The organism is Eubacterium sp. AM05-23 (assembly GCF_003477535.1).
Taxonomy (GTDB): domain Bacteria; phylum Bacillota; class Clostridia; order Eubacteriales; family Eubacteriaceae; genus Eubacterium; species Eubacterium maltosivorans.
The window spans coordinates 1-57,671 of record NZ_QUDF01000017.1 but is presented as its reverse complement, the minus strand read 5'-3'; the positions used below and the strand labels follow the sequence as shown (position 1 = coordinate 57,671).

General features: G+C 44.2%; 52 protein-coding genes (1 of these 52 running past the window's edge). 8 read left to right on the top strand and 44 right to left on the bottom strand.

All coding sequences use genetic code 11. The annotated features are described in order from the left end of the window. The 32 genes from DW091_RS18465 to DW091_RS18310 form a co-directional block, all read right to left on the bottom strand. Nucleotides 1-144: the beginning of a DegT/DnrJ/EryC1/StrS family aminotransferase gene (locus DW091_RS18465; RefSeq protein ID WP_118518924.1), read on the bottom strand. The gene continues 1,068 nt to the left of window position 1, outside the view; the window shows 144 of its 1,212 coding nt (coding positions 1-144); its start codon is at nt 142-144; its stop codon lies beyond the left edge, outside the window. A gap of 238 nt (nt 145-382) precedes the next feature. After that, nucleotides 383-1,801, bottom strand: coding sequence for a hypothetical protein (locus tag DW091_RS18460; protein ID WP_118518923.1), 1,419 nt, complete (start codon nt 1,799-1,801; stop codon nt 383-385). A gap of 546 nt (nt 1,802-2,347) precedes the next feature. After that, complete coding sequence (locus tag DW091_RS18455) at nt 2,348-3,757, bottom strand: 3D domain-containing protein (RefSeq protein WP_158577940.1); 1,410 nt, start codon at nt 3,755-3,757, stop codon at nt 2,348-2,350. Nucleotides 3,758-3,987: 230 nt separating this feature from the next. Next, nucleotides 3,988-4,614: a V-type ATP synthase subunit D gene (locus DW091_RS18450; RefSeq protein WP_058694334.1), complete on the bottom strand. Its 627-nt coding sequence runs from the start codon at nt 4,612-4,614 to the stop codon at nt 3,988-3,990. 10 nt (nt 4,615-4,624) lie between these two features. Further along, nucleotides 4,625-6,010 (bottom strand): V-type ATP synthase subunit B, encoded by a 1,386-nt coding sequence (locus DW091_RS18445; protein ID WP_058694333.1) that lies wholly within the window; start codon nt 6,008-6,010, stop codon nt 4,625-4,627. A gap of 11 nt (nt 6,011-6,021) precedes the next feature. Continuing rightward, entirely contained in the window at nt 6,022-7,809 is a 1,788-nt protein-coding gene (locus DW091_RS18440) for a V-type ATP synthase subunit A (protein ID WP_074617362.1), read from the bottom strand. Further along, entirely contained in the window at nt 7,810-8,427 is a 618-nt protein-coding gene (locus tag DW091_RS18435) for a V-type ATP synthase subunit E (RefSeq protein ID WP_224168846.1), read from the bottom strand. Between the two features lie 12 nt (nt 8,428-8,439). Then, nucleotides 8,440-8,742 carry a V-type ATP synthase subunit F gene (locus DW091_RS18430; RefSeq protein ID WP_013380723.1) on the bottom strand — a complete coding sequence of 101 codons (303 nt, stop codon included), beginning with the start codon at nt 8,740-8,742 and terminating at the stop codon, nt 8,440-8,442. Nucleotides 8,743-8,762: 20 nt separating this feature from the next. Further along, nucleotides 8,763-9,197 (bottom strand): ATP synthase subunit C, encoded by a 435-nt coding sequence (locus tag DW091_RS18425; RefSeq protein ID WP_013380724.1) that lies wholly within the window; start codon nt 9,195-9,197, stop codon nt 8,763-8,765. A gap of 60 nt (nt 9,198-9,257) precedes the next feature. Then, complete coding sequence (locus DW091_RS18420; protein ID WP_058694331.1) at nt 9,258-11,225, bottom strand: V-type ATPase 116kDa subunit family protein; 1,968 nt, start codon at nt 11,223-11,225, stop codon at nt 9,258-9,260. A gap of 20 nt (nt 11,226-11,245) precedes the next feature. Beyond that, nucleotides 11,246-12,295 (bottom strand): V-type ATPase subunit, encoded by a 1,050-nt coding sequence (locus DW091_RS18415; protein ID WP_058694330.1) that lies wholly within the window; start codon nt 12,293-12,295, stop codon nt 11,246-11,248. 35 nt (nt 12,296-12,330) lie between these two features. Then, entirely contained in the window at nt 12,331-12,648 is a 318-nt protein-coding gene (locus tag DW091_RS18410) for a hypothetical protein (protein ID WP_058694329.1), read from the bottom strand. A gap of 436 nt (nt 12,649-13,084) precedes the next feature. After that, nucleotides 13,085-13,849 carry a molybdate ABC transporter substrate-binding protein gene (gene modA, locus DW091_RS18405; RefSeq protein ID WP_118518930.1) on the bottom strand — a complete coding sequence of 255 codons (765 nt, stop codon included), beginning with the start codon at nt 13,847-13,849 and terminating at the stop codon, nt 13,085-13,087. Between the two features lie 41 nt (nt 13,850-13,890). Further along, complete coding sequence (locus DW091_RS18400; protein ID WP_224168845.1) at nt 13,891-14,937, bottom strand: ATP-binding cassette domain-containing protein; 1,047 nt, start codon at nt 14,935-14,937, stop codon at nt 13,891-13,893. A gap of 2 nt (nt 14,938-14,939) precedes the next feature. After that, the gene (gene modB, locus DW091_RS18395) at nt 14,940-15,617 is read right to left on the bottom strand and encodes a molybdate ABC transporter permease subunit (protein ID WP_096920572.1); all 678 of its coding nucleotides are present in this window, start codon (nt 15,615-15,617) and stop codon (nt 14,940-14,942) included. Between the two features lie 13 nt (nt 15,618-15,630). Continuing rightward, complete coding sequence (locus DW091_RS18390) at nt 15,631-16,653, bottom strand: XdhC/CoxI family protein (protein ID WP_118518920.1); 1,023 nt, start codon at nt 16,651-16,653, stop codon at nt 15,631-15,633. 8 nt (nt 16,654-16,661) lie between these two features. Further along, nucleotides 16,662-17,678 (bottom strand): molybdopterin-binding protein, encoded by a 1,017-nt coding sequence (locus tag DW091_RS18385; protein WP_096919715.1) that lies wholly within the window; start codon nt 17,676-17,678, stop codon nt 16,662-16,664. Nucleotides 17,679-17,697: 19 nt separating this feature from the next. After that, nucleotides 17,698-17,973, bottom strand: a complete 276-nt coding sequence (locus DW091_RS18380) for a DUF3343 domain-containing protein (protein ID WP_118518919.1) — start codon at nt 17,971-17,973, stop codon at nt 17,698-17,700. A gap of 2 nt (nt 17,974-17,975) precedes the next feature. Further along, nucleotides 17,976-18,590 carry a sulfurtransferase-like selenium metabolism protein YedF gene (gene yedF / locus DW091_RS18375; RefSeq protein ID WP_118518918.1) on the bottom strand — a complete coding sequence of 205 codons (615 nt, stop codon included), beginning with the start codon at nt 18,588-18,590 and terminating at the stop codon, nt 17,976-17,978. Nucleotides 18,591-18,602: 12 nt separating this feature from the next. Further along, a complete protein-coding gene (gene selD / locus DW091_RS18370; protein WP_118518929.1) occupies nt 18,603-19,649 on the bottom strand; it encodes a selenide, water dikinase SelD in 1,047 nt (348 codons plus the stop codon). A gap of 13 nt (nt 19,650-19,662) precedes the next feature. After that, entirely contained in the window at nt 19,663-20,814 is a 1,152-nt protein-coding gene (locus DW091_RS18365; RefSeq protein ID WP_058694322.1) for an aminotransferase class V-fold PLP-dependent enzyme, read from the bottom strand. Between the two features lie 2 nt (nt 20,815-20,816). Then, nucleotides 20,817-21,614 (bottom strand): selenium-dependent molybdenum cofactor biosynthesis protein YqeB, encoded by a 798-nt coding sequence (gene yqeB / locus DW091_RS18360; protein ID WP_118518917.1) that lies wholly within the window; start codon nt 21,612-21,614, stop codon nt 20,817-20,819. Continuing rightward, entirely contained in the window at nt 21,604-22,215 is a 612-nt protein-coding gene (locus DW091_RS18355) for a nucleotidyltransferase family protein (protein WP_118518916.1), read from the bottom strand. The genes yqeB and DW091_RS18355 overlap by 11 nt, the downstream gene beginning before the upstream one ends. Continuing rightward, nucleotides 22,209-22,952 carry a selenium cofactor biosynthesis protein YqeC gene (yqeC, locus tag DW091_RS18350; protein ID WP_118518915.1) on the bottom strand — a complete coding sequence of 248 codons (744 nt, stop codon included), beginning with the start codon at nt 22,950-22,952 and terminating at the stop codon, nt 22,209-22,211. Before yqeC ends, DW091_RS18355 begins: the two co-directional genes overlap by 7 nt. Further along, nucleotides 22,945-23,592, bottom strand: a complete 648-nt coding sequence (locus tag DW091_RS18345; RefSeq protein WP_058694318.1) for a PAS domain-containing protein — start codon at nt 23,590-23,592, stop codon at nt 22,945-22,947. The genes yqeC and DW091_RS18345 overlap by 8 nt, the downstream gene beginning before the upstream one ends. A gap of 133 nt (nt 23,593-23,725) precedes the next feature. Continuing rightward, nucleotides 23,726-25,051: a nucleobase:cation symporter-2 family protein gene (locus DW091_RS18340; RefSeq protein ID WP_058694317.1), complete on the bottom strand. Its 1,326-nt coding sequence runs from the start codon at nt 25,049-25,051 to the stop codon at nt 23,726-23,728. 79 nt (nt 25,052-25,130) lie between these two features. Beyond that, the gene (locus DW091_RS18335) at nt 25,131-25,508 is read right to left on the bottom strand and encodes a RidA family protein (RefSeq protein ID WP_074617347.1); all 378 of its coding nucleotides are present in this window, start codon (nt 25,506-25,508) and stop codon (nt 25,131-25,133) included. A 40-nt stretch (nt 25,509-25,548) separates the two neighbouring features. Continuing rightward, entirely contained in the window at nt 25,549-26,481 is a 933-nt protein-coding gene (gene arcC / locus DW091_RS18330) for a carbamate kinase (protein ID WP_058694315.1), read from the bottom strand. A gap of 78 nt (nt 26,482-26,559) precedes the next feature. Further along, complete coding sequence (gene ygeW / locus DW091_RS18325; protein ID WP_118518914.1) at nt 26,560-27,759, bottom strand: knotted carbamoyltransferase YgeW; 1,200 nt, start codon at nt 27,757-27,759, stop codon at nt 26,560-26,562. A gap of 66 nt (nt 27,760-27,825) precedes the next feature. After that, nucleotides 27,826-29,136, bottom strand: a complete 1,311-nt coding sequence (locus tag DW091_RS18320; RefSeq protein WP_339622265.1) for a YgeY family selenium metabolism-linked hydrolase — start codon at nt 29,134-29,136, stop codon at nt 27,826-27,828. Nucleotides 29,137-29,158: 22 nt separating this feature from the next. Beyond that, nucleotides 29,159-30,370, bottom strand: a complete 1,212-nt coding sequence (dpaL, locus tag DW091_RS18315; protein WP_096919708.1) for a diaminopropionate ammonia-lyase — start codon at nt 30,368-30,370, stop codon at nt 29,159-29,161. Between the two features lie 58 nt (nt 30,371-30,428). Continuing rightward, a complete protein-coding gene (locus DW091_RS18310) occupies nt 30,429-31,085 on the bottom strand; it encodes a helix-turn-helix transcriptional regulator (RefSeq protein ID WP_074617344.1) in 657 nt (218 codons plus the stop codon). Nucleotides 31,086-31,466: 381 nt separating this feature from the next. On the opposite strand from DW091_RS18310, the gene ssnA reads away from it, so the two are divergent. The 3 genes from ssnA to hydA all read left to right on the top strand — a co-directional run bounded on the left by ssnA (nt 31,467) and on the right by hydA (nt 37,294). Further along, nucleotides 31,467-32,801, top strand: a complete 1,335-nt coding sequence (gene ssnA, locus DW091_RS18305) for a putative aminohydrolase SsnA (RefSeq protein ID WP_074617343.1) — start codon at nt 31,467-31,469, stop codon at nt 32,799-32,801. A gap of 39 nt (nt 32,802-32,840) precedes the next feature. Further along, nucleotides 32,841-35,837: a putative selenate reductase subunit YgfK gene (gene ygfK / locus DW091_RS18300; RefSeq protein WP_118518913.1), complete on the top strand. Its 2,997-nt coding sequence runs from the start codon at nt 32,841-32,843 to the stop codon at nt 35,835-35,837. Nucleotides 35,838-35,917: 80 nt separating this feature from the next. Next, a complete protein-coding gene (gene hydA / locus DW091_RS18295) occupies nt 35,918-37,294 on the top strand; it encodes a dihydropyrimidinase (protein WP_118518912.1) in 1,377 nt (458 codons plus the stop codon). Nucleotides 37,295-37,395: 101 nt separating this feature from the next. Here hydA and xdh read toward each other — a convergent pair whose 3' ends face one another. Then, nucleotides 37,396-39,966, bottom strand: a complete 2,571-nt coding sequence (gene xdh / locus DW091_RS18290) for a selenium-dependent xanthine dehydrogenase (RefSeq protein WP_118518911.1) — start codon at nt 39,964-39,966, stop codon at nt 37,396-37,398. A gap of 287 nt (nt 39,967-40,253) precedes the next feature. After that, complete coding sequence (locus DW091_RS18285) at nt 40,254-41,036, bottom strand: RICIN domain-containing protein (RefSeq protein WP_158577939.1); 783 nt, start codon at nt 41,034-41,036, stop codon at nt 40,254-40,256. A 413-nt stretch (nt 41,037-41,449) separates the two neighbouring features. Here DW091_RS18285 and DW091_RS18280 point away from each other — a divergent pair, with 413 nt between their 5' ends. The 3 genes from DW091_RS18280 to glsA all read left to right on the top strand — a co-directional run bounded on the left by DW091_RS18280 (nt 41,450) and on the right by glsA (nt 45,504). Continuing rightward, the gene (locus DW091_RS18280; RefSeq protein WP_118518909.1) at nt 41,450-44,044 is read left to right on the top strand and encodes a heavy metal translocating P-type ATPase; all 2,595 of its coding nucleotides are present in this window, start codon (nt 41,450-41,452) and stop codon (nt 44,042-44,044) included. Nucleotides 44,045-44,049: 5 nt separating this feature from the next. Then, nucleotides 44,050-44,325, top strand: coding sequence for a metal-sensing transcriptional repressor (locus DW091_RS18275; protein ID WP_058694303.1), 276 nt, complete (start codon nt 44,050-44,052; stop codon nt 44,323-44,325). A gap of 237 nt (nt 44,326-44,562) precedes the next feature. Further along, a complete protein-coding gene (gene glsA / locus DW091_RS18270) occupies nt 44,563-45,504 on the top strand; it encodes a glutaminase A (RefSeq protein ID WP_118518908.1) in 942 nt (313 codons plus the stop codon). Between the two features lie 31 nt (nt 45,505-45,535). Here glsA and DW091_RS18265 read toward each other — a convergent pair whose 3' ends face one another. After that, nucleotides 45,536-46,987: a GntR family transcriptional regulator gene (locus tag DW091_RS18265; RefSeq protein WP_058694301.1), complete on the bottom strand. Its 1,452-nt coding sequence runs from the start codon at nt 46,985-46,987 to the stop codon at nt 45,536-45,538. A 303-nt stretch (nt 46,988-47,290) separates the two neighbouring features. On the opposite strand from DW091_RS18265, the gene DW091_RS18260 reads away from it, so the two are divergent. Both DW091_RS18260 and DW091_RS18255 read left to right on the top strand, forming a co-directional pair. Then, entirely contained in the window at nt 47,291-47,839 is a 549-nt protein-coding gene (locus DW091_RS18260; RefSeq protein WP_074617335.1) for a flavodoxin family protein, read from the top strand. A gap of 79 nt (nt 47,840-47,918) precedes the next feature. Further along, a complete protein-coding gene (locus DW091_RS18255) occupies nt 47,919-48,710 on the top strand; it encodes a GNAT family N-acetyltransferase (protein WP_118518906.1) in 792 nt (263 codons plus the stop codon). 20 nt (nt 48,711-48,730) lie between these two features. Here the strand turns inward: DW091_RS18255 and DW091_RS18250 are convergent, their stop codons facing one another. The 9 genes from DW091_RS18250 to DW091_RS18210 all read right to left on the bottom strand — a co-directional run bounded on the left by DW091_RS18250 (nt 48,731) and on the right by DW091_RS18210 (nt 57,611). Continuing rightward, nucleotides 48,731-50,293 (bottom strand): BCCT family transporter, encoded by a 1,563-nt coding sequence (locus DW091_RS18250; RefSeq protein ID WP_118518905.1) that lies wholly within the window; start codon nt 50,291-50,293, stop codon nt 48,731-48,733. Between the two features lie 54 nt (nt 50,294-50,347). Further along, nucleotides 50,348-51,589, bottom strand: coding sequence for an MFS transporter (locus tag DW091_RS18245; RefSeq protein ID WP_096919697.1), 1,242 nt, complete (start codon nt 51,587-51,589; stop codon nt 50,348-50,350). An 11-nt stretch (nt 51,590-51,600) separates the two neighbouring features. Continuing rightward, nucleotides 51,601-53,016, bottom strand: coding sequence for a trimethylamine methyltransferase family protein (locus DW091_RS18240; RefSeq protein ID WP_118518904.1), 1,416 nt, complete (start codon nt 53,014-53,016; stop codon nt 51,601-51,603). Nucleotides 53,017-53,035: 19 nt separating this feature from the next. Next, complete coding sequence (locus DW091_RS18235) at nt 53,036-54,472, bottom strand: trimethylamine methyltransferase family protein (protein ID WP_058694295.1); 1,437 nt, start codon at nt 54,470-54,472, stop codon at nt 53,036-53,038. Between the two features lie 204 nt (nt 54,473-54,676). Beyond that, a complete protein-coding gene (locus DW091_RS18230) occupies nt 54,677-55,369 on the bottom strand; it encodes a GntR family transcriptional regulator (protein ID WP_224168847.1) in 693 nt (230 codons plus the stop codon). A gap of 2 nt (nt 55,370-55,371) precedes the next feature. Further along, on the bottom strand, nt 55,372-56,073 hold the full coding sequence (locus DW091_RS18225) for a GntR family transcriptional regulator (protein WP_074617329.1): 702 nt from the start codon (nt 56,071-56,073) through the stop codon (nt 55,372-55,374). Continuing rightward, on the bottom strand, nt 56,066-56,707 hold the full coding sequence (locus DW091_RS18220) for a cobalamin-dependent protein (RefSeq protein WP_058694292.1): 642 nt from the start codon (nt 56,705-56,707) through the stop codon (nt 56,066-56,068). The genes DW091_RS18225 and DW091_RS18220 overlap by 8 nt, the downstream gene beginning before the upstream one ends. A 119-nt stretch (nt 56,708-56,826) precedes the next feature. Next, nucleotides 56,827-57,219 (bottom strand): pyridoxamine 5'-phosphate oxidase family protein, encoded by a 393-nt coding sequence (locus DW091_RS18215; protein ID WP_074617328.1) that lies wholly within the window; start codon nt 57,217-57,219, stop codon nt 56,827-56,829. 116 nt (nt 57,220-57,335) lie between these two features. Next, a complete protein-coding gene (locus DW091_RS18210; RefSeq protein WP_118518903.1) occupies nt 57,336-57,611 on the bottom strand; it encodes an HPr family phosphocarrier protein in 276 nt (91 codons plus the stop codon). Between the last annotated feature and the right edge of the window lie 60 nt (nt 57,612-57,671).

Sequence of the window (57,671 nt, the reverse complement as noted above, 5' to 3'; positions counted from 1 at the left end):
CTTTTGGGTATGGCAGTATTCTGAAAGCTTTTCTTCAAAGGCCTTTGTTCGGGGGCCGGTGGTGATCCAGCCGGATTTAAGGACTGCGATGACTTCGTCAATATCTTCCTGGCGGATATCGGGTGGTGAAAATGGTATGTTCATTTCAAGATTTCCTTATGATTAAATTTAAAACTCGTAGCACGCACGATCAAAATCTGATCCTTTAATCTTTACTTTCATCGCATTGTGTTTTCTTTCATATATATGTAAAGAAAACACAATGCGATGCGAAATAAAAACAGGCGGTGCTAAGCCTGTACTTTTGGCCTTATAGGCGAAAAGCACACCTATGGATTTCTCCACAGGATTTAGATAATATATTTACAATTTATTTTTCTTATCAAGCAACGCCTGCATAAAACCGCTCATAGAACCCTTTCCCCAGATTCCTCGCGCTGTTGAGCGCTGTACTCCCCTTGTGGCCTTCTTTACAGACAAAGTTCTTGCCGCCATAGAAGTTGGGGCTGGGATTCTGGTACTCGGTATTGTGCTTCGCGATGGGGGCATCGCAATGGTAACACCGGGTACTGGCGTAGTAGGGCTTGCTGGTCATGGCGACCAGGCCTTTCTGCCAGGCTTTGTACTGGACGTATCGGGCGATGCGTCTTCCGATAAAGTCGTAGGGGCTTTTGCCCAGGTAGGGCTTTTTCGTCTGGTTGAAGCTTTCTTTGAGCTCGGGCAGGACGATGAGTTTTGCGCCTTGTTTGAGGGCGTAATCGACGATCTTTCTCGATACTTCATGGGCGTAGTGGTCGGTGACGCGGGTGATTTTTTCGTAGTATTTTTTGTTTGGTCGATGCTCTTGCGGAACGCTGAGGGCAGCGTTCCCTACGGTGTGTGTCATATTGTTCCCGGTATTGCCGCGTTTGGTATACCCTAGAAGCTGCTTCCTACGGTGGGCCAGTGCTTTTCCGCCTTTTATGAAATAAGGGGCGGTGGCGCTACCGTCAGCTTGGATGGTGGTACAAACGGCGAGGGTATCGGAACCTGTCAGGGCTACGGCGACAAACTTTTCGTTTTGTTTTACCCGCTCTTTGGCAGTCCGGCTGTCCTCCACGATCTCTTTGACAGGGATGTGGAGCATGACTTTTTTCTTTTTGATGACGATGGTCGGGCTCATGCGCTCGGCGTTTTCTGGAAAGGGTCTGCCGGTATAACGGTGCTTGACCCAGGCCCAGGCTTTGCCGGTGTAGAGCTTGAGCAGGATTTGGCCGTCGGCGAAATCCTTATACATTCCCTTGTAATACAGCATTGACATGTGAAGATTCTTTGGGCGGCTTGGGCGGCCCTTTTTCGCCGACTCAGGTGGAAGGTTGAAAGTGGAAAGTGGAAGGTTATGGTGCAAATCGGCTTGGCCGATTTGATTTGATTCAGAATCGCTTTGCGATTCTGTTCCTGAATTTTCCATTTTCAATTTTCCATTCCCCATTTGTTTATCTTCCCAGTCCCTGAGCTTGCTTGTGTAGCTCCTGTACATGCTGATGGCCGCGTTGATGGCGGCGCGCCGGAAGTACAGGGGAATTCTCTCAAAGGGCAGGGGTGTTTCGGGCTGTGTGCCGTCCCGCTGTTTTATGGTCTGTAGCTCTAAATGCCGCAGTAAATTCTGATTGGTGAGGCTGAGGGCTTCGGGCTGGCGCTCGAGCAGCTCATAGTAGAATGTCAGGACGGCGTCGAAGAGGGACTGGGTCTTTTTAAACCAGTCTAAATGCTTGTAATTCAGCTGTATTTTATACGTCGTGATGGCGTATCCGGCACTCATTTTGGGGCCTCCATTTATTCGCAGACTATTCAAGGTCTACGAGCTATATGTCTAAAGGCCAATGAGTACTATGCTTTGCGCTTTTTCTGACCATGTTTTTGACCAAAGAAGAATTTAAAATTTAAAAATAAAAACGTAAAAGAAATCGGTTAAAATCAGGATTTTTGAGGTTTATTTTGACCATGTTTTGACCACATCGATCTTTTATAAATAAGAAATGAAAATTTGACGAAAAACACTTTTATTGTTAAAATATAGACATAAATTGACTTTGAAGAAAAATATTTAATTTTTTTAAAAAAGTTGATGCTTTTTTCATTACCTAATGTTATAATAGGTATCGCAGTTAAATTATAAAAAAGTGAAATCAAAAAAAGACTCGCAGACCTTGAATAGTCTGCGAGTCTTTTTCTTTTATAACGAACACATTTCAACCACTTCCAAAGTATTTAGGATAGTGTGTCTTTTAAAACTTTCATTAATATTTTTTAAACTAAAAAACCTCTCCGCACACCGGGATTATCCGGTGGCGGAGAGGTTTGAATTCTAATTTAACACATAAGCATCCAGATTACGGCGTCCAAAACTGATGGCCTCGGCGTAGCTGTCGAAGAAGATGTCAATAACATTGCCTTTTACGGCGCCGCCACTGTCTTCTACAGTAAATACAGTGTCAAAATATGGAATATAGATTCTGGTGCCAATGGGATAATTGGTCAGATCGGCTGCGATGGTATGGCCGGATGTTGGCCATGCGCCGGAGGCTGTGGCGTTACCTGTAGCAATGTACCCAGTACAGTTTGCGGTAAAATGGGTCGCATTACTCAGATCAATCCCATTGCTTTCTTCCGCTGGCTGCTCGGGTTCTGGCTCAGGTGCCGGGGTGGGCTCTGGCGTTGGGGCTGGAGCTGGTTCCGGTGTGGGAGCAGGCTGTTCTGCGGGAGCTTCTGGCTGTGTGGCTTCGGGTGTGGGTTCAGGCGTCGGCGCTGGTGTCGGGGTTGGCACCGGTTCTGCGGCTTTTGTTCCAACCTCTACGACCTCGGTCACCGGCTCCTTAATGGTTTCCTTAGAGACGACTGAACGGGCAATTTCCTTGCCATTTTCGTAGGTTACATTTTCGGTGATTCGGGCTGTGCCGTTAACACCGGCGGTTTTTACATTGGTTTTTCCCTGTTCCAGCTCTGGGTTTTCAACCTTCTGGCTGGTAAAGGCAATGGCCTCCTCACGGGTTTCCTGTTTTACTTCGGTGGTTACCTTGCTGCCGACTTCAATGACTTCGGTTACGGGCTCCAGCACGGTCTGGGTCGATACGGTTTCACGGCTGACCAGAATGCCGTCTTCGTAGGTTAGCTTATCGGTAATTTTCTTGCTGCCGTTTACGCCAGCGGTTACGATATTCTGCTTTCCTTCTTCAAGGTCGGGATTAACGCTCTGTTTAACCTCAAAGGGAATGGCCTCCATACGGCTTTCTTCCTTTTCCTCACGTCGGACGATTTTGATTTCCTTAACCTCTGTGGTCAAAGGGGTATCTGCTGATGGTACCACTACATCGCTCGCACCCAGGGTAATATTTTGATCCTTTAACAGGTCCCCGACCGTGTCGGCTGTGGAATCATAGGTATGGCCGTTTCCGTCCACGTTTAAGGTTCCTTTGGCGTTCTTTTTAATGGTAACATTGTCGACATCCTTCACCTTGGTGTCAAGGGGAACGCTGACGGTGTACTCGCCGCTATCGACGGGATAGCCCTTTTGCTTGAGCACTTCGCCGATCTGGGTCTGACGCTGGCTGGCCAGTGTCTGGGTCTGGACGCTGCCGTTTCCGGTATTTTCGTCCAGTGATACTTCAATGTTCTTGGTCATGGTAAAGGCACAGGCAATGCCCATGGCAATGGTCAATATGATTAGGAAAATCATACCGACAATCTTTTTCCAATGACTGCTCATGAATTCACTCATAAGATAATTGCTTCCTTTCATTTTTTTGTGTTCTTCTTTTTGAAAAACGGGTGAAAGTATAATAGAAGAAATAATAATTTCACTATAAATTTTATCAAAATTCAACTAAAGTGTCAATAAATCTTAATATTGTAACAATTTCAAAAAATTTGGCTGTTTTTGTAAAGACGACATGAAAAACCGATAAAATAACAAAAACCACCAAAATCGGTGGTTTTTGTAACGTTACGTTATGATTGATTATGTTTTTTGACCTTTTTAATACGAAAATTTTCCTCGCGATCCTTTTCTTCGATGCTTTCTTCGATGTATTTAATTTGATCCTTAAGCTTTGGTATCTGAATTTTATCCAGAGCGTTGGCGCTTTTTTGTGTTTTTTTGATCTCAAGGGACAGCTTGAAAGCTGTACTCTCAATTTCGGCCAGCTTATAGGAGAGATGCTTTACCTCATTAAACTTTTCGATGGCCACATCCAAGGCTGGATTATTTTCATGGAAGCCATAGGGCAGGCTGAAATTTTTGTTCCTGTCCACGTTATCCACGATCTCTGGAATATCGACGCCCATAACGCTTCGGGTACGTACGTCAAAGTCTTCCTCCTGCGGGATGGACAAAGCATATTCCTCAACATGGTTGAGACCCATACTGATGGTTACCTGCTGCAGTGCAATATAGGCTTCCTTAAAAATTTCGGTAATCTGCTGTTCGATCTCCTCGGATTGCTTGACCAGCTTCATGATTTCCTGGATCAGAACCGTCCGCTTTTTATCGAGCAGGTTATACCCTTTGGTTGAAAAGGCCAGGCTTGACTTCGACTTGATTAAATTTGCCTTAGTCGGCGTAATTTTAATGGCCATAAATGATCACCTACGCATTCTTCTTTGGCAGATATTTTTCGATCAGTTTTGGACTCAGACGGTCAAGCTCTGTGACTGGCAGGATGGTTAGCAGCTTCCAGCCGAGGTCCAGACTTTCATAGATGGTCCGGTTTTCATCAAAGTCCTGGCTCAGGAATTCATCTTCAAAAGCGCGGCCAAATTCCATGTACAGCTTATCGGTTTCGGAAAGGTCATCCTCACCCATGATCTGGGAGAGGTCACGAACTTCCTGCACTCTGGAATAAGCGGCAAACAGCTGGTTGGCCAGATCCTGATGGTCTTCACGGGTATAGCCTTCCCCGATACCGTCCTTCATCAGACGGGAGAGGGATGGCAGGACATCAATTGGCGGATAAATGCTCCGCTGGAACAAATCACGTCCCAATACGATCTGGCCCTCGGTAATATAACCGGTCAAGTCAGGGATTGGATGGGTGATATCATCATTCGGCATGGTCAGAATGGGCAGGAAGGTGATAGAGCCTTTACTGCTCTTTAACATACCGGCGCGTTCGTACAGTGCCGCCAGGTCGGAGTACATGTAGCCAGGGTAGCCCTTACGGCTTGGTACTTCTTCACGGGCGGACGAAATTTCACGTAAACCCTCGCAGTAAGCGGTAATATCGCTCATGACGACCAGAATATGCATGTCTTTCTGAAAAGCCAGGTACTCGGCAACCGTCAGCGCACATCGCGGCGCGGTGTTTCTTTCGGCTACCGGATCATCGGCATAGTTGACAAACATGACAACCCGGTCCATGACATTGGCTTCCTCAAAGGTTTTGCGGAAGAACTTTTCATCGTCGTGCTTAACACCAATGGCGGCAAACACGATGGCGAACTCTTCATCCACATCGTCACTCAGCTTGGCCTGGCGCACGATCTGCGCGGCCAGCTCATTATGGGACAGGCCGTTTCCGGAGAAGATCGGCAGCTTCTGGCCACGGATAAGGGTCATCAGCACGTCGATGGCGGAAATACCGGTCTGAATAAAGTTACGCGGGTATTCACGGCTCATGGGGTTAATGGGCGCACCATTGATATTGGATTCAATGGTACTGAAGATATCCGCACCGTTATCGATGGGCTCTCCAATCCCGTTAAACACACGGCCCATGAGGTCCATGGACATTGGGATTTTAAAGGCGTCGCCTGTAAAGCGGGTAACGCTGTTTTCTGCTGCCAGGCCGGCTGTGGACTGGAACACCTGGACGGTGATGGTGGTGCCGTCAATTTTGATGACCTTCCCTTTTTTCACTTCGCCGGTGGCCTGGTCCTGAATGTTTACAACCTCGCCGTAGAAAACATCCTCAACGTCTGTGATCAGAATAAGAGGCCCGTTAATGTTGTCTATTTTTAGATATTCTCTCTGCATACTGTGCCTCCTTAATCCTGATATCTACGCATGAGATCGTCGTAGTATTCATCAATATCCTGTCTCAGAACATCAATACCACTGAAATCATCATTCGGAATATTGTATTTCATTTTGATAACATCATCAAAGATTTTTTCATTGTACAGCACAGATGTCGGTATCCCCTGCTTCAGGCCTGCCAGCCCTTTTTCATAGAGATAATCCATAATCTTTAACATACGGTACTGTTTTTCAAGCGGTACATAGGTATCGGTATCGTCAAAGGTATTCTGCTGCAGGAAGCCAACCCGGATGAGCTTGGCGATACTGAGTACCCAGCGCTGGTCATCTGGCAGTGCATCTTCACCGATAAGCATAACCATTTCCTGCAGCTTGTTTTCCTGGAACAGGAGATCCAGCATTTTATTCCGCAGCTGGATGCTGTCCTCTGCCACGTTATCTTCATACCAGTCAGTCAGCAGCTTCACATAGCCGGAGTAGCTTTCCATCCAGTTAATGGCAGGGTAGTGGCGGGCATAGGCCAGGTTTTTATCCAGCGCCAGGAAGGTGTTGACATAGCGCTTGGTATTTTCGGTAACAGGTTCTGAGAAGTCCCCCCCGGCCGGTGATACGGCCCCGACAATACTAATGGAGCCCTCTTCCCCGCACAAGGTGTCCACAGAGCCCGCACGTTCGTAGAACTCTGCGATACGGGAGGACAGATAGGCCGGATAGCCTTCTTCAGCCGGCATTTCTTCCAGACGGCCAGAGATTTCACGCAGTGCTTCTGCCCAACGAGAGGTGGAGTCCGCCATCATGGCGACGTCATATCCCATATCTCTGAAATATTCTGCCATGGTAATACCAGTATAGATACTGGCCTCGCGGGCCGCAACCGGCATGTTTGAGGTGTTAGCGATCATAACCGTACGCTCCATGATGGATTCGCCGGATTTCGGGTCGATAAGGCCGGGAAAATCTTCGATAACCTCGGTCATTTCATTACCACGTTCGCCACAGCCGATATAGATGATAATATCCGCATCAGACCATTTTGCCAGTTGATGCTGGGTGGTAGTCTTACCTGTACCGAAGCCACCTGGGATGGCCGCTGTACCGCCCTTGGCAATGGGGAAGAAAAAGTCAATGATACGCTGGCCGGTAACCAGTGGTTTTTCCGGCTCTCTTCTGAACTTGGCAGGACGCGGTGTTCTTACCGGCCATTCCTGGTACATTTTAAGCTCATGCCGCCTTTTTCTGTCGTCCTCAACAACAACTAAAACCGTTTCGATATTGTAGCTGCCGTCTTCTCTGGCTTCCACAACCGTTCCCTTTACGTTTGGCGGCACCATAAGTCGGTGCTCGATCATCAGGGTTTCCTGAACAGTCCCAAAGACCTGCCCGGGTTTTACGGTATCGCCAACACTCAGTCTGGCTTTGTAATCCCACAGTTTTTCTTCATCAATGGACATCAGGCCGATCCCTTCGGGGATAAACACCGGTGAGATTTCCTGGATTTTTTCCAGAGGCCTTTGGATACCATCGAACATATTTTTAAGCATCCCCGGTCCAAGCTTTACGCTTAAAGGCATCCCGGTTGAGAGGATTTCCTCGCCAGGCATCAGGCCTTCGGTTTCTTCATATACCTGAATGGTCCCGATATCGCCGTCCAGGACAATGACTTCGCCGATCAGCTTTTTCTTGCCAACCATGACCATTTCACGCATTTGGAAGGCGGTCATATTGGTCCCTGTTACAACGGGTCCGTTGATGCCTGAAATAACGCCTTTTACTTCATTCTTTACTTCATTACTCAATTAACCCACCTGCTTTTCCATTACTTCATTTAAGTGCATACCGATTGTCTTGTAGTTGGTACGAACAAGATTTTCTACGGTAAAGTCACAATTTATACGATTGTCTGTGTCTCTGACCACAATGCCCCCAATGGTGTCTGCAGGTAGTGCATCAAATGTGATGGTGTAATCGGGCAGAACCCTCGAGGCGTTTTGTTTGACAAACGCACTGTCCGGGTCATTTACAAAAATAATAATATCCTTGCGGTCTCTCAAAATGTTCGGAACCTTTTCCAGACATTTTACAAGGTAACCGCGGTAGATTTCTGTGCCGACATAATTTCTGGCTTCATCCAGCACCGCCTGTTTAAAATCCTCCAAAATACGGCTTTTTTCTTCTAAAAGCTCTGTTTTTGCAGTGTTTTTACCCTGAGCGATAATTTTATTCTTATCACGGAAAATAACGTGGTAACCGCGTTCTTCGATACTGCGTTTTTCTTCCTTGATTTTTTCACCAGAAGCCTTCACCATTTCCAGCTTTTTATCCTTTGCTGTATTGATGGTCTGCTTGCCCCATTCGCGTTGTTTCCTTAGGAGATATTGTGTAAAGACACCAAGTTTTTCTTCAACTGATATCATGTGTTCACTTCCTTACAATCCTACGGATTCTTTAATATATTGGGTGATGATTCCCTGTTCTCTCTGATAACCATAGCGGTCAGGTATGACCGTGATCAAAGGGAAGAGAACCTTTTTTTTGGTATCCAGTACGAGATCTTCGATCATTAAATAAGCCTTTTCGGTTAGAAAGATAATGCCGATTTCCTTATTCTTCAGGGCTTCTTTAAACGTACTTTCAATGGTTTCCTGATCTCTGACGTAGGCGCCTTCGATTCCAGCTAATTTCATGCCTAAATAGGAATCACGATTTTCGCTGATCACAAAAGATTTCATTTTGTCATATCCTTAAAGGCTTAGAGACTACCGATGATCATGATCGAGATAATTAATCCGTAAATGGCAACCCCTTCAGCCAGGCCTACGTAGATCAGAGTTTTACCAAGAATCTTTTCATTTTCGGATACAGCGCCAAGAGCGGCAGAACCAACGACACCAACAGCGTAACCTGCACCCACACAGGCTAAACCAGTCGATAATGCGGCGCCAATGTAACCCAGGCCCGCGTCAGACATGCCGGCAGGATTGGTAGCGGCAGCAACAGCAGATGGAGCAAACATAATTAAAGCAGCAGCCATCGTCGGGATAAATCCGGCTAAATTAAATCTTAAAAACTTTTTCAGACGGCTCTGTTCAGAGGTGCAGTCCTTATAAATAAAATAAACACCACCGGCAATGGTTGCCAGAACTAAAAGACCAGCTAAAATTGTAATAATTGTTAAAATACTCATTTTAAACTCCTTTTTCTTCGTGTATCCCATCAGGGATAGATATTTATCATGTTATTTTGATTAAAGTGTGTTTCTGATTTCACTGCTCAGAGGAACAAATTCCTCCCCGTCACCTGTGTAATATTTACTGAACAGTTCATAGAACTGTAATCTCAGGCACTGGATAAAGTCGATCAGACCTTCCAGCACAATGATTAAAACATTACCGATGATCAGAACAATCACACCGCCAAAACCGCCGCCCACCATGGTGGCCAGGGTTTCAAATGCCATAAACAGTCCAACGTGAGTCAGCGCAAAGGCCCCGACTCTGATAAACGACAGGGTGTTGCTAAGCATGGCCAGCAGCATTTCAAAAAGCTCAAAGCCGCTTTCCACATAATAATCCCCTGCAGATGTATCGTACAATTTTCTTTTTCTGATGGTATTGGCAATCGGCTCACGCAGAAGCACCAAGATGACCAAAGCGACTGCAAGAACTGCCAAAAACGGTGTAAAGGCACTGCCGCCCGGGATAATCCCCGTAGCGCAGAGCGCGCACAACAAGATGCTGATGTAAAGGACAAAGCCGGCAATACCATTTTTGCCGAAGAGTCCTTCTTTAATGTCCCCCGCTCGCAGCTTGTTGATAATGCTGTACAGATAAGCAACAAACAGCATCACCACACCGAGCACAACTGCCGTCAAAAGCACCGTATTGATGTTTTCAAAGGGTCTGACCCAAAGTGTCGGCAGAATCGACTCATTACCAAATATACTTCCGTATATGAAGCCAAAAATAATGGAACTGCATGCCATTCGTGCAATAACATGCCCCAATTCTACTCCCCGTTTGCCAAAGATATAGCCGGCCAGTAATAGGACAAGACCTTGGCCTACATCCCCAAACATATATCCAAAGCAAAATAAATATGTGATACTGAGAAATGGGGTGGGATCTAACTCGTTATATGCTGGCACCCCGTACATTTTTACCAGTGTCTCAAAGGGCCTGAAAACCCAGTTGTTTTTCATTTTTGTCGGCGGTTTGTTAGCGGCATCGGGATCGGTGAACATGACAATCATATTGTCATACTGCGCAGCGATCTTTTCCAGGGCCGCTCTGTCTTTTTTGGAGACCCATCCGGAAAAATAGAAGTTTTCCTCACTGAAAGCCATGTACTTTTTAATGATATTCAAGTTTGCGTAAAGTGTGAGCACATTGAAAACTTCTTCTGCTTCCACTTTATTTTCATTACGGTGCTTTTCAAGCAGCGTTTCATTTTCAGAAATTGTTTTTTCCAGTTTTACTTTTTCAAGGCCCAGATCTGCCAAAATGTCGCCTGGTGCTTTTATATAAGCATCGTCGTAACCTTCAACCAGTTTAAAGTTCAGCGCTTTTAAAATACGGTTGGTTTCCACCTCAAAATCCTTAGGTGAAATAATCATAAAAACTTCTTCATTCTGGCTGGTGTCCCCCACGTGGAACACAATGGAAGTAACCGTGTTGTAAATACTCTTTAACCGGGCCGCGTTGTCTTTAGAGACAGAGCCGATGGTATAAGTAAAGTATTCCATGTTATTTAAGTCTTCCATTTTTACATCAATATTTTTGATGTATTCGTAGGCTTCGATACTCGTGTTAACTCTTTTTAGTTCTTCCCGCGCTTTTCCAAGATTTTCAAATTCCGTATCCAGATAGTTTTGGAAACGATCGGCTTTTTCAAGGATTTCACCAAGGTCATATTCCTTTTTGGACAGGGCTTTTGTATCCAGGGTCAGCTTATTGTCGTAAAGCTCATTTAATTTTTGCACCTTCTGTACAAAAATCTTCTCATCCACCATGTTTTCACCAGGAACGAGCTGGGCAAATCCCAGCAGCTCACCGATGTTTTCTTCGCAGACTGGCAAAGTAAAACGCCCGGTATCAATTTCGTTCATGGCATCAACAATCTGGATATCATTGAAAAGAAAAATGTCTTTAGCGAAACGGTCGACGTAGTTTATTTTGCCTACAACGTTCATCATCATAACATTTTCTATAGCCATATAATACTTCCTTTCACATCTTACTCAAAAGATCTGATTAAAAATTTTTCTGTTTCTAATGCAGACATACGGTAGCGCTTGCTTTCGATAATGGAGGTGATGTCCTCAATTTCGTACTCAATGAGCCGTATGAATGCAACGACTTTTCCCAGGCCAGCTTCTGTGCCGTTAAACAGCTTCAGATAGGCATAGTACATAAATCGTTCACGTCTTCTTTCCATGTACAGGTCCAGTGTTTTCGAATGATTAAACAGAAAAGCATATTCACTGTAGGATTTCATCACCTCATGGAGGGTATCCATGTTCTTAATCTCACTCATATGCTGAATATCTTTCTCTTTAATCTTAAGACCACCCCGCAGCGCATAGGCCAGCAGTTCTTCACGGGAAAGGTGATAGAACTTCTTCCCACGATAAAACCAAACCAGATTTAATAGATCAATGCCTTCTCGTGTTGTCTTGATAAGGTCCTTGTTCTTCTTTTGATCCAGCTTGTTCAGGTTGTTCTTCAGCTTATCGTAGTAGTAACGTTCCAGTCCCTTTTCAATGGGAAAGAGGTCATCCTCTACGGTTACCTGCTTGTAGATTTCGAGAAGACGATAATAATCTGTGCCGACCAGGGCTTTTTTAAAGCTGTCCCAATCTTTTGTTTTTACCAATTTGTCAAAGGGTATGTTGGTGTACTTTTCTGAATAGACCAGAAACCCGGCGAGTTCTTCAAGGTTATCGCCGCGGGCAATCCCACGGATCAAAACACGAAGGCTCTCAATATCTGAACGGATCAGCAAAGTTTTTACAAAGGACTTTTCTTCTCCCTGCAGATAATGCATCAGCTTCTCAATTTCATAAATTTTCATCCGGGTGAGGGGCACTTCCAGTTCCAGGCGGTGAAGATGGTCCGTGTGAACCTCCTCCAGAAATGGCCCGTAATAGGTATTGTCCTTCAGGTAATAAAAAAGGTCATTCAGCGAAGGGGCTTTAATCAGCGCCTCGTAATCCTGAGTTCCAAGCATCTTTGACTTCATTGCCAATAATTTCGTGTTCACACACGCATGATTACTATTCGCCATTAATCTTCACTACTTTTCTTTAAATTTTTCAAGAATCAGATCGACTGAAACAGTTCGTCCAAAACTCTTTTTGCACTTTCTTGTTTGGCACTTTCGTACTGCTCTCGCAATGATTTAATCGAGCTAGACATTTCTTTTATGGCGTTATCTTTCTCTTCTTCAGCTTTTTTGATTTCAACGTCATAATTTTGTTTACTTTCCTCTTTTGCAGCGGTGATAACATTCGTTTCTTCTTCTTTCAGCTCGTCTTTGGTATCGGATACGATTTTTTCCGCGCGGGCTGTGGCGCTGGCTTTAATTTTCTTGGCCCGGTTGTCCAGATCGATAATCTGATGAAGCACTTCATTTATCATCCTAATAACGACCTCCTTCTTCAAAAATTAATTCTAGTCTGAACCCATTATAGCACTTTATGTATACAAAGCAACTACTATTTTTGTTTTTGAAATGGTTTTAATCGCAAATTTTAGACAAAAGCCCATAATTGTAGTATCTTTTGTTGCTAATCGGTAATAATAGCATGGCTTTTTATAAATAATGGATTCTTAGAATGAAATTATATTCACCCTGTTGATATTTTATACCCTTTTACCCCAAAAATCCACGAAAAATTAAAATTATCTTCCTATTAAATATATATAAGCAAGCGTGATGGCAGTAACGAAATGAAAACAAATTTGTCTTTATCCTTTTTGTCTGCCTATGCTATGCGCCAAAATCAACTGCATCTGCTGCCCACCATTCAGGTATAAAATAAGCTCCCGGTCCTTTGACCAGGAGCTATTTAATTTACAACGGCTCAAAACCGTATTTTTCAAAAACTGCTTTAGCTTCATCACTATTTAAAAAGCTTTCAAAATTTTTGGCCGCATCCTGCAGGGTGCTGTCCTTTAAAACAGCCATTGGGTAAATAACGGTTTTGTAACTGCTTTCCGGAACTTTGCTTACTATAGCAACCTTGTCTGGGACTGATTTTGCGTCCGTTTCGTAGACCAGCCCTGCGTCCACCTCTCTATTTTCTACATAGGTCAATACCTGTGTAACATCTTTGCCGTAAACAGCCTTTGCCTTTACAGTGTCTAAAAGATTAAGGTTAGTCAGCGCCTCTTCAGCATATTGACCGGCGGGTACTGCGCTCGGTTCACCTAAAGCAACCTGAGCAGCCTTATCCGTACCCAGATCCTCAATGGTGGCGATTTCGGTTTTTCCCCGGGGCACAATTAAAACCAGATTGTTTTTCAGCAGATCTTCACGGGTGCCTTCTGCCAAAAACCCCTCCTGCTCCAAAGCGTCCATCTGTTTTTGTGCGGCAGAAATGAAAACATCTGTCGGAGCCCCGTTCTCAATCTGCTTTTGAAGATCGCCTGAGCCACCATAATTAAAAGTTAATGTCTGCCCTTTATTGGCCTGTTCGTACATTGGCGTCAGCTCTTCCATGGCATTTTTTAAACTGGCCGCTGCCGAAATCGTCAGATTAACATTGTCTGCGCTGTCTCCCGTCTGCGCATTGTTCTGTGTGCTGCAAGCGGTAAACCCAATAATGAGAACTCCCATCAAAACAGTAATAATTAATATTTTTACACTTTTCACATTTCTTACCCTTTCATTAAGATGATATTTTCGGGCGCAATTTTTAAATATTTTGGAAACTCACGCCCAGGCTCTTTTCCAAAATAAACACGTTCAAAATCCCAACACAGCAGTTGGTTCACCTCCCTTCCAAAAGGCCTGAATAAAACGGATACCTTAAACTGGGATTCGATAACATCCTCAATCTCTATTTCGATGGTATTTTCACCAGGATACTCTGCCGGCTCAAAGAAATGTGCCCGGATGCCTGCATGGCTAATATCCTGTGAAAGCGGTACGTCTGAGTAAAGCATACAGCCCCAATCCACCGCCTCAAAGCAATGGCCTTGCAGCGGTTTTATTCTCGAAATATTTTTACAACCGGTTAGCTTCGTAGCAGATATCGTTCCAGGATTGGCAAAAATATTTCTTAACGCATCAAATCGGTCGATTTTTCCATCATTAATTACAGCAACACGATCACAAATGGCAAAAATTTCATCTCTCGAATGCGAGACAAAAAGTGTGGTTCCTTCATAATCCTTCAAAATTTTTGAGACTTCACGCTGTAGTTCCCATTTCAAAAAAGTGTCCAAAGCCGAAAAGGGTTCATCCAGCATCAGTAATTTCGGGCTGCGCGCGAAAATTCTCGCCAGCGCCACACGCTGTTGTTGCCCGCCGGAAAGCTGTGCCGGATAATGCTCCTCTAGTTCATGGATTTGAAAGCGTTCGATCATCTGCTTCAGAATTTTCCGGGTACTGTCCGCGCTTTTCTTCATTCCTGCTGTAATATTCTGGCTTACAGTCATATTCGGAAATAGCGCGTAATTTTGGAAAAGATATCCAACGCTTCTTTTTTGAGGCGGCAGGTTGATCTTCTTTTCAGAATCGAAATAGGTAATGCCATCTACTATGATTTGTCCTCTATCAGGTTTTTCAATACCGGCGATACACCTCAGGGTCATGCTTTTTCCTGATCCGGAGGCACCCAGCAGTCCGGTCACTCCCTCACCGCTTTCAAACTGTACTTTCAGATTAAATCCTTTAAATCTTTTTTCAATATCCACCAGCATGCTCATGCTTTACCTGCCTTTCTTCCCTGCAAGGCCAGCCAGACATTCATGCCGCCAATGGAAAACAGTGATATGGCTACGATAACCGCTACCCACTGCATGGCTAAACGCATATCTCCAGCTGCTGTGGCCGTGTAGATAATCAGGGGAACGGTTTGTGTTTTGCCTGGAATGTTCCCGGCAATCATCAGTGTCGCCCCAAATTCGCCGATGGCCCGGGCAAAAGCCAGCACCATGCCGGCTCCAATTCCTGGCAGGCTTACCGGGACTCTTATTCGCCAGAAAATATAGCGCTCTGAAAGCCCCATCGTTCTCCCGGCATCAATAAGGTTCTGATCCATCTGTTCAAAAGCCGCCTTGGTGGTACGGTACATAAGAGGAAAGGAAACAACAATGGCGGCGATAACTGCTCCGCTCCACGAAAAGACCACGCGTATCCCCAATTGCAGCAGCGCCTGTCCCAAAGGGCTGTTTTTGCCAAAAATCATCAGCAGGATAAAGCCGATAACCGTCGGGGGCAAAACCAGCGGAAGTGTCAGAATGCCATCTGTCAGCCATTGGGCTTTTTCCGGAAAGCGGATAACCAGCCGTGCGGCCAAAATGCCCAGAATAACCGTAACAGCTGTTGCCAGAATCGCTGTTTTTAAGGAAATCAGAAGGGGTGAATAACTCTCTGCCATACAAACACCTCCACTATTTAAAAGTTTTTATGCTTTCGTCTGACGCCCTTACTTCAATGAGCTCTGCGGCAATACTGATGGCTATTTCTGCCGGCGTTTTTGCTTTAATCGCTTTTCCAATCGGCGTATAAACCATGTTCAATCTTTCCTGTGTAAAGCCATCAAGCTTCATGAGCTTTCCATTAACAGCTTCCGTTTTTTTCCTGCTGCCGATAACACCGATATAACGGGCTTTTGTTTTAAGGACCTGCGCCTCGACCAGATAATCGTTCTGATGTCCCCTGGTCATTATGACCACATAATCTGATGGGCCAATCTTTAAAAATGTGCCGATATCTTTAAAATCGCTGACAAAAACCGCATCAGCATCTGGGAAGGCTTCACTGTTGGCAAACGCCTCCCGGTCATCAATAACCACGCATTTAAAGTCCAGATGGCTGAGCAAGGGCACGAGCTCCTTAGCAATATGTCCACCGCCAAATACATAAACCCGCCCGTTTTGCAATAGTGGCTGTGAGAAAAAAACGATTTTGTCCTTTTTAAGCAATCGACTTTCTTTTTGAAATAACTCGATATCAAAAAAAGATGTTTTTTTCTTCTCTCCATCGACGACAGTCATTTCAAAATCCGCAGGCTTCTCCCAGCTGGTCAGGAGCCAGAAATCCTCATTGGATTTAAATGCTCTGTCCAGCTCTTCAATCAGCTTTTCTGTCTGCGGATTATCGGGGGAAAAATACTGAAAATACAATGTGGCGTTTCCGCCGCATACCATACCGAGATCAGCGGCCTCATTTGGCCTCAGTATGTATTTTTTCATAAAGGAGATCTTAGTTTCAAACAGTTTCTGCGCTTCCTGCTGAGCATCGTATTCGATGGCTCCACCACCCACGGTACCTGTGGTGCTGCCATTCTTATAAACAGCCATTCTGGCGCCTGTCCCCCTAGGCGCAGAGCCATGAAAATCAATAATGGTCACAACTGCCAGGGGCTCTTTTCTCTTTTTTGAAAGCTTAAGCGCTTTGTAAAAATCCTTCATTATTTCCTCTACTTTCCAAAACCACAGTTTGGGTAGGTGCAGACTTCACAATTTAAACATAAGCCACCCTCACCCAGAGAAGATAAATCCTCCGGAACCAGTTTTTCCCCTGCCAGTATTCTGGGGAGCACCAGGTCAAATACTGTTCTTTTGGCGTACATCACACATCCTGGCAGGCCCATTATGGGTATCTCCCCCTGATATGCCAGTAGAAACATCGCCCCCGGCAATACCGGTGCACCGTAGCTGACGATCTCGGCGCCAGTCTTTTGAATGGCACTTGGCGTAATATCGTCCGGGTCCACGCTCATACCTCCGGTACAGATGACGATCTCGGCGCCTTTTTCGATAAATTCACTGATTTTTTCCGAAACTAACGCCTCATCATCGGGAAGAATCTCCTGCGCCATAACGTCAACACCGTATTCGTCCAGCTTGTCCTTGATCACAGGACCAAAAGCATCCTTAATCCGCCCCGCATAGAGCTCGCTTCCAGTGTTGATGACAGCCGCCTTCTTTTTTTTAAATGGCAGCAGCTTCAGAATGGGCTTTCCGCCGCCAAGGGCCACAGCGCGGTCCAGCTTATCCTGTTCAATGGCCAGTGGAATAATCCGGGTCCCTGCCAGCTTATCTCCTTTTTTAACAGGAAAGTTCCCATGTCTGGTGGCAATCATGAGCTCACCCAGGGCATTAAGCGCTTTTAGCCTGCCGCTGTCCACCTTTAGCAACCCGTCTCTCTCTGCAATCACCTCAATTTTTCCTTCCTTTACCTCCGAAGGAGACATATACGCCCCTGCACATAGTCGGTACAGCACCTCGGCTCCAGCGTTTTCATGAACCATGCCGGGGTCGTTTTTCCAGATATAAACGTGCTCCTTTCCCATGGATAAAAGCACGGGTATATCCTCTTTCTGAATCACATGCCCCTTGCGGAATCTCGGGCCTTTAAACTCGTCTTTTATGATTTGTGTCATGTCATGACATAAGATCAGCCCCAGGGCTTCTGTTGTTTTTACACTTTCCATTTTACTGCCTCGTTCTGTTTTATTTTGAACGCACTGGTTCTGGACAGACTTTTCCTCCGATATGGCGAACCCTATAGATGTCCATCCGTGTTTCATCAAATTTCGCTGTTTTCAGCTGTTTTAATGCATTTTCTATGTCCGATGTCTTAACGCTTATTGAAATACCGCACCCCGCCGAAATCTCCCTTAACGTTGGAATAATCGTGATTTCAAAAAGATCCTTCAATATTCCTTCGGCCATCATGGCTGCGTGGGTATTGGCAAAAGTCAGCAAATAATAATCCTGTCCCTTCATTATTACAGACTAATAACCTTTGAAGCGGCCAACATCTTTTCTGTAATGTCATACATATTGCTGATTTCACCAAGCTTCAGTTTATCCTTAAGTTTATAGTAGTCAAGACAGGTTCCGCAGACCAGTATCTTTACACCCCGGTCCTCCAGAGCCTGTAAATGGGTAGCCACCTGCTCATTCAGGGCTGGCAGCTTAACGCCACTGTTCATAAATAAAATGCTCTCTGGCACATTGTCGGCCTGCGAAAGGGTGTAAAAGAACATTTTCACCAAGGCGTTCCCCAGCTCGTACTCTCCTTCGCCAATGTAGTCTTTTCCCATAAAAACGACCCATCTGCCTGTTGTTTCCCAGGCAACGGCACTGCCATCTGGCGTTTTCTTCATCTCTTCCTCCGGTATTTCACGGCCATCTGTAATAAACCGGACTTCAAAGCGCTCTCCGCTGCCGCTTACTACAGCGTCATAGCTTTGGCTGGCTGCAAGTTTTTTCAGGTTCTCTACCGCAATGGCGTTATCGACGGTTATAATAAAGCTGTCACGATTTTCTTCGATTTCTTTTTTAGCCATAATGACCGGCATAGGGCATGCCTTACCCATGGCATCGATTATCTTAGTCATTGTTTTTCTCCTTTATTCTTTTATGATCAGGGCTTTGTCCTGCCTGTCTGTAAGCTCTCCCACAAGCGCGCAGTCTGTCTTCAGCTCGACCTTCAGTGTTTTCAAAAGATTCTCCGCCTCAGAGGGTGACACGCTGATCAAAAGGCCGCCGGAAGTCTGGGGATCAAAAATAATATCCTCCATCAGTCCACTCACCGTTGATCTGTAATCTGGACCAAAATATTCTCTGTTCCGATAAGTGCCACCGGGCACAATGCCCATCTCTGCCAGTTCAATGACTCCAGGCATGAGCGGAATGGCTGAAGCCTCAAGCTCCATGGTCAGGTGGCTGGCTCTGGCCATCTCAATTCCATGACCGCCCAGGCTGAAACCGGTAATATCTGTACAGCCATGCACTTCGTCGTATAACCCCATCACTTCACAGGCTGTTTTATTCAGCGTGGTCATGGAAAAAATCGCAGCTTCACAGGATTCGTCTGTCGCGATACCGCCTTTGATGGCTGATACGATAATCCCGGTCCCGATAGGTTTCGTAAGGATAAGCTTGTCACCCTCCCGCGCATGGCAGTTCCCACGAAGGTGCAGGCAGTCTGTCACTCCGGTCACAGACAAGCCATATTTAGGTTCAAGATCATCGACTGAGTGGCCGCCTATAAGAACTGCACCGGCCTCCTGTATCTTGTCAGCGCCGCCTCTCAAAATTTCGGATAGAAGCGCCTTGTCTTCCTTTTCTGGAAAACAGACAATATTCATCGCAGTCAACGGTTTTCCGCCCATGGCGTAAATATCGCTCAGAGCATTTGTCGCGGCAATTTGTCCAAAGAGATATGGGTCGTCCACAATGGGTGGAAAAAAATCCAGTGTCTGGAGCAGGATCTGCTTGTCATTAATCCTGTAAGCTGCGGCATCATCTGAATTTTCCAGCCCGATTATCAGGCTGTCACAGCCTTTAAGCTCAAGGTTTTTTAAAACCTTTGACAGAGCACCTGGCCCAAGCTTCGCAGCACATCCACAATTTCTGACCATTTCGGTCAAGCGTTTTGGTTTATTTTCTGACATGGCATTTGTCCTTTCATTCTGCTGTAAGTTTTTGAAGGGCCTCCAAGGCATAGGCCACCTCACCTTGTGTGTTGAAATGATTGAAGGAAAAACGCAGGGTTCCCTGTGGGTATGTCCCCAAAGTCCTGTGCGCAAGCGGAGCGCAATGCATTCCTACCCGTGTCATAATGCCGTAATCCCTGTCCAGCTCAAAGGCTATCTGCGCATTGTCCCTTGTCAGGCATTCTACAGAAACCAGGGCACAGCGGCTCTGAATGTCCACATTTCCAACAAGGCGCAGGCCGTCTATGGCTTCAACCCCACGGATAAAAGTGCTCGTTAACCGTTCCTCAACCATAAGCAGCTCGCTTTTATCAACTGAGCACAAATAATCTAACGCGCTGCTGAGTCCATAAATCCCCGGAAGGTTCAACGTTCCAGCCTCAAACCGATCCGGCAAAAAGTCCGGCATATCCAGCTGGTCTGACACGCTTCCTGTGCCTCCATCTAAAAGCGGATCCATCTGCTCCGCCAGATCATCTGTCACCAGAAAGCCGCCAATCCCCTGCGGGCCCATGAGCCCTTTATGCCCTGTAAAGCACAGGGCACTGATATTCGCCCTTTTCATGCTGATATCGTGCAGACCAGCTGTCTGGGCAGCATCCACAATAAAATACAGTCCCTGACTTCTGCATATTCGTCCCACAGCCTCAATGGGCAGAATGCTTCCGCTTACGTTGGAGCCATGGGTCATAACAACAGCCTTCGTTTCCGGCTTTATCATTTTTTCGATACACGCTATTTCTAAATTACCCAGATTGTCACATGGAATCACATCATAGGTAACGCCAACCCGCTTCAGATGTTCAAGTGGTCTCACCACAGCGTTATGCTCCAGGCCGGAAATAAGCACGTGATCGCCCTGTCTCAGAAAGCCTTTGAGCACCATGTTGACTGCTTGTGTTACATTCGCTGTAAAAATAACGTTTTTATTATCCTCGCCGTCAAACAGACTGCACAGCTTCTCACGAGTATCGTAAACCTTTCTAGCCACTGTATAGGCCCGTTCATAGCTCCCCCGTCCCACATTACAGCCAATGTTCTCCAGATAACCGGCCATTTCAGACGCCACTCCCGGAGCTTTTGGCCAGCTGGTGCTGGCATTGTCAAAATAAACGCCTTTCATTTTTACTCCTTCAGTAAGTGCATAACTGCCTCCAATACACCGCCGCTGATATTACGGGCCTTATCCGAAATCGCATAACAATAGGCCCTATCGCCCCGCGGGTCAACGTCGGCAATTTTCAATCCTTTTTTTACATCCGTACCATCAACAATCATGCCGCGCAATACGCCGTCAATCTTGGCCATAACCGGGTTCTCTCCGATAAAAGCAAGATGTTCGCCTTTTTTTACCAAATCACCAATGTCGTGACACAGCCGGATCACTCCAGAATCGGGAGCATGGATTACCCGTTCGTGGGTATATCCGCCAATGTTTCCAGGGATACCAGTATTTCTTGCCGCCATTCCCTTATACAGAATTTTTCCAAGATAGTGCCCCCGGTTGGTTTCAATCACAGCGTCAACATCCTCTTTGGCGGTGAAGCCAGGTCCCAGGGCAACAACGGCTTTTGCCATATCACGGGTCGTTCCCAGATTTTTTTTGGCAAGTATTGCGTCGACCACTGCATCAGGACGAACCATACGGATCATATCGCCTCTTGGATCGACACAAAGCGGTATCTCATCTTTTTTCAAGCACCGGCACACCTCCTCAATGGACTCACAGCGTCTTGCCGTTACTCCTTCCACGACTGCCGTACCATCCTGAATGGCTCGGGCAAACGCGACAGTGCGCCGGATAACCGTAGGGGATTCAATGTCCAGGGCAATTACTCTGAAACCCGCATTATACAGCCGGTATATCGTGCCAGTAGCAATATCGCCGGCTCCACGCACAATAATCGTTTCATTAATTTTCATTCTCAGACCATTCCTTTTCATAGTATTCCAGTAAACGCCGATAATCCTCAGGCGTATCAGCGTCCATAACACAGTTTCTTTCTCCTGGAATTTTTATCAGAGCTTCAGGGTGTTTTTGAATAATCTCCCGGCCACCTGTGTCACCGGAGATTGCCAAAAGCTCTTTAAACCAACATTTTCCAAAGGCAACAGGATGTCCTTTCTGGCCTTTATATTCTGGCATGATAATACACTTTGGATTCTCTGTAATCGCCCGTTCTATGTCATTCACCAGCTTCCTGCTGACCAGCGGCTGATCGCCAAGGAACACCAGTATGCCCTGACACGCCGGGTAATGCTCTTCAAGGTATGCGACTGCTATTTGTAAAGAAGTCGACTGTCCAAGCTCTGGATGATCATTCAGTAAATATACAGGCTCTCTATGTGTTTCAATACAATTAAAAACAGCCTCCCTTGTTACAATAACGATTACATCCCTAAAGCTTTCCATTACACCATCGATGGTTTTCTCTAAAATTTTCTTTCTGCCTATGGGCAAGAGTAACTTTTCACCGCCCATACGGCGTGACAGTCCTGCTCCAAGAACAATTGCCCCTAACATAGATACCAGTTCCTTTCACGCAAAGACGCTGCAATACAACCGTCAAAATATGGTTTAGCCGCTTCACAGAGTATCTCAGCTTTCATCTTATTTCCGCTATCTGCCTTATTAACAAGCAAAAATTTGGGAACTTTAAAACTTTTCAGTTTATCACTCACAAACCACTCCATGCTCTCCCTGAACAAATCAAGGTCAAAACGTTTCCCCTTCAATTCTTGCGGGCAGCGGTGCAGATTCATGTCGGTTATGGGCTCATTTAAAAGCTCACAGCCGATCACATGGATCAGTTTTGTTGTGTTTTGTGGAATAACGGGTTCCCACTCTCTGTATATTTTATAGGGCTTTCCGCCAGCTCCGTCTCCCTCATTCAGAATAACCCAATCCGCCAGCACTTTAAAAAGACTGTCCAGCAGCTCGGGCGGCGCCCCCTTTACCTTATGATCCTCAATACAGCGTTCTGCAAAATAATACAAATTGCAGTGCTGTTTTACCAAGCGGCTTAAAAGCTCTCTATACGATTCTGTTACGATTACTTCGCCTTCAAAGTCATCCGGATAGCGCATTTTTGTGGTGGTGGTTAAAAGGGTCTTCCCCTTATTCTTAAGCTCACTTCCCAGACAGGTGAGTAACGCTGTTTTACCGCCGCCGCCGGTGATTGTAACAAAGTCAGGCTGTTCGATACCGAACAGCGCTGACAGTTTCATGTTCTCATTTTGCACACAAAGTTTTTTATTCATTTTCCTTCTTAATGGTAGCCAGGTAGCGGTAAACAGTCGGTACTGAAACCCCGAGCATATCCGCCACGTGCCAGATGGTTCCTTTAACCATAAAGGTTCCAAGTCCCTGCAGTCTTTCAACCACATCAATCTTTTCCTGTTTGCCCATTTTTCTGAGGTCTCCGTGATTGCTGGGCAGCACACGGCTCATATTATTGATAACCAGTTCTTTGACGTTAATGTTGAAGTTTTCTTCGGATTCTTCATCTTTTTTGAGCGGCTCAACCGTAATGAGTGATTCCAGAATATCACGGGCCTCCGCAAATTTCTGACAGTCCATATTCAGACAAAGCAGACCGATCAGCTCACCATCATCATCCTTAATAAAATACGTTGCCGAACGTATAATGTTGCCTCTTGGAGACAATCCCCGATAGTTCACACGGTATGGCGCTTCTTTATACGCCTCATTCTTAATAAGCTTAAGGCCATAGTCTGTAACCGGTGCCCCTAATTCACGTCCACTGATATCGCCATTGCGGATTGCCACAATCGATGATTGACAGTCCGAGAGGTCGTGCAATACCACCTCCGTGTTTTCTCCCAGATAATCTGCTAAAAAGTCTACCAGTACCTTGTAGGATTCAAGATCTTTTGCCATAATTATTCTCCTTCTGAACTTTGATTCATATAAACAAAGAACGCTTACAATCATTGTTTAAAAAATGTTATATCCCTATTATCGCAGATTTCGGAGAAAAATTCAATAATAATTTATTATTGTGTCGATTTTTTTAAAGATCCTCATTTTCAAAGGGTGTATTCTTTGGTAAAATTAAGTTTAAAAGGATTGCAGACAGGGTTGAAACCACAACGGCTGATTCCCCAAAAAGACTGTCGATCCAGGCTGGAAGCTGTTCCATCGCGCCGGGAACCTGTGAAATACCAATACCAAGGGCAACCGATAACCCAACAATGGTTGCATTTCTCTGAGTCAGTTCGCTTTGCATAAAAAGCTTAACCCCTGTCATGGTAATGGTGGCAAAAACTGAAATTGTGGCACCGCCCAGCACGCAGTACGGGATGGTCATCATTAAAGCTGAAAATTTCGGAAAGAGACCGGCCAGGACAATAAAGCCCGCGGCAAAACCAATGACCACACGGTTAATAACCCGGTTCGTCACAACAATACCGACATTCTGACCAAAGGTAGAGGTCGGAAGGCCACCGAAGATAGAGCCGATAATGCTTGAGACACCATTGCCCATCAGCCCTCTTGACAGTTCGTCTGTTGTAGGCTCACGGTCCATGGCACCCACACTGAGTGCGGAAAACTGCCCGATGGATTCCACCGAGTTGACCACAAACAAGATCGACATAGATATAATCGCAGGCAGATGAAATTCATACCCAAAATGACCCACTGCCGGCAGCATAAACCAGCTCGCTTCCTGTACTGTACCAAAATCAATCATTCCACAGAACAGGGCGATAACATAGCCGATGATCATCGATAAAAGAATGGAAGCCAGACGGGCAAAGCCTTTTGTAAAATTATTAAAGAAAATAACCAGTACCAGCGTGATCATTGCGATGATCCAGTTCATGGGGGAACCGAAATTTTCGCTTCCCGCGCCCCCCGCCATGTATTTAATAGCCGTCGGGTATAAGGACAGACCAATGGTAAAGACCACAGTGCCGGTAACTACTGGAGGAAAAAGCTTGCGGAGCTTCTTAATAAAAATACCAATCAGTATTCCCACAACGCCGCCAATGACCTGCGAGCCTAGTATGGTCGCAATATTATAATCACTGACAATACCGATCATGGTTGGCAGATAGGCAAAACTGACCCCCATGATAACCGGAAGGCCCGAACCGACTTTTCGAAACGGTGGAAAGAGCTGAATAAGTGTGGCGATACCAGAGATGATAAGCGCCGCCTGAATAAGAATCCGCGTGTCGGCCGGCGATAAGCCGCCGGTACCGGCCACTATAATGGCTGGCGTCACACAGCCAACAATCATCGCCGCAACATGCTGCAGTGCCAATGGGATTGCTTCTTTTATTTTCGGCATTCCCTTAAGTTGATAAATGACATTATCTTTATCGTTATTCATGATATTCTCCTCATGACCTTAGAGGACTGTTAAGAGCCGTCCTCCAAGAACACTTTGTGCACGGTGTGTTAACGCATCGTTATTTTGCTGCAATGGCTTCTATCTCAAAAGAAGCTCCTTTTGGCAATGCTGCAACCTGAACGCAGGAACGCGCCGGGTAGTCTCCTATAAAGTATTGTGCATAGAGATCGTTAACTGTAGCAAAGTCATTCATGTCCGTTAAAAAGACCGTTGTTTTCACAACGTTTTCAAAAGAAACACCCGCTTCGCTTAGAATGGTTTTTAAATTTTCAAAGCCTGTTTTAGCCTGAGCCTCTACACCTTCTGCCAAAACACCGGTTTCTGGGTCCAGTCCCAGCTGTCCTGAAATATAGATCGTGTCTCCTGTCGCATTGGCATGTGAATAAGGGCCGACAGCAGCTGGTGCTTTCGCTGCGTTGATAACTGTTTTACTCATGATATTCTCCTTCTTGTTGTTTGTTAGAAATTTAACTTATCTATTTAATAATGGTCCCTGTTTTACCCTGGATACCATCCTTTGCTTTTTCAAGCAGAGTAATCAATGCAAAACGGTCTGAACCCGATTTTGCAAATTCCATTGCCGCCTGAACCTTTGGCAGCATAGAGCCAGGAGCAAACTGTCCCTCATCGGCGTATTTCTGGGCTTCCTCAACACTGATCTCAGACAGCCATTCCTCATTCGGCTTGCCAAAATTGATGGCAACCTTTTCGACGGCAGTTAAAATAATCAGGCAATCTGCGCCAATTTCCTTTGCCAGCAGACAGCTTCCAAAATCCTTGTCCACCACAGCGGCTGCACCTTTTAAATGATTTCCCTGAGCATAAACAGGGATTCCCCCACCACCAGCCGCCACAACAACCTGCCCCGCATCTGCCAGAGCTTTAACGGTTTCAATCTCAATAATCTCGACTGGCTTTGGTGAGGCCACAACGCGCCGGTAACCACGGCCCGCATCCTCCACGACATCATAATTTCTTTCTCTGACCATTTCGTCTGCTTCTTCCTTAGTCATAAAACGACCGATGGGCTTTGTGGGATGGCTGAAGGCTTCATCGTCAGGATCAACACGCATCTGGGTAATAATACTGGAAACCGGTTTGTGAATGCCTCTGTCAAGGAGCTCTTCCCTCAACGCATTTTGAAGGTCATAGCCAATATATCCCTGGCTCATCGCTACACAAACAGACAGAGGCGCCACAGGATTCCCCGGGTCCGCCTTTGCCAGTTCACCCATGGCCAGATTGATCATACCCACCTGCGGCCCGTTTCCGTGAGAAATAACAACTTCATTTCCTTCCTCTATTAAATCCGCAATGGCCTTGGCTGTATTTTTAACCGCCTCCATTTGTTCTGGTAAATTGTTGCCTAAAGCGTTTCCACCCAAGGCGATCACAATTTTTTTGCTCATGGTATCCTCCTTTAAATGCAAAATGGATGGACGGCCAAGTGAATCACCTGGCCATCCTCAAATATATTGTCTTTGCTTTTACTTGGTAAAGAAACGGTCAATGCCTCTTTTTTCCAAAGCCTTTAAGGTTGCCTGAGGATCTTTTTCCTTTGCCAGGAAGATCATCGCGGCAATAATATATGGTTTATAACTGGCTTCTTTATATAATTCTGTACGGTAGCGGTCGAATACAGAGGCTTCAACTTCGCCCTCTTCACAGCTGACGCCAGTGATGTCAGCCGGAAGGCAGTGCATATAAAGTGCTTTGCCGTCTTTGGTTGTTTTCATCAACTCTTCAGTGCATTCCCAGTCTTTATGGTTTGCATTCTGAGCGAGCAGTTCTTTTTCTAAGCGATCGATGCCTTCCTGGTCACCGTTACCGTATAAGATGGTCCGTTCTTCCATTGCGGAGAAGGGTGCCCAGCTCTTGGGGTAGACAACGTCAGCGTCTTTAAATGCCTCTGCCATGCTGTTGGTCTTTGTAAAAGATCCACCGCTTTCAGCTGCATTCTTTTTAGCCACTTCTTCTACGTCAGACATAATTTCATATCCTTCCGGATGTGCCAGAGTAACGTCCATGCCCAGACGGGTCATCAGACCGACAATGCCCTGCGGTACAGATAACGGTTTTCCATAAGATGGGGAATAGGCCCAGGTCATGGCGACTTTTTTACCCTTTAAGTTTTCAATACCGCCAAAATAATGGATTAAGTGGAGGGCATCGGCCATTGCCTGTGTGGGATGATCAATATCGCACTGCAGATTGACTAAGGTTGGTTTCTGTTCCAAAATACCATCTTTGTGACCCTCTGTTACAGCGTCGACCACTTCGTGCATATAGGCGTTGCCTTTGCCAATATACATATCATCCCGAATACCGATAACATCTGCCATAAGGGAGATCATATTGGCTGTTTCACGCACAGTTTCACCGTGAGCTACCTGAGATTTACCTTCATCTAAATCCTGAACTTCCAGACCTAACAGATTACAGGCAGAGGCAAAGCTGAAACGGGTACGTGTTGAATTGTCTCGGAACAGGGAAATTCCCAGACCACTTTCGAAGATTTTAGTTGAAATATTATTTTCACGCATATATCTTAAAGCGTCGGCCACGGTGAACACTGCTTCCAGCTCTTCCGGCGTTTTTTCCCAGGTCAGGAAAAAATCATTTTCATACATTTCTTTAAAATTCAGTGCATTTAGTTTATCGATATAGGTTTGTAAAGTTTTATCCATTTTTTAATCTCCTTGATTTTATAAATTAATACTCATAATTTATCCTTCATTCACAGCCAAACTTTTTTATTTGGTATAAACAGTTGGTAAAGCAGCGTAAACAGCAGCACAAGTCACAAGGTCCTGTTTCCAGGTTTTTTCGTTTGGTGCATGAGCCTGTGCTTCTGCCCCGGGGCCAAAACCAATAACCGGAATACCGTTTCGTCCCATGATGGACACACCGTTGGTCGAGAAAGTCCATTTATCGGTCAGCGGGCGGGCCTTACGTTCTGCCGCAGTTTCAGAAGATCCGATACGTTCTTCGCCGTACATCCCTTTATAAGCCTCTTCCAATGCTTTAGTAACCTTATGGTCTTCTGGAATAACCCATGTCGGAAAATAGCATTCGATCGGATAAACACATCCAGTATAAGAAGGACGTTCATATTCATACATTGAGACCTTCACATCATTTCCATATTTTTTTACATTTGGCAGATTGCGGATTTCTTCCAGACAGCTTTCCCATGTTTCCCCGGCTGTCATACGGCGGTCTAAAGAAACAGAGCAGCCGTCCGCCACCGCACAGCGGCTTGGCGAGCTGAAGAAAATTTCTGAGGTAGTGACAGTTCCACGGCCTAAAAAGCGGGCCTCCTTCCACTCAGGATTATATTTTTCATCCAGCATTTTAACCAGTCCCTTGATTTCAGTGCTTTCTTCCGCATTATTTTCATTAAGAGCGCGTACATCCTGCAGAATATCCGCCATCTTATAAATAGCGTTATCACCACGCTCCGGAGCAGATCCATGACAGGAGACCCCCGCCACATCAATCCGGATTTCCATACGTCCGCGCTGTCCACGGTAGATACCGCCGTCAGTCGGCTCCGTGGAAACGACAAACTCAGGACGGACCTTATCTTCATTGATAATATACTGCCAACAAAGACCATCACAGTCCTCTTCCTGAACTGTACCGGTTACCAATACGCTGTATTTATCATTCAGCATTCCCAGGTCTTTCATGATTTTAGCGCCGTAAACAGCAGACACAATCCCACCTAGCTGATCTGAGGTGCCACGGCCGCCGATTTCAGTGTCCGATTCAAAACCTTCATAGGGATCAAAATCCCAGTTATCCATATTACCAACACCAACGGTATCAATATGAGCGTCGAAACCGATCAGAGTATCGCCGGTTCCCATATATCCCAGGACATTCCCCTGGGGATCAATTTCCACTTTATCAAAACCAAGCCTGCGCATCTCTTCTGCAATGGTATTAATATGCTTTTCCTCATCACAGCTTTCACCCGGGTTTTTTACAATATTGCGAAGGAATTTCGTCATATCCTTTTCATAACCCTGTGCCGCTTTTTTGATCGCTTCAAAATCCATTTTCATTTACCTCCTGATTAATTTAAATTGATGGGTGCGCGCCATTCCAGACAATAGCACGATAATTTTCGGGATCTGTATCCCCTTCAGTCGAGAACATAATGATCTTAGAATTACTGTCCAGACCAATACTCTCTCTTAAATCTTTATAATCGTCGCTTTCCATTAAGGTTGCGATTAAGCCCATAGATACTGCCCCAGACTCACCAGAGGTCACAGGTGTATCCCCTTTTACTGGCGCCGCCAGCATTCTCATGCCTTTTGCCGCTACCCAGTCCGGGCAGGAAACAAAAAAGGAACTGTTATTTTTCAAAATTTCCCATGAGATGGTATTCGGTTCGCCACAGGCTAAACCAGCCATGATGGTTTGCATATCACCATCTACAAAACGGATTTTGCCATCTTTAGCAGCAGCCGATTTATATAAGCAGGCTGCTTCATCAGCTTCAACCACAACCGTTGTAGGGCAGTTGTCCGGGAACAGGTTTGCGAAAAATCCTTGTACCGCTCCCGCCAGAGATCCAACGCCTGCCTGAATAAAAATATGTGTCGGACGTTCGCAGCCTGCTGCTTTCAACTGCTCGGCAGCTTCTAAAGCCATGGTACCATAGCCCTGCATGATCCATGCCGGAATTTCTTCATAGCCGTCCCAGGCCGTATCCTGAACAACCACGCCGTTTTCTGTTTTTTCTGCCTCGGCCGCCGCTATACGAACACATTCGTCATAGTTTACATCCGTAATAGTTGCCTCTGCGTTCTCTTTCAAAATATTTTCCAGCCGAATCGGGCTGGAGCCCTTTGGCATATAAACAACGGCCTTTTGTCCGAGTTTATTGGCAGCCCATGCAACACCACGTCCGTGGTTTCCGTCAGTAGCTGTAAAAAAGGTAGCCTGCCCAAATTCTTCTTTCAGTTTATCGGATGTCAGATAATCGTAATCCAGCTCAGAAACATCTCTGCCCAGCTTTTGTGCAATATACCTCGCCATTGCAAAGGAACCGCCTAAAACCTTAAAGGCATTGAGACCAAAACGGTAAGATTCATCTTTCACAAACAAACTGCCGATTCCCAGATACTCTGACATTTTGTTAAGCTTTACAAGTGGTGTCTTTGAATACTGCGGAAAGCTTTCGTGAAAAGCTTTCGCCTTTTTAACCGATTCGATAGACATCACCGATAATTCCTTATCGTCAGTTTTTGGCATCTCATTAGATACCCATTTAATTTTTTCCATTGTTCTCTCCTGTTGAAGTATAATACTAAATTGCTTTCAGGACCGTGACGGTCCTCGCTTATTTCTTTTCTGATGGATCGGAACTGCTCTGATCAATATAGCTGTACAAGGTATACTTGGATATTCCAAAGTAAGCGGTCAGCTTTTCGCTCGCTTTGGTGATTAATAAGGCTCCGGCATCATTCAAAAATTTAAGGGCCTTGATTTTATCCTCTTTGTTCATTAAAGCCACTGGCTTTCCAACCAGACGAACAGACTGCTCAAGCAGGTCCTCCAGTAAGTCATTGACATTTGTGGGAATGCTCTCTACTTCCTCCTCTTTTTCTTTCTTAGTTCCTATAAGAGACTGAAGTGAGTTTTCCACCATCAATAAACCTGTAATGTCATAATTAATCGAAAAGATACCAATAACCTTATTGCCTTTATCCCTGATATAAACCGTGCTTGATTTTAAAATTTTGCCATCTGCAGTTTTTGTCATATAATCCAGATGATCCTGTAAATCTTCAGGTTTTTTTTTCAGAGCTTCCAGAACAACATGGGAGGGCCCGTCTCCCAGCTTACGGTTGGTAACATGTCCATTTTCTATGTAGACAACTGTGCTTTCTTTATTTTCAGTTGTAAGATCGTGTACTACCACTTCACAGTTGCTGCCAAACTGTGTAGCAATGCCATGGGCCAAATTCTTTAATAAATCCAGTGTTTCTCCTTGCATCTTAATTAATTCCTTCGCATATCGACTTTTTCAATTAACCAAACAGTTTATCAGGTAACCTGACAATTTGTTTGATTTATGTGTCTATCATAACACCATTCTTAAAAAAGCGCAACCCTTGTTTTTAAAAAAAATAAAAATTTATTATATCACCAAAATAAATTTAATAAATTTTTTTAAAAAAGGCTTGCTTTTTGTTTTAAAACATGATAAATTATCGTTAGGATAATAAAGTATTATTGTCTTGTGCCTCTATTAAAAGGTTGCTGCATCTCATATAAAAACCTTCGCATATTCAATGTTTTGCAGTATTCATTAAGGATATAGAAACCTCACTACCCTCTATATCCATTCAAAATAACAATAATCAAGGAGAGAACAATGATTTTAATTGGAAATGGTCGGTTAATTACCCGAGATGAAAAAAACACCTATTTAAATAATGGTTGTGTTGCAGTGGAAGGCGATGAAATTGTAAACGTTGCTTCTACAGAAGAATTGAAAAAGCAATATCCAGATGCTGAATTTATTGATGCCAAGGGCGGCGTTATCATGCCAGGGCTGATCAATACCCATAATCACATCTACAGCACCTTTGCAAGAGGGCTTTCCATCAAGGGCTTTAATCCCCAGAATTTCATGGATATTTTAGATGGTCAATGGTGGACCATTGACCGCAACCTGACAAACGAAGACAATAAATACAGCGCATACGATACTTATATTGATTGTATTAAACAGGGTGTTACCACTGTTGTAGACCACCACGCAAGCTATGGCGAAATAAAAGACAGCCTCTTTACCATTGCCGATGTCGCCAAGGAGCTCGGCGTTCGCACCAGCCTTTGTTATGAAGTTTCTGATCGGGATGGTGCCGATAAAATGAAAGCCGCTGTCAAGGAAAACATCGACTTTATCAAAGCCGCCCACGAGGATAAAACCGGAATGGTTCACGGTATGCTCGGTCTTCACGCTGCCTTTACCCTGACTGATGAAACGCTTGATTACTGTAATGCCGAAAAACCGGATTACGCCGGTTATCATGTACACGTTGCGGAGGGTCTGGACGATGTCTATGATTCTTTAGAAAAATATGGTAAACGCGTGGTCAATCGTTTGTTCGATAAAAATATTTTAGGCAAAAATACCATTGCTGTACATTGTATTCACATCAATGGTGAAGAAATGGCAATTCTCAAGGATACCAACACAATGGTCGTGCATAACCCTGAATCCAATATGGGAAATGCTGTTGGGTGTCCGCCGGTGCTTCAGCTTGTGAAGCGCGGCATTCTCATCGGTCTCGGCACAGACGGATACACCAATGATATGATCGAATCCTACAAGGTAGCTAATATCCTTCACAAGCATTTCAATTGTGATCCAAACGTGGCCTGGGGTGAAATTCCACAGATGCTGTTTAATAATAATCCGGCCATCGCCAAACGCCTTTTTGGCAAAACCTTAGGCGTTCTGACCCCGGGAGCCGCCGCTGACATTATCGTGACAGACTACACTCCAACGACCCCAATGAACGCTGACAATTATAATTCACATATCCTCTTTGGCATGTGCGGGCGTTCTGTCATTACCACCATGATTAATGGCAAGGTTCTTATGAAAGACCGCGAGCTGCTGAATATTGATGAAGAAGCCATTCTGGCAAAATCGCGCGAAACCGCTAAGAAACTAGCCGATCGCATTAACCATAGATAATATAACTGCCCTGTTATTAAAATAAAAAGGAGTATCAAAATGAGCGATAAAATGTACCCTATCCCTTTTGGCGAAATGATCAACTGGATCTTAAAAGAATATAAAAAAGAAAAAAGCATCTTTGGCGTTCGCAAGCTTTACAAAAAAATTGACCAGCAAACACTCTCTATTTTTGACGAGATGCTGGAAACGCCTTTTGGTCCGGCGGCGGGACCACACAACCAGCTGGCACAAAATATTATTGCCGCTTATGTCGGCGGAGCGCGTTTCTTTGAACTAAAAACCGTACAGCCTGTAGATGGCGAAGACCTGGCAGCGCTTGTTTCCAAACCCTGTATCACAGCCGGCGATGAATGCTACAACTGTGAATGGTCTACCGAGCTGCGCGTGGAGGAAGCCTATGATGAATATGTGAAGGCCTGGTTTGCCATTAAGCTTTTAGCCAAGGAGATGGGGTTCGGGAACCCAGATGGCTTCATCTTTAACATGAGTGTCGGCTATGACTTTGCCGGCGTTCAGACTGAAAAAATTGATCATTATATCGAAGGAATGAAAAACGCTGAAAATTCTGCGGTATGGAAGGAATGCATGAATTATACCCTGGCTCATTTGGATCAGTTCGATAATATTGACGCTGGTTATGTCAAAAGTATCTCACCAGTCGTCAGCCGCTCCATCACACTTTCTACCCTTCACGGCTGTCCCCCTGATGAAATCGAACGAATTGCCAGCTACCTGATTAACGAAAAAAACTTAAATACCTTTGTTAAATGCAATCCAACCATGTTAGGCTACGAATCTGCTCGTAAAATTCTTGACAGTATGGGATATGATTACATGGATTTTGATGATTATCATTTCCTTCATGACCTTCAGTTCAAGGACGCTGTACCCATGTTTACCCGGCTGAAAAAAGAAGCCGCCGATAAAGGCGTTGCCTTTGGGGTAAAAATCACGAACACCTTCCCACAGAAGGTTGTTGACGGTATTTTGCCAAGTGAAGATATGTATATGTCCGGCCGGTCACTGTTCCCATGCTCAATCGAGCTGGCAAACCGTCTGGCGAAAGCCTTTGACGGTGATCTGCGTATTTCCTATTCCGGTGGTGCAGATATCTTTAACATCAAAGATATCTTTAAAGCAGGTATTTGGCCAATTACCCTGGCTACCACTTTGTTAAAGCCAGGCGGATATAACCGTCTCGACCAAATGGCAGATGATCTTGTTTCTTACAATTTTAAGGAAGTGCAAAACCTGAAACCTTCGTCTTTATCCATGCTTGCAAAACGTGCCAGAACCAATCCTCATAATGTAAAAGGCGCCATAAAACCATTGCCATCCAGAAAATTCGACAAAAAAGTACCCTTGGTTGACTGTTTTACTGCCCCCTGTTCTGAAGCCTGTCCAATTTCTCAGGATATTCCGGATTATATTGAGCTTCTGGGCGAAGACAAACCTCTGGAAGCGCTTAAAGTCATTACTGCGAAAAACCCGCTTCCTTTCATCACCGGCACTATCTGCAACCACCGCTGTATGGACAAATGTACACGTAATTTTTACGAAGCGCCTCTGTGTATCCGCGATGTGAAACTTAACGCTGCCGAGCTGGGTTATGATGATTTACTCAAAGAGATCAAGCCCGTTGAAAAACGCACGGATGCCAAGGTTGCCATTGTCGGCGGTGGTCCCGCTGGTATCTCTGCCGCTTACTTCCTGGCGAGAAATGGCATCTCTGCTACAATCTTTGAACGCAATGAAAGCCTGGGCGGTATTGTACGCCATGTAGTCCCCGAGTTCCGGGTCGATTCCGAAATCGTGGAAAATGATGTAAAGCTTATGAAAGCCTACGGTGTAGAAGTTTTCACAAACACTGAAGTCCTCTCATTGGAGGATTTGAAAAACAAGGGCTTTAAATATGTTATTGCCGCTACCGGTGCCTGGGGCCCAAGCCCGTATAAGCTGGAGGGTGAACAGGCAATCAATGTACTCGACTTTTTACAGAGCTTCAGAAAAGACGCTTCCAGCCTGAAATTAGGAAAAGATGTTGTGGTAATCGGTGGTGGCAATACCGCCATGGATGCCGCCAGAGCCGCCAAAAAAGCCCCGGGTGTTCAAAATGTCCATCTGGTATACCGCAGAACAAAACGCTATATGCCAGCAGATGAGGAAGAGCTTGCAATGGCATTGGAAGACGGCGTGAAATTCTATGAGCTTCTCTCACCAGAAAAATTTGACGGCAGCATCCTTTCCTGCCGTAAGATGGTACTCGGTGCGCCGGATACGTCCGGAAGAAGAAGCCCTCAGAACACCGATGAATTCATGACTATTCCAGCCAATACGGTCATCGCCTCAGTCGGTGCAAAAATTGATAAAGAATGGTTTGCTCAGAATAAAATCGGTCTGACAGACCGTGGCCGCGTCGAAGTTAACAAAGACACCCTGGAAGCACGTGACAATATATTTGTAGCCGGCGACGCACAGCTAGGCGCTGCCACAGTTGTGGAGGCTATTGCCGACGCGCGTAAGGTTGCCGATACCATTGTGAAAGCCGAGGGTCTCGAAGCTGCTCCTACCTATTCTAAAAATACAGGAAATTATGACCGAGCACTGTCTAAGCGCGGTATCCTGGCAGAGCCAAAATGTGAATCAGCAGAATGCAGCCGTTGTCTGGAATGCTCAACAGTCTGTGAATCCTGTATGGATGTATGCCCAAACCGTGCAAATCTGGCCCTCTTTGTGCCACATCATAAAATGCGACAGATTGTACATGTTGACAGAATGTGTAACGAATGCGGTAACTGCAAGACATTCTGCCCATACGACAGCGCCCCTTACAAGGATAAGTTTACCCTCTATCACAACCTTGCCGACTTTGAAGACAGCAGTAACAGCGGTTTTCTGGTCACAGGCGGCGATCGTGTTAAGGTCCGTCTTGAAGGCAATGTCATTGATGCCTCTATTGGTGACAGCACACTGCCACAGGGGATCAATGATATCATTAAAGCAGTTGTCAGCAACTACAGCTATCTCCTTTAAAAACTATATATCTGGGACGTCTTAGGACGTCCCTAATCTTGTTTCCTACTCAAATTTCCATTTTAAAATGAGGTGTTATTATGAAAAAAACAATCATCAAGGGCGGTATCCTCTTTTCCTCCACAGATACCCTTAACGCCGATATTCTGATAGAAAATGATAAAATCGCCAAAATAGACCAAAAGCTCGAAGACCCAGAGGCTAATATCATCGAGGCTGCCGGAAAGTATATCTTCCCAGGCTTTATTGATCCACATACACACCTGGATATGGATACTGGCACGGCCCATACTGCGGATGATTTTGTCTCCGCGACAAAAGGCGCCGTCTCTGGCGGTACCACAACCATTATCGATTTTGCCACCCAGGATAAAGGCCACAGTCTGACAGAGGCTTTAGAAAACTGGCATATGCTGGCGGATAACCGCTCCTCCTGCCATTATGGCTTTCATATGGCTATTACCGACTGGAATGACACAACGCGTAAAGAACTAAAGACAATGCAAGATTCCGGCGTAACCTCCTTTAAGCTTTATATGGCTTACGATAACCTGCGCTCCAATGACCGCGAGATTTTTGAAATTTTAGAAGCGGTAAAAGCCTTCGGCGGGCTTGTCTCAATGCACTGTGAAAACGGCGATCTCGTCAACGCACTGATTGCCGAACAAAAACGTCAGGGCCATATGAGTCCTGCAGCTCATCCCCTCTCCAGGCCCGGCTTTGTAGAAGCAGAGGCTGTCAACCGCTTTTTAGCCATTGCAGAGGCCGCTGAATCACCGGTCTATGTGGTACACCTCAGTACTGAACGAGCACTTGAAGCGTGCCTGAATGGCCGCAGGCGTGGGCAAAAAGTCTTTATTGAAACCTGCCCGCAATATTTACTGCTGGACGACAGCTGTTATAAACTGAAAGGCTTTGAAAGCGCAAAATATGTTTTTGCTCCTCCAGCACGTAAACCATCCGATGAAAAGGCCCTTTGGAAGGCTGTTGGCTCTGGAATTGTTGACACTATCGGCAGTGATCATTGCAGCTTTAATATGAAAGGCGGAAAAGATCTTGGTAAAAATGACTTCAGCAAGATTCCAAACGGCATGCCCGGTGTGGAAACACGCCCAATACTCATGTATACCTTTGGTGTCTGCGAAAACAAAATGACCCTGAATCAATTGACTGCCCAGCTTTCAGAAACACCAGCAAAAATTTTTGGCATGTATCCCAAAAAAGGAGCCTTAAAAGCAGGAAGTGATGCCGATATTGTTATCTGGGACCCAGACTACAATGGTATCATTACTCAGAAGGATCAATACCAAAATGTTGATTATACACCTTACGAAGGAATTAAAACAAAGGGCCGGGCAGAGTTCGTACTGTTAAATGGAGAAACCGTTGTAGAAAATGGACAGGTTATCGCTGAAAATAGAGGGCGATATATCTCACGGGGGATTTGTCAGCTTTAAGCAGAAGCACAAAAAAATAAAAGAACCACCTCAGTTCTCATCGGTGGTTCTTTTATTTTTGTCAAGTCATTGGCTTTTTGATATGTATGATAAATATTGTTTTACTTTTTCTTCTTTTTCTCATAGGGCGTATTTTTCAGCGGTAAAACGGTCTGAAATTCACCGTTTAAGCGATAGTATGCATCTGCAATGGCCGGAGCTGTCGGAATAGAGGTGATCTCACCAATACCAATGGCGCCATAGGCCACATCAATGCCTGGTTTTTCAACAATGATACTGTCAAGCTCTGGCACCTTATCTGCCTTAAAGAGACCCAGCGTACCAAATTTCGACTTTGGAATACCGTGATCCAGCTCATATTGCTCTGTTAGCGCATAGCCCATTCCCATGACCACACCGCCTTCAATTTGCCCCTCTACACTAATGGGGTTCACAGCCTTGCCCACATCATGGGCGGCAACCATTTTTTTAATGGTGCCATCTTCATTCAGCACACACATCTGTGTTGCATAGCCGTAGGCTACGTGAGAAACCGGGTTTGGCACAGGTGTGCCCATGGCGTCTGTTTTTGCCAGATACTCTCCCATAAAATCCTGCCCTTCAAGCTCCGCCAGCGTTTTATTTCTCATCGCGGCCCTCAAATCCTCCGCTGCCCGCCTACAGGCCTCACCGGTTACCAACGTCTGCCTGGAGCCTGAGGTTGTGCCGGAATCCGGTGCATTGGCTGTATTTGGCGGCATATAAACAATCTGATCCAGGGTGAGTTCCGCAGTTTCAGAAAGCACCTGTGTCAACACTGTACCCAGTCCTTGTCCAATACAGGAGGCTCCAGCATGTATTTCCACATGTCCGTCCTTTACCAGGAGCCGGCAGCGTCCCCAGTCTGGAAGACCCACGCCGACGCCGGCATTTTTCATCGCACAGCCAATGCCCACGTATTTTTCATTGTCATAAATTTCTTTAACCGCTTCCAATGTTTCGGCAATACCCGTTGCCGGATCAGCAATTTGTCCATTTGGGAGCACCTCACCTGGACGTACCGCGTTTCGATAGCGGATTTCCCATGGGGTGATCCCCACCATTTCAGCCAAAAGGTTAAGGTTCATTTCAGAAGCAAAGCAGGTCTGTGTTACCCCAAAGCCTCTGAAAGCACCCGCTGGAGGATTATTCGTATATACAGCTTTACCGTCAATATCAATAGTTTGGAAATTATAAGGGCCAGCAGCGTGTGTGCAGGCTCGTTGAAGCACCGGACCGCCCAAAGAGGCATAAGCACCGGTATCAGACACTACCACCGCTTTTAGCGCGGTTAAGTGTCCTTCTTCGTCACAGGCGGATGTAACATCCATATAAAACGGATGGCGTTTAGGATGAATCATAATGCTTTCTTTCCGGCTAAGCTTGACTTTAACAGTCCGCTTGGTCAGATAGGCAATCAGTGCAGCATGGTGCTGGACTGATACGTCTTCCTTGCCTCCAAAGCCGCCGCCCACCAGCTTATTTTCAACAACTACCTTTTCGGGGGGCAGACCCAGCATTGCCATACATTCATGCTGAGTGTCATAGGTCCCCTGGTCTGTTGAATAAATAAAGACACCATCCCCATCAAAGGGCATTGCCACGGCTGTTTCCGGCTCCAGGAAAGCATGCTCGGTCCATGGTGTTTCATAATGACGTGTTACCTTATATTTTGAACGAGCAATAACCTCATCCGCATTCCCACGTACCAGGTGCTCATGTGCCAAAACATTGGTTTTGCTGCCTTCATGTACTAAAGGTGCATCTTCCTTCATGGCCTCACGCGGGTCAAAAACCCCTTCAAGCTGTTCGTATTCAACCCTTACAAGCTTCTTGGCTTCTTCCAGAATTTCAGGTGTTTCCGCTGCTACCAGGCAGATTGCGTCACCGATATAATGTGTGGTTTTCCCAACAGGGATCATTGTATCCCAGTCCTGTTTAAGGTGCCCAACCTTGACACTTCCCGGAATATCCTCAGCGGTAAAAATACCAATCACACCCGGCATTGCCTTTGCTTCATCCGTATGAATCGCCAGCACTCGAGCTCTCGGATACGCTGCACGCACAGCGCTGCCATAAATCATGCCGTCCAGATAAAGATCATCTGGGTATTCACCTGTTCCAAGCACTTTTTCTCTGGCGTCTACACGCTGCATGGCCTGGCCAACGGTAACCTCGCCAGCATCTTCATTTACAGGAAGGTTTTCTCTGAAAACTTTAGCGGCTAATAAAATACCATCAACAATTTTTTTATAGCCAGTACAGCGGCATATGTTATTTTTGATAGCGTTTATCACCTCTAGGCGCGTCGGATTTGGATTAGTGTCAATAAGCGCTTTTCCCGACATTACCATTCCCGGTATGCAAAAGCCGCATTGCACAGCTCCTGCTGCTGCAAAAGCGTAGCCGTAAACTTCTTTTTCACGCTCTGTAAGGCCTTCTGCCGTGATAATCTCCTTATCTGCCATTTTAGATACCATCGGTATGCAGGACCGGGTAGCCTTACCATCGATAATAATCGTACAGGTACCGCAGGCCCCTTCGCTGCAGCCATCCTTTACTGAGGTTAATCTCAGATCATCTCTCAAGAAGCGCATGAGCTTTTTATCCTGTTCAACCTCGTGTATTACGCCGTTGACCTTAATCGTGTACATTTCTGATACTCCTTTATTGATTAATTTTACCGAATGCTTTGATTTCACACTTTGTTTGTCCTCAGAACGATTACAGGCAGCTATTCATTGGATAAACTTTGCACAGTGTTTTATTTAAGACACAATACTGTTTTATTATATGACATAATAATATTTTATCGTATTTCTGCAAGAATAGCAAGCTTTTATTCTCAAAAACGACTATTTTTTTTAGAACATTCGAAATTTTTAAGTATAAAAAAACCACCAAAAATTAAGCTGGTGGTTTAGAATATCCCGCAATGAGCTTATGCTTCTGTATCAACTTTTTTAGCCACAGTGGTACGTGTTTTTCGTGTCGTTTTTTTAGAGGGTTCTGTTGCTGCCTGTGCCGGTTCAGTCTTTTTAGCTGCACTGGCTTTTCTGGATGCCGCTGATTTTTTTGTGGTTGCTTTTGAAGCCGTTGTTTTTTGGGCAGTGGTTACCTTTTCAACCTTTTCTGATCCAGCATCTTCTTTTAATGCAGTTGTTTTTTTAGCTCTAGACGAGGCTGTCCTTTTTGCTGCAGCGGATTTTCGGGGGGCCGTTTTTTTTTGCTGCGTTACTTCAGTGTCTGCTTTTTCAGCTGGCTTTACAGTCTCATCAATCTGGGTTGCTATAAAATGCCATACCTGATTGGCACTCCCAGTTTTTTCCCAAATCTGCATCTGAGCGCCCGGTACGGCAGCACCCATCGCTATATCAAGATAAATACCGGCGCGCTGAGACTTTATCAGATAACTACCTTCAGCAGTCTCTTCTAGGGACCAAAGCTGGCTGTCCGTATCAACGGATTCCCATTGCTGTACCCATGTACCGTTTACTGTTCCCAGCATACACAAATCCAGTACCTTTTCAGAGTGTTTATTGATGAGTTTAAACCATTCATCATCAATATATTCTGCTTTCCATTTCTGGCTTTCTGCCACTGTTTTGGAGGCCTCTTGTAATTTTATAAGTGCACCATTCTCGACTGAGCCGTTTTCAATTCCCAGAGCCAACGTCTTTTCCTGCGCCATAATGACGTAGTCTTTATTTGCTTGCAGTTTCACTTTACCAACTCCTTTGGTCATTTTAAACAATATTATAACATTATACTGTTTTTATCAAAATATCTCTACACTGCATTTTGATTTACTTTAGCTTAGTACTATCATAGCAATTTTTTATCTGTACGTCAAACATTCATTGAAAATTTTACAAAATATAAACAAGTATTAAGAATTGTTTTGCGTTTTCATCAAAAATAATGAAATTTATAGCACTTCAGGAGTTTTAACTTTAACCTTGATCCAAATTTACTTAGGATCAACACTTTCCAGATAAACTGCCATACTTTAAAGCTTTTGTTAAGTTTAATAACAACGGGGTAAAAATTTTTGAAAAGAACTTGACCATTCTTCTAAAGTGTTATATTATATAAACATACCCCACCCCACGAGGGGTGCTGTTTGGAGGTTATCATATGAAAAAAAATTTTAAAATAGAAGGGATGTCCTGTACGGCCTGTGCTGCTGCCATCGAACGAACCGTAAATAAAATGGATGGTGTGGAGGACGCTGTGGTCAATTATGCCACCGAAAATTTGTCTGTGACCTATGATGACAGCTCGGTTCATGCTCCGGCGATTGTCTCCGCTATCGAGAAAATCGGTTATGGTGCAGTGCCCGAACAGGATGCCTCTCCATCCGGTAAAAGCACTGTCAAGAATACAGCCGGTGAAAATGCCCAAAAGCAAATGAAAGAGCTCCAGACTCGGCTCATTATTTCATTAATTTTTACCATTCCTTTATTCTACCTGTCTATGGGTCCTATGATTGGGCTGCCTGTTCCCGCTTTTTTAGATGGCGATATGAATCGCCTGGTCAACACAATTACTCAGATGCTTTTAACCCTGCCTGTTGTTTATATGGGTGCGCATTTTTATAAGGATGGTTACAAAGCCCTCTGGAAACGCATTCCAAATATGGACTCTCTGGTGGCCGTTGGAACCAGCGCTTCTTTTCTTTATGGTATTTATGTATTGTACCAATTGGCCTGGGGCTATTCGTACGGCGATATGTCCATGGTGCATCACTTCGCCCACGAGATTTATTTTGAAGGGACCGCGGTTATTTTAACCCTTATCACCTTAGGAAAATACATGGAAGCCCGCGCTAAAGGAAAAACTTCCCAGGCTATTGAAAAACTTATTGCCCTGGCTCCAGATACCGCTCTCATAGAGCGCGGTAATACAGAGATCGAAATCCCCATTGATGATGTACGCCTTGGCGATACCGTCGTCATTAAGCCTGGTGATCGTATTCCAGTGGATGGTGAAATTATTTCTGGTCATTCCAGTGTCGACGAGTCCCTGCTTACTGGTGAGAGCATTCCGGTAGAAAAGGAAACCGGTGACCACGTTATCTGTGGCAGCATCAATAAAACTGGCGCTTTTAAGTTTCGCGCCACCAAAATTGGTGATGATACTACGCTTAGCAAGATTATCCATCTTGTAGAAGAGGCCCAGTCCTCTAAAGCCCCGATCGCCAAAATTGCTGACCAGATTAGCCGTTATTTTGTACCAGCTGTTATGGGAATTGCCGCCTTATCCTTTGTCGTCTGGCTGCTCCTCGGTTATGAGTTCTCCTTTGCATTGTCGATGGGCATTTCAGTACTCGTTATATCATGTCCCTGCGCCCTCGGACTGGCGACACCGACAGCCATCATGGTAGGCACCGGCAAAGGCGCTGAGCAGGGCATTCTTTTTAAAAATGGCCCTGCCCTTGAAACACTCGGAAAAGCCGATGCCGTTGTTTTTGATAAAACCGGCACCATCACCATTGGCAAGCCTTCCATTACAGATATTGTTCCCTTGGGCAGTACAGATGAAGAGACACTTCTTCAGCTTGTTGCTTCCATTGAGGCTAAATCAGAACATCCTCTGAGTGAAGCCATCGTGGAAGGGGCTAACGAAAGGGGCATTGCGTTACGAGAAGTGTCCGATTTTAATGCTATCCCCGGCCTCGGCGTCGAGGGTACTGTAGATACCCGTTTTATTACAATCGGCAACCAGAAGCTTATGAAAGGTTCCGGCATTGACCCCGATACTCAGACTGAGCTTTACAACAGTCTCTCTGACGCTGGTAAAACGCCCTTGTTTATCGGTGAAGGCAATGAACTGATTGGCATAATCGCCGTTGCGGATACGCTTAAGGAGAATTCGTCAAATGCTATCGCTCAGCTTAAGGCTATGGGCACTCAGGTATATATGCTAACCGGTGATAATGAGCGGACTGCACGTGCCATCGGCGCAAAAATCAATATTGATCACGTTATTGCTAACGTTCTGCCGGAGGAAAAGGCTGACCTGATTAAAAAACTTCAGACTGAAGGCAAACAGGTTATTATGGTCGGTGACGGCATCAATGATGCTCCTGCCCTGGCACAAAGCGATATCGGCATTGCCATTGGCAACGGAACCGATGTAGCCATCGAATCTGCTGATGTTATCCTCATGCAGAACGACCTTTTGCAGATCGTAGCAGCTATTCAGCTGAGTAAAGCGACGATTCGAAATATCAAGCAAAACTTGTTCTGGGCCTTTATTTACAATACCATCGGTATTCCGTTGGCTGCTGGTATTCTCTACCTTCCCTTCGGCCTCAAACTGAACCCGATGTTTGCCGCAGCGGCCATGAGCCTGAGCTCAGTTTCCGTTGTGCTGAACGCACTTTCTCTGAAAGGCTTTAAGCCAAAATTTATCTCTGTGAATGACCTGCCGTCTATCCAAACGGATGTGACGGTTGTCAATAATCAAATTAATAACAGTGATTCGATAATGGAATCACAGAAAGAAGGAATAACAATGACTAAAAAATTACATGTAAATGACATGAGCTGCAAACACTGCGTAAAACGTGTTGAAGACACTTTAAATGCCATTGACGGCGTTTCAAATGTTCAGGTTTCTCTGGAAGATGCCCAGGTTACCATGGATGTGACAGATGCCGTTACTGACAAAATGCTGTGCGATGCTCTGGATGAAGCTGGCTATCCCGCCTCTGTCATTACTGAGTGACCCTCATGGAAGGCATTGACCGCACCAAGGAGCTCAATCTTTTAAAAACCGCAAGGGGCCAGATAGACGGCATTATAAAAATGCTGGAAGAAGACCGCTATTGCATTGACGTATCCAAACAAGTATTGGCGGTACAGGCTCTTTTAAAAAAGGCCAATCTGCAGATTCTCGAACAACATATGCATCACTGTGTTACAGATGCCTTCGAAAACGGCAGCAAGGAAGACCGCAATACCAAGATTGAGGAGATTATTACTATTTTGGATAAATATTACAAATAATAAAAAAGCCCCGAACGGGGCTTTTTTATTATGCATTGCTTTTCACAAAAAAACAGGTTCCGGACATATCAGTCTGGAACCTGTTCAGGGAAAATTTGGGGAGAGTAAAATTTTTAAATAAGAGGTTGTATGCTCCTTTAGATATATACCCTTTTACCAAAATTTAAACATTTTATATTCCCTTTCTTTTTTGACTCGTATGGGTATATAGCATTCTACGAAAGCGAGGTTTAAATCATGCAAAAAAATATCATTGACACTAAAAAACTCGAAACGGTACTCAAGCAAGCCTACAGCGCCGCAGAAAGTGATCAGTCTGGCGCTAACGCTTCTTATATTCCCGCCTTGGCCAAGGTTCCTTCCAATCTGTTTGGGCTGACCGCTGTAACATCAGATGGTACAGTAATTGAGACAGGTGACACCAGCTATCCCTTTGCCATTGAATCTATTTCCAAAGTCTTTTCCATGGCGCTTGTCATGGAAGCCGTCGGAGCTCAGGAAATGTTAAAAAAGGTGGGCGCAGACCCGACAGGCCTTCCCTTTAACTCTGTAATGGCACTGGAACTGCACCGCGGCAAGCCACTCTCGCCACTGGTAAACGCCGGCGCCATGGCTACTGTCAGTCTGTTGCCTGCCGCCAATTCCGATGAAAAATGGCAGAAAATTCTTGATGGTTACAGCCAATTTGCTGGCCACAGCCTTGAAGTGATGAATGCTGTGTATACCTCAGAGGCTGCCACCAACAGCCATAACAAAGGCATCGCCTGGCTCATGTCAAGCTATGGCACGCTTTATGACGATCCAGATATCACCTGCGATATTTACACCAGGCAATGCTCTGTTGCCATAACCTGTAAAGATCTGGCGGTTATGGGAGCTACACTGGCCAATGGCGGCGTAAACCCAATTACTGAAAAAGCTGTTATAAATCCCGAATTTTTACCACATATTTTTGCTGAAATGACCATGGAAGGTCTCTATGGTGCTTCGGGTGATTTCGCCTATACCGTAGGACTTCCTGGTAAGAGCGGCGTGGGCGGTGGCTTGCTGGCGGTAGTACCCGGTCAGTTGGCACTTTCTGCCTTCAGTCCGAGGCTTGACCCCATCGGTAACAGTGTCCGAGGGCAAAAAGCTTTGCGTTTTATTTCTGATGCCCTCGATCTTTCACTTTACCGATAATCAGGTACAAGATACCGCGAACTTCTTATTCTTATTTAAAAATAATCGGAACCGCAACCAAGCCTGCCTGTTCTACTCCAATTTCACACAGCATCTTACGGGTAGAACAAAAACTCCGGTAAAACAAATCAAAAAGTGTTTTGGAAAACAAAGCCGCGTCCTTATTATCCAGACTGTTTTCAAACCTTTCAGCCATTTCTGCCCACCAGACAATGTTTTCATCGCCAGTACTCTCAAGCCGCAGAACACTCCCTTTTAGTGTCATAAGAGTCAGCTTGCTGTATATCTCCCTGACCGCCGCAAAAGGAGCACAATGGACGATGGCCTGTAAACAAGCTGCAAAGGTCTGTATTTTTGACCGCTCATCACCCTTTAGTTTTAAGGCTTCCTTAATCTTCTGGAGGGCATTTTCATCAAAAAATGGAAAAACACTAAGTGCAACAGACTCACCGGTAATAGCCAGAATCTGCAGGGCTTCTAAAAACTGAATCAGATTTCTGTCCATTGTCATATCCTTCATTTTGTATAAAATCGTCCGGTCTCCCGGGAAAATCACTTTTGTTCCAACACCATTGATGTTTTTTGCTACGCCCAGCTCATTAAGAATACTTATGGTTCGACGTATAGTAATCGGGGATACATGATAAATATCCGCCAGCAGCCTGCCCTGCGGCAGGTAGCTGTCTACCGGATAGACCCCTTGGTTAATTTTACAGATCAGATCAATGGCGATGTCATCACAATACCGTTTACGGCCCTTTTGAGGTTCCCAAGAAAAAGCTTCGGTCTGAGCACACTGGCCGTCCTCATTCTGATTAATATCGAAAAATCCTTTTAAATAATAGCTTAATTGTGAAAGCTGCTCAAAGCCATTTGTATATTCCTTTTTTTGGATACACCGAATGGCATTGAGCAGATATTTTCTTACTTTTTCCAAAGCCATATCGCCCTGGCCATCATTCACATCTTTCATCCGGTCCACGAGTACTGTTCCCACAAAAGCATCAACATCTGTAAACAAGTACATCAGCATCTGATTTTTCATAGGTTGTAAAGATACTTCAAAACCCTTATAAAGGCTAAACAACAGCGGCTCCTGATCACTGGTAAGCAGCTGTTCCAGTTCAGCGAGCTGTTTTTCATCCATCAAACTTAATCCCTGTAGCCTGGATAAGGGGGAAAAATGACAGAGACTTTCATAAAGATCCTTCAATACCCCCCTGCGCTCTTCAAAGTCCAGTGTTTTTTCTGCGGTTTCATCTGGCTGCCATATTATTTCTGCTGTTTTCCCCTTGCTCAGCTGGACATACCCGTCCTTTTCCAATGTTTTTAAGGCGATCTGGGCTGGACAATAGGACACGTTAAAATGATCGGCGATCTCCTTAACCGTTGGAAAACGGTCTCCACTTTTATAATTGCCCATCTTGATCTGTCTTAGCAGAAAATGATATATCATTTTCTGTTGACTTTTTTCTGCTGCCATAAAATTCCTCCTTTTTTTCATTCTAACACACTTTATTTTCAAAATCCAGCATTGCCATAGCTTCAAAAGCATCTATTAGGAATCCCAAATAAGAATGATAACCGATACCGTTTAAACCCTTTGCTTCCGCCATATATACTCATCCGGGCAAAAACAACGGCATCCACTGGTATTGCTTGCAATTTTCACGGTCCCTGAGAGCCATAAAATTCACACCACAATTTATCACATTTCCATTGCTTTTACCATCACACTGGATTATAATTCTATTCAATGGTTGTTTACGTTATCAGGAGGTTAAATATGAAAGTTTTAATTATTTCGTCCAGTCCCAGAAAAGGCGGCAACAGCGAACTGCTGGCCCGTGCCTTTGCGCAGGGGCTTCAGCAAAAGGATCATGTCGTTACAATGATTTCCGCTGGTCACATGAAAATAAACGGATGCCTGGCTTGCGATCAATGTTACGCCGAGGCCGATGCACCTTGTGTTCAAAAAGATGATTTTTGGAAAATTTACCCCATGCTTTTAGCTGCTGACATGGTTGTTCTGGTATCGCCGCTATATTTTTTCAATTTGACTGCCCAGCTAAAAGCAGTCATTGATCGAATGTACGCTTTTTGCAGAAGTAATCATCCAATGCCTTTGGTAGGTAAAAAATCAGTCCTGCTGATGACCGGTGCCAGCAGTGACCTGAAGGATTTTCTTCCCGCCATTGACAGTTATAAGCTAACCGCAGACTACCTGAAATGGCAGGATAAAGGCGTTTTTATCGCTTCTGATGTCTGGAAAAAGGATGATATTCTGGAAAGCGGCTGGCTGGAACAAGTCCTCGCCTTTGGGCAAAGCTTTTAACGATTAACAATGTTCCTACAAAGCCAGGATATCTTTCTACTGGCTGGCTTTTATTTTTTATACTGCCAGGAGGCTCGCTTTGTACACAATTTCAAAAAAAAATCTACAGTGTATTGCGCCATTATTTAAAGGTTGGAATGAAACACCAGTATGGTCCTGCCTTCAAGGCCATCTCGGTCAGGCTTTTGCAGATAATCCCGACACCCCCAGGTCTGCCCAGATCTTAATCGGCGATTTTTGTTTTTTTGCCGGCATACCTGATCCAGAGCTGATCAATAACATTCCTGATCCGAGCAGGGTTCCCGTCATTACCCTGATCACGCGCCAGGAAAGCTGGCATTCATTAATCGAATCTACCTACGATGGACGATACGTAAAATTTATACGTTATGCTCTAAAAAAAGAACCCGAAGCCTTCAATCAAGAACAGCTTCGGGTTAATCTTACAGGCCTTCCCCAGGACTGCGAAATTTGTCGAATTGACGGTACGCTTTACCGCACTCTGCGAAATGAAGAATGGTCTAAAGATTTATGTTTTCAGTTTAAAAACGCACAGGATTATGCACAAAACGGTCTCGGATTTGTCATCATTAAAAACCATGAAGTCATTGCCGGAGCTTCCTCCTATACTTATTACGATGACGGTATCGAAATCCAGATCGATACTAAACGCCCCTATCGAAGACAAGGTTTGGCACGGATTGTAGGCTCACGCCTTATTTTAGAATGCCTGCAGCAAAACCGCTATCCCAGCTGGGATGCTGCCAGCCAGGAATCCCTGGGCCTTGCAGAGAGCCTTGGCTACTGTCTGGAGGCGCCTTACACAGCATATGCCGTGGGTGATATGGCCCTTTTGTCCGCACCACGCTAAAAGTGTGTATCTTGTGCAGATCAATTCATTTTACATTGTTTGTCAGTTACATTGTTTTTATCAACAAAATTATATCTTTCTGGGTGTATCGAAATGATTATCGCGCTGATTACCACAAGAACAATCAAAAACATGGCTGGAAGGCCGCCAATATTCGAAAGCATCTTAATGCCGGTAATGCCCTCACCCACCGACATCATAATCCAGGTTACCACAGCTACAATAACACCCCAAACCGCAATCAAATAAGTTGGCGGCTCTGGCGAATCTGGTGCGATTCCTTTGCTGCAAATACCTGCAATGGCCATTGTAGTGGAATCGGCTGCGGTTACAAATGAAATCAAAACCGCTACCAGATACAAAGGAATAAAAATCTGGCTTAAAGGCAAGTTCTTGAAAAGCTGATAAATTACATTTTCATACCCGGCGTTATATGCATCAATGAGACCTGATGCGGGGTTATTCATCAGCTGATTGACCGTCGCTCCAGAGATAATCATGAACCAAACTACACTAAACAGTGCGGTTACAAAAAGGTTCATTGCAATCACATCTTTTATCCTGCGGCCATAGCTAATTCTTCCGAGGAACACCGCCGTCACTGGTGCCCACGCCATCCAGTTTCCCAAATAAAACATCGTCCAATTTTTGGCCCAGGGGTCGCCCTCTGCTGTGCCAGTAAACAGCGTACCACTGAAAAAGGTCGATATAAACTGACCTATGCTTTCAATACCAAAACTAAAAATAAAGACAGTTCCCCCGAACAAGAGTATAAAAGCCAGTATCACAATATACATTGCTACATTTATATTTGACAGATATTTTATACCTCGAGTGATCCCCGTAACTGCGGCAATAATGGTCATACCTCCAATTACCAGAATGATGATTCCCCACACCATTGCATTTGAATCGATGCCGAACAGCTTGCTGAGCCCACCATTGATACTGAGCACGCCTGAAGCCAGAGATGCGGCAAGACCTGTGACCAATGCAAATACACAGATAAAATCCACAGCCTTGCTCACGCCGCTTCTTCCCTTTTCAGGAATAAGCGGCGCAATGACAGAACCCAAGGAGAAGGGCTGCCGCATATTATAATAAACAAAAGCAAAAACGACCGCTAAAATTGTGTAAAGTCCATAGGGCAGGACCGTCCAGTGTCTGAAAACTGCTGCCATGGCAAATAGAGAAGACTCTGGAGTCAGAGCCTCAATACCGCTTGATACCGGAGGATTAAGAATATGCTGTACTGGCTCAGCCGCCCCCCAAAATACAATGCCCGAAGCCACCGTGGTGCAAAGCGTAATACTGAACCAATTCCAGACAGACATTATCGGCTTAGCCCCTTTTCCTCCTATGATTATTTTTCCAAAATGCGAAAAATACAAACCGAGGCACACCAGAAATACTACCAAAGCAGTCAGTAAAAACAGCCATCCGAATTCGTCCAATATCCACGCATACAGCGTACTGGTTAAGCTTACAAACGCCACGTTATCAAGAAAAGCTAATATAATGCAGACGCAAAAAAGAAATACTGACGGTAAAAAAACAATTAAATTAATCTTTTGATGCTTCATTGTTTCCTCCTAAAGAAAAAAGCGGCCAAACAGACGGGCCGCTTATAAGTACGATCATTTTTCATGAATCAGTTGGTTTTTCTTTCCTCTTTTATAAATAACAAGTGCCAGAACAATTGCAATCACACCCCAAATTGCAATCCAGGCAAAAATCATATTAAAGCCTGTTACAGGGTCTTTATCAAGCCATGATCCCATTAGAGATGTAATAAAAGCGTCTGGAATAAAACCAATAAACGATACAATGCCGCTGGCGATACCAGTCATAGCTACAGGAATACCGCTTTCACCCATAATGGAAAAATATACAGATTTCATCATAAAATACAATAACGACAAAACCATAGTGACAATGATTGCCAGAGTAACAAGATTAGATAAAAATGGTGTCGCAACAGCACAAACGATGATAGCGATCAAAACATAAACTAAAAATATCAATCTCGATTTAAACTTATCTGCGATGATTCCAGCCCCAATGCCTGCTACAACCGTTAAGACGTAGCTTCGTATAATAGCCAAACTGCTGGATACAGAAGCCGAGACGCCTAAAATCTGTGTAGTATAAGTTCCAAGATAATTAATGCCCGCAGCAATAATAGAATAGCAGCTGAAAATAAAGAGCCCCATTAGCCAGACACCTGGTAGTTTCAAAGCCTTCAGGATGCTTCCTTTCTCTTTCTTCCCCTCATTCTCTTTTTCTTCGCGTGAAACATTTTTAGGAAGAAAAATAATAGCTAACGCCGCAAAAATAATATAGACCACTGCTCCGATAATCAAAATAGCCCTAAATCCACCAACGGCATCGGCAAAAAGACTCAGTATCCAGACAAATACAAAACCTGTTACTGTAGAAACAATACCGCGCATCGCTTCACTGATCCCAAAAAGCTTCCCCTGTTCTTCCTCAGTTCCCAGATTTCTTAACACTGCGATATATGGTGACCACAATGTTGCTGTTGTAAAGAAGGCAAATAAAATATAGATAACGAGTAATGCGCCGTAGCTTGGAAAGCTTGCCTGCCAAAAGGTCATCGCCGCTGTTCCGATGAAAGACGCTGCCAGTAAAAGTTTAGGACTAAACTTTTCTGCCAAAAAACCGCTGATTGGATAACAAAATAATGCAACGAGACCATATACCGCACCTAAATTGCCAAGTTCCATATTGGTAAGCTGAAACGCAGCAATCGTTTGATCATAAAACGTAAATCGAATATATGGAATAAAATAAATAATCCCGACCATAAAACTGATTAATACAACCAGAAAATTCCTCTTCCCTTTTGATAATTCCATGATTTTCTCCTCTAAAATTTGATATCCTGAAATTGAGTAATACAGCGATCCTCGTCTCTCAGGTACTTGTCCAAAAGCATTCTTTTCTCTTTTGTAACCTCCGGTGGAACATAGGCGTTCAATCTTTTTTGAACAGCTTTCCTCACATAACCAATCAAGTCCTGCTCTGTCTCAGAACGCCAATTACCAAGAGATTCTTTATTTAAATAACGGCTGTCGTAGAATTCTTTTTTTATAATTTTAAGCATACGAGTATTAAAGTAGCTTCCTCTGGGGCCTGCGTTCTTTACAGCATCATAACAGCTTGCTTCCTCTGAACAGTCTATTCCACGATATAATCGCGCCAGCATTTCAATAATCTCTTCATCGATCAGATATTTTTCGAGACAAAACACTTTTTCATGATCAAGACCGCCCAACGAAAAATTCATTATGTCGCTTTGAAGATCATCAAACATCTCCCGGTAACGCGCCATAGCTTCAATACCAGCAACGACATTTGGTATCTGTGCATTAAGAGGAAGATTGCTCATCATAAACGGCACTTGATAATACCTCCATACCTGTGCAGTCAGCCCTAAAATGCTTTTGCTCATAACACTTACCGCCTCTTTATCGTTATAACCTCTGGATATCTGATTAGACAATGTAAAGATTACAGCCTGCCCACTAAAAAGCTTTTGAATAATACAGCAGTAACCTAAAGCTACAGCATTGATTCGAACACATAGCGCTTCTTCTGTTATTAATTCATTCTCTTTTATCGTGCTGTGGATACTTAATAAAATTACCTGATGAAACCCCGCTACACATTCCAAACACTCTATCTGCCTCCACGTAACCGCGCTGTCATCATATACCTCCACTGGAACTGCCAGCTGGTACTCATTTCTTTGCTCAAAATAGTCGCCGATGAGTTGAAGTGATTCATACAGATCTATTTTATTAACACATTTTCCCGGAAGAACGACCACAGATTTATTACTGTGTTTGAGTAGAAAAGCTAGTTGTTCTGCCTGGCTCCGATAGCTGGAAAACCAGGGATAGTACGCCGAAAAATCTATAATACGACTGGTATCGACAAGTTTAAAAATATCAATACCATCTTCCTTGTGAAAAGTATGTGCGTTGTTGTCTTTTAAAAATAATTCTGATATGCCTGTAAATCCATAGTAGCTTTTTAACCCTCCAAGGTCTAAGTCAGACACATCCGTTTTCAGTTGGATTACCGAAGGACATAATTTTAGAGCATGCTCGATTTCATAATCCCTAAACTTTATTCGGCCCCCTTCCACCGTAAACCCTCGCTTTCTAAGCCAATCCTCCAGTTTTTTATCTTCCAAAGGCAGACCGTTTTTCTTTAAAAAGGCTTTTGACTGTTCATGGAGACTCCCATTTTGTTCAAAGTAATTTTTTTCAGCGCACATACTTAACCTCTTTGTTTTATTAAATTCTTTCTTTATATATTTCTGGCAGATAAGGCATTAAAAGTTCATTTTGTTCTTTGGTGATCTCCGGCGGCATGTAACTGTTAATACGGCTTCTCACAGCTTCATGAAGGGTGTCCCTCAAAGGTGTCCCCCCCTGTGCCTGCCATTGATTTGGATCGTCCTTATTCAGATATTTAGGTAAAACAAATTCTTCCCGATACATTTTGGGTGTTCTGCCTGTTACAAAAGTTCCACGCGGCCCTGCCTCTTGAAGTTCCTTAAAGCAGAGTTTCTTTTCAGTAATATCCACACCTTTTATTAATCGTCTGACGTAATCCCAAATTTCCTCATCTACCAAAAATTTTTCAAAACTGATGACATTGAATGAACCAATCGTACCGCAGCTATGCATAACCAAATCTGGATTACACTCTTCAGTTGTCTGAATCATCAGCATAGATTCCAGACCTGCCTGCATGTCCATATCTTTAGCGTCACTCAAGCCTCCACCGGTTCTGAAAGGCAGATTGTAATAATCAGCAAGACCTGCGGTGGCATAGCTGACAAGCGCTGTCTCTGGCGCACCGATACTCAATTGAATGGTACGAAGGTTTGTCGAACCCGAGGTGTTTCCGTATAAAACTGGCGTTCCAGGGTTAATGAGCTGTATAAGTGTCAAGCCTGCTAATATTTCTGCATTTGTTTGAGCAACCATTGAAGCGACCGACGCCGGCGCAGTCATCATCGGCATAGCACATGGACAAATCCAGATCGGCTGGTTCTCTGCACAGATACCCAACAGCTTTTCAATGGGATCATGATCATATGTCAAAGGTGAAATCGGGTTAATATCACCAAGAGCTACATACCCATCAATGCCGTAGAACCGCTTAACAAGCTGATAGCCTTCCTGGGTAACTTCACGGACTGAACGGTTCTCAGGCATGTGGAAGGTATCTACCTTCAACATAATATTGCGTTGATTGCAGTATTTCAGTGACATAGCAATCAAGTAAAACATTTTTTGCTCTGTTGTAAATCCTTTTAGATCAGGAAGATAATTCAGATAACCGACATTGACAACCGGGCTGGTGTCTGCAAGTTTGAATTGATCAATGGTATCTTTATTATCCATTTTGCGTATTTTACCTTTTTCTGAAATATAAATATTTCCCATTGCCGGCATACGTACCTTCGATCCACCGCCCAGATTAATGGTTTTGCCTTCACCTATATTCACTTCGAAGCTTTCTGGTACTTTCTTTAAAGATTTGCTTAGCAAGGCTTCATCAATAAAAACAATATCCCCATCAACCTTTGCACCATGCTTTTTAAAAAGCTCGATAGCTGTTTCATGTTCAAATTTAACTCCGATTTCACTTAATATTTTTACACTTTCTTCATGAATCGTTTGAATATCATTCTTAGAAATAAATCGTTCGTATGGTTTCATAGTCTCCCCTTTAACACCTATTATAATAGATTTGTCAAAGAGCCCTCCTTTAAAAATAAAATCATCTTTTAAAACATCGCGATATTAAGTTGTACATGTAGCACATAGAAGGCCTTTAAAAAATAAACGCGGTACTCCGTGTTTATTTTTTATGTTGTACATATTACACATAGAATATATCAGGATTTACTCTTTCTGTCAACCCTATTTTTCATGAATCTGTAATTTTAAGTCATGGTTTGCCACATAAATTTCGCTTAAACCCACAAACGACTTCTTTTCAGTGTAATACTCCCGCCTTATTTTATAAAGGATACTCTCTTCTGCCAAAATCATAGCCTTGCGAATCTCCTCTTTGCCCAGATCTATTTTTAATGAAAGTTTTTTATAAATTGCAGGGCTCTCCATTACAAGATCCATTTCTCCAATCCATTTTTCAGCGTTAATACTTTTCAGACGCATATGAGCGTTGTACAGAATATAGTCGATTTTATACAATACCGGAAATGCCCCTGCCGTATAGATACGATGGCATTCAATATATTTTTTGTGATAAAACCTTGAATCCTTAACTTTTTTATTATCTGGTCCTTTTTTAAACATTACCAGCTTATAAGCTGTGACTGGCTCTTTTAAATTGCTGAATTCATTAAATTTAAGAATAAACCGTTTTTCCTCGATAGAGCTTACAAAAACACCGACTCTTTTTTTACTGTAAATATAGCCTTCTTTTTTTAAAATATCCAGACTTTTTCGAATCGTAGAATCGCTTGCATTATATTCACTGCATAATTCAAGTACTGAAGGCAGTCTCTGTTCAGGCTTAAAAATATTTTCTTCAATTTTTTCACGGATATCACTTGCAATAAGCTCATAAGCTGTAAAATGATTGTTCACTGTCAAACCGATACCCCTTTAATTTCACTTTCATTCCATTTTATATAAATTTTATTCCATCCCAGTGGGATTTTGTCTCGGTCACTGATGATGATATCTAAAACCATCAAAGGCTCCGGAGCTTCCATCTGCATTACTCTGCACAAAAAATCATCTGCCATCATTGAGGACAGATAAATTTCCTCTGTCATTTCGTACTGAGAAATTTTATTTTTTAAAATATCTCTCAAACTATTATAATTCAGGTTCTCCTCTTTCAAAGGAATCCCCAGAAAATACGGGATGTTTTTAACATCAAAAGCGACAACCTGAGCGTCTCTTTTCAGCTGAGACTGAATTCGTAGAACCTTATCTGTTGGCGCCACCTGCAAATTATATACAAGGTAAACATCTGGCGAGAGAATGGTGGCTTCATATAATTCTGATTTATCAAATCCCTTGTAAATAATGTCTCCAAGTCTAAAGTTAACTTCATAATTATCCTTATTTAAGACATGTACAAAGGTTCCTTTACCCGGCACTGTATATAAATAGCCATCCTCTACAAGCTCTATAATCGCTCTTCGAACGGTTCGCCGGCTTACACTGTATTCGGTGCACAACTCCTTTTCGGAAGGAAGCAGTTCATTCGATTTATAAATATTGCTTTGTATCTTCTGTTTTATGTTCTCTATAATTTCTGTATACTTCGTATATTCACCCATCGCTGTTCATCCACTTTTGACATATTTCGACACCCTGAATCGCATCATCTGTAAAACCGTCTGCTCCTACCTCCCTACAGACAGCCGCATCTACTACACTGCCGCCAATAATGATTTTCACCTGATCTCTGAGCCCTTCTTGTGTAATGGCATCAACTGCTTTCCGCAGATGGCTGATAGCTCCGGTAAGCACTGCGCTGATCCCCACAATATCTGGGTTAAGCTCTTTTATTTTCTGACAGAATACTTCAGGCTTTACATTAACGCCAAGATCAATGACCTGAAATCCTGAAGTGGAGGCAACACTTTTAAACAGCGATTTCCCAATATCGTGCATGTCGCTCTCAATCGTTCCAATAACAATTATCCCATCTTTCAACGCTGACTTTTCAATGGATTTTGAAATATCAATACAGTCCATCTCCATCACCTGTTCATAGAGAATGCCCGCCATCATTAAGTCCGATAAGGTATACTCTCCAGTCTCGTACTTTTTTCCAATAATATCCAGTGCTTCATTCAGTGCTTCCACAACTTTTTTCTTTTCGATTCCTGCCTTTATCAAACGTTGTATGGTTATAACCACCTTATCTTCATCCAGCTCAATGAAAAAGGATACAAGTGCCTCTAACATTTTTTAATCACCTCATCTTTATAATTCATTATATCTTAGCAGCTTTTGAATGTAAATAAATCAGCAGAAAAAACGCAATAAAGCCCAGAACAGTGCTCACTGTCCTAGGCTTTCACTGATTAGAATGTAATAATCTCCGGTGCTTCCGTAAATGAGGAAAATGTCGCAGTGGCATCTTTCATGTAAAACACCTGGGTATTATCATCCGTTGCAGAATACATATTCTGCAGCTCTGGATAACTGTCTAACATATGTTGTCTGGCCTCTACACGGTCATCTTCTACAGCAACAGCCTGCACTCTCAGCCATTTTTGACCATTAAAAGCGCACAGCTCAATTTTGGGATTCTTTATTATCTGCTTTGAAACGTCCTTTACCTTTCCTGTCTGAATATAGAGCTTGTCCTCAAAAAGATCAATCGTCCCAAAGGGGCGCACCCTTGGCTGGTCGCCATCTGTTGTAGCCAGATAGTAGGTGTTACACTTTTTCAAAAAATCATAAACTTTCTGCATGATCCTTCACCCTTTCGAATTTAATATTGTATTCTTAATTATACCACATATCCTAAAATTGACCTGAAAATAAAAAAGCCGTCAAACAAAATTTTCTGTTTAACGGCATCACTTATTTATATTTCACCAAATCCGCCTCTGACCAATTCTGCCAATGCCTCAACTGCTGCGTTTTCATCCTCACCTTCTGCGCTGATTTCGATCTCGCAGCCTTTCGGCAGCCCCATGGCCATAACAGCGATAACAGACTTTCCATTGCCCTCTTTTTCATTTACTCCCAGGCGTTTGAGCATAATTTTTGATTGATAACTGCCTGCAACCTTACAGAACTCCGCTGCTGGACGCGCATGCAGTCCGGTAGGGTTTACAACAGTCAGCTTTTGTGTATACATTTTGCTGTCTCCTGTTACAATAAATTTGCGGCAAGTAGCTTAGCAGCCTGCTAAGGACTT

Bases quoted from the DNA above. Each gene is read 5' to 3' on its own strand.
- DW091_RS18235 (WP_058694295.1), bottom strand. From the start codon at position 54,472: ATGAAACCATACGAACGATTTATTTCTAAGAATGATATTCAAACGATT.
- DW091_RS18430 (WP_013380723.1), bottom strand. From the start codon at position 8,742: ATGAAATCTTTTGTGATCAGCGAAAATCGTGATTCCTATTTAGGCATG.
- glsA (WP_118518908.1), top strand. From the start codon at position 44,563: ATGCAAAAAAATATCATTGACACTAAAAAACTCGAAACGGTACTCAAG.
- yqeC (WP_118518915.1), bottom strand. From the start codon at position 22,952: ATGAATAAAAAACTTTGTGTGCAAAATGAGAACATGAAACTGTCAGCG.
- DW091_RS18245 (WP_096919697.1), bottom strand. From the start codon at position 51,589: ATGGAATTATCAAAAGGGAAGAGGAATTTTCTGGTTGTATTAATCAGT.
- hydA (WP_118518912.1), top strand. From the start codon at position 35,918: ATGAAAAAAACAATCATCAAGGGCGGTATCCTCTTTTCCTCCACAGAT.
- DW091_RS18365 (WP_058694322.1), bottom strand. From the start codon at position 20,814: ATGAAAGGCGTTTATTTTGACAATGCCAGCACCAGCTGGCCAAAAGCT.
- ssnA (WP_074617343.1), top strand. From the start codon at position 31,467: ATGATTTTAATTGGAAATGGTCGGTTAATTACCCGAGATGAAAAAAAC.
- DW091_RS18240 (WP_118518904.1), bottom strand. From the start codon at position 53,016: ATGTGCGCTGAAAAAAATTACTTTGAACAAAATGGGAGTCTCCATGAA.
- DW091_RS18460 (WP_118518923.1), bottom strand. From the start codon at position 1,801: ATGAGTGCCGGATACGCCATCACGACGTATAAAATACAGCTGAATTAC.
- ygeW (WP_118518914.1), bottom strand. From the start codon at position 27,759: ATGGATAAAACTTTACAAACCTATATCGATAAACTAAATGCACTGAAT.
- DW091_RS18340 (WP_058694317.1), bottom strand. From the start codon at position 25,051: ATGAATAACGATAAAGATAATGTCATTTATCAACTTAAGGGAATGCCG.
- DW091_RS18425 (WP_013380724.1), bottom strand. From the start codon at position 9,197: ATGAGTATTTTAACAATTATTACAATTTTAGCTGGTCTTTTAGTTCTG.
- DW091_RS18355 (WP_118518916.1), bottom strand. From the start codon at position 22,215: ATGTTAGGGGCAATTGTTCTTGGAGCAGGACTGTCACGCCGTATGGGC.
- yqeB (WP_118518917.1), bottom strand. From the start codon at position 21,614: ATGAAAATTAATGAAACGATTATTGTGCGTGGAGCCGGCGATATTGCT.
- DW091_RS18280 (WP_118518909.1), top strand. From the start codon at position 41,450: ATGAAAAAAAATTTTAAAATAGAAGGGATGTCCTGTACGGCCTGTGCT.
- DW091_RS18265 (WP_058694301.1), bottom strand. From the start codon at position 46,987: ATGGCAGCAGAAAAAAGTCAACAGAAAATGATATATCATTTTCTGCTA.
- DW091_RS18380 (WP_118518919.1), bottom strand. From the start codon at position 17,973: ATGAAGGGACAGGATTATTATTTGCTGACTTTTGCCAATACCCACGCA.
- ygfK (WP_118518913.1), top strand. From the start codon at position 32,841: ATGAGCGATAAAATGTACCCTATCCCTTTTGGCGAAATGATCAACTGG.
- yedF (WP_118518918.1), bottom strand. From the start codon at position 18,590: ATGACTAAGATAATCGATGCCATGGGTAAGGCATGCCCTATGCCGGTC.
- DW091_RS18210 (WP_118518903.1), bottom strand. From the start codon at position 57,611: ATGTATACACAAAAGCTGACTGTTGTAAACCCTACCGGACTGCATGCG.
- DW091_RS18455 (WP_158577940.1), bottom strand. From the start codon at position 3,757: ATGAGTGAATTCATGAGCAGTCATTGGAAAAAGATTGTCGGTATGATT.
- modA (WP_118518930.1), bottom strand. From the start codon at position 13,849: ATGGGAGTTCTCATTATTGGGTTTACCGCTTGCAGCACACAGAACAAT.
- DW091_RS18220 (WP_058694292.1), bottom strand. From the start codon at position 56,707: ATGTTAGAGGCACTTGTATCCTTTTTCATTGAGCTGGATGAAGATAAG.
- arcC (WP_058694315.1), bottom strand. From the start codon at position 26,481: ATGAGCAAAAAAATTGTGATCGCCTTGGGTGGAAACGCTTTAGGCAAC.
- DW091_RS18415 (WP_058694330.1), bottom strand. From the start codon at position 12,295: ATGGCGAATAGTAATCATGCGTGTGTGAACACGAAATTATTGGCAATG.
- DW091_RS18335 (WP_074617347.1), bottom strand. From the start codon at position 25,508: ATGAGTAAAACAGTTATCAACGCAGCGAAAGCACCAGCTGCTGTCGGC.
- DW091_RS18260 (WP_074617335.1), top strand. From the start codon at position 47,291: ATGAAAGTTTTAATTATTTCGTCCAGTCCCAGAAAAGGCGGCAACAGC.
- DW091_RS18250 (WP_118518905.1), bottom strand. From the start codon at position 50,293: ATGAAGCATCAAAAGATTAATTTAATTGTTTTTTTACCGTCAGTATTT.
- DW091_RS18385 (WP_096919715.1), bottom strand. From the start codon at position 17,678: ATGGAAAGTGTAAAAACAACAGAAGCCCTGGGGCTGATCTTATGTCAT.
- DW091_RS18420 (WP_058694331.1), bottom strand. From the start codon at position 11,225: ATGGCTATAGAAAATGTTATGATGATGAACGTTGTAGGCAAAATAAAC.
- DW091_RS18410 (WP_058694329.1), bottom strand. From the start codon at position 12,648: ATGATAAATGAAGTGCTTCATCAGATTATCGATCTGGACAACCGGGCC.
- DW091_RS18435 (WP_224168846.1), bottom strand. From the start codon at position 8,427: ATGATATCAGTTGAAGAAAAACTTGGTGTCTTTACACAATATCTCCTA.
- DW091_RS18345 (WP_058694318.1), bottom strand. From the start codon at position 23,592: ATGGCAAAAGATCTTGAATCCTACAAGGTACTGGTAGACTTTTTAGCA.
- selD (WP_118518929.1), bottom strand. From the start codon at position 19,649: ATGTCAGAAAATAAACCAAAACGCTTGACCGAAATGGTCAGAAATTGT.
- dpaL (WP_096919708.1), bottom strand. From the start codon at position 30,370: ATGGAAAAAATTAAATGGGTATCTAATGAGATGCCAAAAACTGACGAT.
- modB (WP_096920572.1), bottom strand. From the start codon at position 15,617: ATGGCAGAGAGTTATTCACCCCTTCTGATTTCCTTAAAAACAGCGATT.
- DW091_RS18225 (WP_074617329.1), bottom strand. From the start codon at position 56,073: ATGGGTGAATATACGAAGTATACAGAAATTATAGAGAACATAAAACAG.
- DW091_RS18320 (WP_339622265.1), bottom strand. From the start codon at position 29,136: ATGGATTTTGAAGCGATCAAAAAAGCGGCACAGGGTTATGAAAAGGAT.
- xdh (WP_118518911.1), bottom strand. From the start codon at position 39,966: ATGTACACGATTAAGGTCAACGGCGTAATACACGAGGTTGAACAGGAT.
- DW091_RS18310 (WP_074617344.1), bottom strand. From the start codon at position 31,085: ATGCAAGGAGAAACACTGGATTTATTAAAGAATTTGGCCCATGGCATT.
- DW091_RS18450 (WP_058694334.1), bottom strand. From the start codon at position 4,614: ATGGCCATTAAAATTACGCCGACTAAGGCAAATTTAATCAAGTCGAAG.
- DW091_RS18275 (WP_058694303.1), top strand. From the start codon at position 44,050: ATGGAAGGCATTGACCGCACCAAGGAGCTCAATCTTTTAAAAACCGCA.
- DW091_RS18390 (WP_118518920.1), bottom strand. From the start codon at position 16,653: ATGAAGGATTTTTACAAAGCGCTTAAGCTTTCAAAAAAGAGAAAAGAG.
- DW091_RS18215 (WP_074617328.1), bottom strand. From the start codon at position 57,219: ATGCAGAAAGTTTATGATTTTTTGAAAAAGTGTAACACCTACTATCTG.
- DW091_RS18400 (WP_224168845.1), bottom strand. From the start codon at position 14,937: ATGCTGGTGGATATTGAAAAAAGATTTAAAGGATTTAATCTGAAAGTA.
- DW091_RS18445 (WP_058694333.1), bottom strand. From the start codon at position 6,010: ATGCAGAGAGAATATCTAAAAATAGACAACATTAACGGGCCTCTTATT.